The organism is Rudaea sp. (assembly GCF_057139185.1).
In genome coordinates this window covers 1-57,671 of the sequence record NZ_DBNHDN010000007.1, presented here as the reverse complement: position 1 = coordinate 57,671, position 57,671 = coordinate 1, and the positions used below count along the sequence as shown (strand labels likewise).

General features: G+C 64.5%; 47 protein-coding genes, 1 rRNA gene and 1 pseudogene (1 of these 49 running past the window's edge). 24 read left to right on the top strand and 25 right to left on the bottom strand.

Annotation, left to right across the window (positions count from 1 at the left end):
• The 4 genes from AC16HO_RS02780 to AC16HO_RS02765 all read right to left on the bottom strand — a co-directional run.
• Window positions 1-381, bottom strand: the 5' portion of a protein-coding gene (locus tag AC16HO_RS02780) for a DUF1254 domain-containing protein (protein ID WP_395643891.1). Its footprint begins 108 nt before the window's first position; only the first 381 of its 489 coding nucleotides appear in the window; it begins with the start codon at window positions 379-381; its stop codon lies beyond the left edge, outside the window.
• A 157-nt stretch (window positions 382-538) separates the two neighbouring features.
• Window positions 539-1,063 (bottom strand): DUF1254 domain-containing protein, encoded by a 525-nt coding sequence (locus AC16HO_RS02775; RefSeq protein ID WP_484335282.1) that lies wholly within the window; start codon window positions 1,061-1,063, stop codon window positions 539-541.
• Window positions 1,060-1,677, bottom strand: coding sequence for a DUF1214 domain-containing protein (locus tag AC16HO_RS02770; RefSeq protein ID WP_395643889.1), 618 nt, complete (start codon window positions 1,675-1,677; stop codon window positions 1,060-1,062). The genes AC16HO_RS02775 and AC16HO_RS02770 overlap by 4 nt, the downstream gene beginning before the upstream one ends.
• Before the next feature lie 5 nt (window positions 1,678-1,682).
• A complete protein-coding gene (locus AC16HO_RS02765) occupies window positions 1,683-3,755 on the bottom strand; it encodes a TonB-dependent receptor (RefSeq protein ID WP_395643888.1) in 2,073 nt (690 codons plus the stop codon).
• On the opposite strand from AC16HO_RS02765, the gene AC16HO_RS02760 reads away from it, so the two are divergent.
• The 8 genes from AC16HO_RS02760 (at window position 3,739) to AC16HO_RS02725 (ending at window position 13,459) form a co-directional block, all read left to right on the top strand.
• Window positions 3,739-4,059, top strand: coding sequence for a hypothetical protein (locus AC16HO_RS02760; RefSeq protein WP_395643887.1), 321 nt, complete (start codon window positions 3,739-3,741; stop codon window positions 4,057-4,059). The genes AC16HO_RS02765 and AC16HO_RS02760 overlap by 17 nt on opposite strands.
• A 259-nt stretch (window positions 4,060-4,318) precedes the next feature.
• The gene (locus tag AC16HO_RS02755; protein ID WP_395643954.1) at window positions 4,319-5,677 is read left to right on the top strand and encodes a spinster family MFS transporter; all 1,359 of its coding nucleotides are present in this window, start codon (window positions 4,319-4,321) and stop codon (window positions 5,675-5,677) included.
• 1 nt (window position 5,678) lies between these two features.
• Window positions 5,679-7,760 (top strand): 3-hydroxyacyl-CoA dehydrogenase NAD-binding domain-containing protein, encoded by a 2,082-nt coding sequence (locus AC16HO_RS02750; protein WP_395643886.1) that lies wholly within the window; start codon window positions 5,679-5,681, stop codon window positions 7,758-7,760.
• Window positions 7,761-7,783: 23 nt separating this feature from the next.
• Complete coding sequence (locus AC16HO_RS02745; protein ID WP_484335281.1) at window positions 7,784-8,962, top strand: acetyl-CoA C-acyltransferase; 1,179 nt, start codon at window positions 7,784-7,786, stop codon at window positions 8,960-8,962.
• Window positions 8,963-9,068: 106 nt separating this feature from the next.
• Window positions 9,069-9,572, top strand: a complete 504-nt coding sequence (locus AC16HO_RS02740) for a MaoC family dehydratase (protein ID WP_395643885.1) — start codon at window positions 9,069-9,071, stop codon at window positions 9,570-9,572.
• Entirely contained in the window at window positions 9,569-10,735 is a 1,167-nt protein-coding gene (locus AC16HO_RS02735; protein ID WP_395643884.1) for an acyl-CoA dehydrogenase family protein, read from the top strand. The genes AC16HO_RS02740 and AC16HO_RS02735 overlap by 4 nt, the downstream gene beginning before the upstream one ends.
• A gap of 9 nt (window positions 10,736-10,744) precedes the next feature.
• On the top strand, window positions 10,745-11,866 hold the full coding sequence (locus tag AC16HO_RS02730; RefSeq protein ID WP_395643883.1) for an acyl-CoA dehydrogenase family protein: 1,122 nt from the start codon (window positions 10,745-10,747) through the stop codon (window positions 11,864-11,866).
• Window positions 11,867-11,995: 129 nt separating this feature from the next.
• Complete coding sequence (locus tag AC16HO_RS02725; protein ID WP_395643882.1) at window positions 11,996-13,459, top strand: DUF1254 domain-containing protein; 1,464 nt, start codon at window positions 11,996-11,998, stop codon at window positions 13,457-13,459.
• 83 nt (window positions 13,460-13,542) lie between these two features.
• Here the strand turns inward: AC16HO_RS02725 and AC16HO_RS02720 are convergent, their stop codons facing one another.
• Window positions 13,543-13,683: a hypothetical protein gene (locus tag AC16HO_RS02720; RefSeq protein ID WP_484335280.1), complete on the bottom strand. Its 141-nt coding sequence runs from the start codon at window positions 13,681-13,683 to the stop codon at window positions 13,543-13,545.
• Between AC16HO_RS02720 and AC16HO_RS02715 the strand changes: the two genes are divergently transcribed.
• The 5 genes from AC16HO_RS02715 (at window position 13,682) to AC16HO_RS02695 (ending at window position 18,462) form a co-directional block, all read left to right on the top strand.
• Window positions 13,682-14,626: a GntR family transcriptional regulator gene (locus AC16HO_RS02715; RefSeq protein WP_395643880.1), complete on the top strand. Its 945-nt coding sequence runs from the start codon at window positions 13,682-13,684 to the stop codon at window positions 14,624-14,626. The two genes, AC16HO_RS02720 and AC16HO_RS02715, sit on opposite strands and share 2 nt — an antisense overlap.
• 121 nt (window positions 14,627-14,747) lie before the next feature.
• Window positions 14,748-16,016, top strand: coding sequence for a CaiB/BaiF CoA transferase family protein (locus AC16HO_RS02710; RefSeq protein ID WP_395643879.1), 1,269 nt, complete (start codon window positions 14,748-14,750; stop codon window positions 16,014-16,016).
• 253 nt (window positions 16,017-16,269) lie between these two features.
• Window positions 16,270-16,602 (top strand): helix-turn-helix domain-containing protein, encoded by a 333-nt coding sequence (locus AC16HO_RS02705; protein ID WP_484335279.1) that lies wholly within the window; start codon window positions 16,270-16,272, stop codon window positions 16,600-16,602.
• Complete coding sequence (locus tag AC16HO_RS02700; protein WP_395643877.1) at window positions 16,599-17,858, top strand: type II toxin-antitoxin system HipA family toxin; 1,260 nt, start codon at window positions 16,599-16,601, stop codon at window positions 17,856-17,858. The genes AC16HO_RS02705 and AC16HO_RS02700 overlap by 4 nt, the downstream gene beginning before the upstream one ends.
• A gap of 280 nt (window positions 17,859-18,138) precedes the next feature.
• On the top strand, window positions 18,139-18,462 hold the full coding sequence (locus tag AC16HO_RS02695) for a hypothetical protein (protein ID WP_395643876.1): 324 nt from the start codon (window positions 18,139-18,141) through the stop codon (window positions 18,460-18,462).
• Between the two features lie 118 nt (window positions 18,463-18,580).
• Here AC16HO_RS02695 and AC16HO_RS02690 read toward each other — a convergent pair whose 3' ends face one another.
• Together AC16HO_RS02690 and AC16HO_RS02685 are read right to left on the bottom strand one after the other, a co-directional pair.
• Window positions 18,581-18,988: a hypothetical protein gene (locus AC16HO_RS02690; RefSeq protein WP_395643875.1), complete on the bottom strand. Its 408-nt coding sequence runs from the start codon at window positions 18,986-18,988 to the stop codon at window positions 18,581-18,583.
• A gap of 13 nt (window positions 18,989-19,001) precedes the next feature.
• Window positions 19,002-20,630: a Kelch repeat-containing protein gene (locus tag AC16HO_RS02685; protein ID WP_395643874.1), complete on the bottom strand. Its 1,629-nt coding sequence runs from the start codon at window positions 20,628-20,630 to the stop codon at window positions 19,002-19,004.
• 195 nt (window positions 20,631-20,825) lie between these two features.
• Here AC16HO_RS02685 and AC16HO_RS02680 point away from each other — a divergent pair, with 195 nt between their 5' ends.
• The 3 genes and pseudogenes from AC16HO_RS02680 to AC16HO_RS02670 all read left to right on the top strand — a co-directional run bounded on the left by AC16HO_RS02680 (window position 20,826) and on the right by AC16HO_RS02670 (window position 24,273).
• Window positions 20,826-22,844 (top strand): winged helix-turn-helix domain-containing protein, encoded by a 2,019-nt coding sequence (locus AC16HO_RS02680; RefSeq protein ID WP_395643873.1) that lies wholly within the window; start codon window positions 20,826-20,828, stop codon window positions 22,842-22,844.
• A gap of 263 nt (window positions 22,845-23,107) precedes the next feature.
• Window positions 23,108-23,748: pseudogene (locus AC16HO_RS02675) on the top strand (IS3 family transposase); the annotation flags it as partial.
• A gap of 201 nt (window positions 23,749-23,949) precedes the next feature.
• Window positions 23,950-24,273 (top strand): M48 metallopeptidase family protein, encoded by a 324-nt coding sequence (locus AC16HO_RS02670; protein ID WP_395643872.1) that lies wholly within the window; start codon window positions 23,950-23,952, stop codon window positions 24,271-24,273.
• Window positions 24,274-24,358: 85 nt separating this feature from the next.
• Here the strand turns inward: AC16HO_RS02670 and AC16HO_RS02665 are convergent, their stop codons facing one another.
• The 5 genes from AC16HO_RS02665 to AC16HO_RS02645 form a co-directional block, all read right to left on the bottom strand.
• Window positions 24,359-25,372 carry an aldo/keto reductase gene (locus AC16HO_RS02665; protein ID WP_395643871.1) on the bottom strand — a complete coding sequence of 338 codons (1,014 nt, stop codon included), beginning with the start codon at window positions 25,370-25,372 and terminating at the stop codon, window positions 24,359-24,361.
• Between the two features lie 3 nt (window positions 25,373-25,375).
• A complete protein-coding gene (locus AC16HO_RS02660; RefSeq protein WP_395643870.1) occupies window positions 25,376-25,768 on the bottom strand; it encodes a DUF2255 family protein in 393 nt (130 codons plus the stop codon).
• 71 nt (window positions 25,769-25,839) lie between these two features.
• A complete protein-coding gene (locus AC16HO_RS02655; protein ID WP_395643869.1) occupies window positions 25,840-26,874 on the bottom strand; it encodes a zinc-dependent alcohol dehydrogenase family protein in 1,035 nt (344 codons plus the stop codon).
• Window positions 26,875-26,880: 6 nt separating this feature from the next.
• Window positions 26,881-27,300 carry a (R)-mandelonitrile lyase gene (locus tag AC16HO_RS02650; RefSeq protein WP_395643868.1) on the bottom strand — a complete coding sequence of 140 codons (420 nt, stop codon included), beginning with the start codon at window positions 27,298-27,300 and terminating at the stop codon, window positions 26,881-26,883.
• 31 nt (window positions 27,301-27,331) lie between these two features.
• Entirely contained in the window at window positions 27,332-28,054 is a 723-nt protein-coding gene (locus AC16HO_RS02645) for a carboxymuconolactone decarboxylase family protein (RefSeq protein WP_395643867.1), read from the bottom strand.
• Between the two features lie 182 nt (window positions 28,055-28,236).
• On the opposite strand from AC16HO_RS02645, the gene AC16HO_RS02640 reads away from it, so the two are divergent.
• Window positions 28,237-29,130, top strand: a complete 894-nt coding sequence (locus AC16HO_RS02640; protein WP_395643866.1) for a LysR family transcriptional regulator — start codon at window positions 28,237-28,239, stop codon at window positions 29,128-29,130.
• Between the two features lie 303 nt (window positions 29,131-29,433).
• Here the strand turns inward: AC16HO_RS02640 and AC16HO_RS02635 are convergent, their stop codons facing one another.
• From AC16HO_RS02635 to radC, 9 genes are all read right to left on the bottom strand, one after another.
• Window positions 29,434-30,621, bottom strand: coding sequence for a CaiB/BaiF CoA transferase family protein (locus AC16HO_RS02635; protein WP_395643865.1), 1,188 nt, complete (start codon window positions 30,619-30,621; stop codon window positions 29,434-29,436).
• A 96-nt stretch (window positions 30,622-30,717) separates the two neighbouring features.
• Window positions 30,718-32,565, bottom strand: a complete 1,848-nt coding sequence (locus tag AC16HO_RS02630) for a glycoside hydrolase family 127 protein (protein ID WP_395643864.1) — start codon at window positions 32,563-32,565, stop codon at window positions 30,718-30,720.
• Between the two features lie 4 nt (window positions 32,566-32,569).
• Window positions 32,570-34,717 (bottom strand): formylglycine-generating enzyme family protein, encoded by a 2,148-nt coding sequence (locus AC16HO_RS02625; protein ID WP_395643863.1) that lies wholly within the window; start codon window positions 34,715-34,717, stop codon window positions 32,570-32,572.
• Between the two features lie 111 nt (window positions 34,718-34,828).
• The gene (locus tag AC16HO_RS02620; protein ID WP_395643862.1) at window positions 34,829-35,794 is read right to left on the bottom strand and encodes a ribokinase; all 966 of its coding nucleotides are present in this window, start codon (window positions 35,792-35,794) and stop codon (window positions 34,829-34,831) included.
• Between the two features lie 162 nt (window positions 35,795-35,956).
• Window positions 35,957-38,122, bottom strand: a complete 2,166-nt coding sequence (locus AC16HO_RS02615; protein WP_395643861.1) for a TonB-dependent receptor — start codon at window positions 38,120-38,122, stop codon at window positions 35,957-35,959.
• A 178-nt stretch (window positions 38,123-38,300) separates the two neighbouring features.
• On the bottom strand, window positions 38,301-39,185 hold the full coding sequence (locus tag AC16HO_RS02610; protein WP_395643860.1) for a LysR family transcriptional regulator: 885 nt from the start codon (window positions 39,183-39,185) through the stop codon (window positions 38,301-38,303).
• A 520-nt stretch (window positions 39,186-39,705) separates the two neighbouring features.
• Complete coding sequence (locus AC16HO_RS02605; protein ID WP_395643859.1) at window positions 39,706-42,093, bottom strand: sodium:solute symporter family protein; 2,388 nt, start codon at window positions 42,091-42,093, stop codon at window positions 39,706-39,708.
• 47 nt (window positions 42,094-42,140) lie between these two features.
• Window positions 42,141-43,004, bottom strand: coding sequence for an HpcH/HpaI aldolase/citrate lyase family protein (locus AC16HO_RS02600; protein WP_395643858.1), 864 nt, complete (start codon window positions 43,002-43,004; stop codon window positions 42,141-42,143).
• 621 nt (window positions 43,005-43,625) lie between these two features.
• Window positions 43,626-44,300: a RadC family protein gene (radC, locus tag AC16HO_RS02595; RefSeq protein WP_395643857.1), complete on the bottom strand. Its 675-nt coding sequence runs from the start codon at window positions 44,298-44,300 to the stop codon at window positions 43,626-43,628.
• A gap of 314 nt (window positions 44,301-44,614) precedes the next feature.
• Here radC and coaBC point away from each other — a divergent pair, with 314 nt between their 5' ends.
• From coaBC to AC16HO_RS02580, 3 genes are all read left to right on the top strand, one after another.
• Window positions 44,615-45,880, top strand: a complete 1,266-nt coding sequence (gene coaBC / locus AC16HO_RS02590; RefSeq protein WP_395643856.1) for a bifunctional phosphopantothenoylcysteine decarboxylase/phosphopantothenate--cysteine ligase CoaBC — start codon at window positions 44,615-44,617, stop codon at window positions 45,878-45,880.
• Window positions 45,877-46,332, top strand: a complete 456-nt coding sequence (gene dut, locus AC16HO_RS02585) for a dUTP diphosphatase (protein WP_395643855.1) — start codon at window positions 45,877-45,879, stop codon at window positions 46,330-46,332. The genes coaBC and dut overlap by 4 nt, the downstream gene beginning before the upstream one ends.
• A 194-nt stretch (window positions 46,333-46,526) precedes the next feature.
• Entirely contained in the window at window positions 46,527-48,815 is a 2,289-nt protein-coding gene (locus tag AC16HO_RS02580; RefSeq protein WP_484335288.1) for a phosphomannomutase/phosphoglucomutase, read from the top strand.
• A gap of 82 nt (window positions 48,816-48,897) precedes the next feature.
• Here the strand turns inward: AC16HO_RS02580 and AC16HO_RS02575 are convergent, their stop codons facing one another.
• Together AC16HO_RS02575 and pyrE are read right to left on the bottom strand one after the other, a co-directional pair.
• On the bottom strand, window positions 48,898-49,551 hold the full coding sequence (locus AC16HO_RS02575) for a DUF4124 domain-containing protein (protein WP_395643853.1): 654 nt from the start codon (window positions 49,549-49,551) through the stop codon (window positions 48,898-48,900).
• A 65-nt stretch (window positions 49,552-49,616) separates the two neighbouring features.
• A complete protein-coding gene (gene pyrE / locus AC16HO_RS02570) occupies window positions 49,617-50,264 on the bottom strand; it encodes an orotate phosphoribosyltransferase (RefSeq protein ID WP_395643852.1) in 648 nt (215 codons plus the stop codon).
• A 149-nt stretch (window positions 50,265-50,413) separates the two neighbouring features.
• Between pyrE and AC16HO_RS02565 the strand changes: the two genes are divergently transcribed.
• Window positions 50,414-51,214 (top strand): exodeoxyribonuclease III, encoded by an 801-nt coding sequence (locus tag AC16HO_RS02565; RefSeq protein ID WP_395643851.1) that lies wholly within the window; start codon window positions 50,414-50,416, stop codon window positions 51,212-51,214.
• Entirely contained in the window at window positions 51,211-52,623 is a 1,413-nt protein-coding gene (locus AC16HO_RS02560) for an AmpG family muropeptide MFS transporter (RefSeq protein WP_395643850.1), read from the top strand. The genes AC16HO_RS02565 and AC16HO_RS02560 overlap by 4 nt, the downstream gene beginning before the upstream one ends.
• On the opposite strand, the gene AC16HO_RS02555 is transcribed toward AC16HO_RS02560, so the two are convergent.
• Window positions 52,582-53,691: an anhydro-N-acetylmuramic acid kinase gene (locus AC16HO_RS02555; RefSeq protein WP_395643849.1), complete on the bottom strand. Its 1,110-nt coding sequence runs from the start codon at window positions 53,689-53,691 to the stop codon at window positions 52,582-52,584. The genes AC16HO_RS02560 and AC16HO_RS02555 overlap by 42 nt on opposite strands.
• 137 nt (window positions 53,692-53,828) lie before the next feature.
• The gene (locus AC16HO_RS02550; RefSeq protein WP_395643848.1) at window positions 53,829-55,166 is read right to left on the bottom strand and encodes an OapA family protein; all 1,338 of its coding nucleotides are present in this window, start codon (window positions 55,164-55,166) and stop codon (window positions 53,829-53,831) included.
• A gap of 301 nt (window positions 55,167-55,467) precedes the next feature.
• On the opposite strand from AC16HO_RS02550, the gene tyrS reads away from it, so the two are divergent.
• Window positions 55,468-56,685 (top strand): tyrosine--tRNA ligase, encoded by a 1,218-nt coding sequence (gene tyrS, locus AC16HO_RS02545; protein WP_395643847.1) that lies wholly within the window; start codon window positions 55,468-55,470, stop codon window positions 56,683-56,685.
• A gap of 543 nt (window positions 56,686-57,228) precedes the next feature.
• Window positions 57,229-57,671: ribosomal RNA gene (locus AC16HO_RS02540) — 16S ribosomal RNA — on the top strand; the annotation flags it as partial.

The window sequence follows — 57,671 nt, the reverse complement described above, 5'->3', positions numbered from 1 at the left end:
CGAGCGCACGAGGGTGACGCCGGCGGGTGGTTGCCGGCCGGCCGCGCGATCTGCCACCAGCCAGATGTCGACGCCCGACGGTGCGGTGCGATTGTCCCAGACATGAAAATTGTCGGTATTGGCGGCAAACAATGACAGCGACCAGTAGTCGTTCATCGGTTGCACGCGCATGCGTACCGGCCCGTTGCGCAGATCGAAAACGCATGCGGAGTAGGCCAGTTCAGGCGAAGGCCTGACTACCGTGCGGGAGGCGGCAGTTACGCGTTTGGCAGCGACCCACTTGTTGGTGCTGACGTGCTTCTCGATGCGGTCCATGGCGCCTTGCATCAGCACGTGGGGAATCGCATGGACGACGATGACGTGGGTGGCGACCGCGGCCACGACCAAGAGCACAATTGGCACGAGATATCGCTTCACGTGTCCTGCGCCGGTCGACGGGAACCACGGCGGTTGGCGCGCGAATCCTGCCACGCTCCATCAAACACGCCGTGACCCGACCCAAGGTATCCGCCGTTGCGCAGGGACAACCCGGGCATGATCAAGGAACGACTTCGCATCGATCTGCCCGCCGCGCCTGTTCGATTCGACCCCACGATGCATCGCCCTCCACATGCCGGCGAATCAGGGCCAGGCCGCGGTTGGATGGCGATTCCACCACGGTCACACCGGCAGGCGGTTGGCGGCCGGCATCGTGGCTTCCCAGCAACCAGATGTTTGTGCCCTGCGGACTCGATCGATAGTTCCACGCGCGGAAATTTTCCGCGTTGGCCGCATACAGCGACAGCGACCAGTAGTCGTCCATCGGCTGCACCCAGAGGTGCACCGGCCCGTTGCGCAGATCGTAGACGCAGGCCGAGTAGGCGAGCTCCGGCGACGGATGCACCACGGTGCGTGATGCCGAGGTGACGCGCGGGGCTTCATACCAGGCGTTGATGCCGCCGCGGGCGATGTTTCGGTTTATCGCACCGCGCATGAAATAGTACGGTTCGATCTGCACGACAGCGATATGTGCAATGACGGCCAGGATGACCGCCAGCAACACCGGGCCCAGAAAGCGCTTCATGAGCCGTGCTCCGCTTCGCAAGACATGCGCTGGATCGCGGGCAGGTCCGGTACTTGGCCATCGACAACCGCCTGGGTCGGCAGATACATCCGAAGCGTCAGCACGAATTGGGTGCCGGCATTGCGGGTTGACAGCCAGTTCGAGGCGCCATCACGGGTCTTGCCAATGCGGATGGACCACTTGCCATCCGCTCCAGCGACGACATTGGTGGTACCGATGTGATTGGCGTGGTCGTCATTGCGCGCCAGGAACCCGTCGGTCGCGTACAAGGTCAACGACCACCACTGGGCCGGCAAGCCCTGGCCGGTGATCTCGTAATCGCATGCCGTGCTCAAAGGACGGCCTTGCCGATCGGCAATGGTGTGGCAGTACTTGGCTTCCGAGGTGCTCAGCCCGAGCAAACCGTAACGTGCGGCAAACGCACGCACGTACATGTTCGGATGCTGTGCCGCCGTTGCGTGCTTCGTGCGCCATTCCGGATGCCCGGGCACGGTTTGCATAGGGTCCGCCATTACGCTGGTGGCCAGCAAGGCGGTAACCACGCCAACAGCGATACCCAGCAGCCCCGCCAAGACCCATGTGAAAACGCGCACACGCGACGTGTCGGAGGCCATCGCGATCAGAACTCCTTGCGCAATTCGATGCCGAACGTGCGCGGCTCACCGGGGAAGCCGCTGTAGTTCCCCGCCTGTGCCGTCGTGGCGATGATCACGTTGTAGTAGTGTCGATCCGTGAGATTTCGGGCCCACAGCGATGCCGAGAACCCATTCTGCCAGCTCATTCCCACCCGGGCGTTGAGCAAGGCATAGCCACCTTGCAAGAAATGCGGATCCTGTCCCGAACCGGTGTTGACCTGACTTTGGTAACGCGCACTGGCCGAAGCGAACAGCACCTTGGCCCCGATAGGCTGGCGCACGTTGAAGCTCAAGCTCGCGGCATTGCGCGGCGCATTGGTGAGCGGCTTGCCGCGGAACGTGGGATCCACGGCATCCTGTCCGTAGGTGGCATCGTCGTACGTGTAACTCCCCTTGAGTGAATAGCCGGGCGCCAGGTACCACACGCCTTCGAGTTCGACGCCCTTGGTCGTGGCCGATGCGGCGTTGGAAATGACCAGGTACGAGCCATTGAAGGTGTTGAGCTGCAAGTCCGTGTAGTTGGCCACGAACGCGGTGGCACGCAGGTCGAAATTGTGGACGAGCCCTGGCAACTTCAGGCCGGCCTCGTAGTTCTTGACCGACTCCGGGCCGAACGTGGTGCCGGTGTCGATGCCCTTGCTGGGATTGAGATTGATTCCGCCAGCCTTGAAGCCATTGGAAAAGCTGACGTAGAAAACGCCGCCGTTGCCCACGCTCTTGCTCAAGCTGGCGGTTCCCAACGTGCGGCTGTCGTCGTAGCTGGCATCGTAACGCGGCACCGCGCAAAGCAACTGGGCGGCGGCGGGAACCTTGGGGTCTGTACAGGAAGGCACGTTGGTCGTCGCATAACCCCAACCGTCCTTGTTCCCTTGAAGATAGCGCAGACCCAAAGTCAGGTCGATGCCATGATCGAAATGCACGATGTTGTGCGTGTAGATGGATTCCGAATGACCGGATTGCTGGCTGTAGGCGGTGCTGCCGGTGTCCGCCGGATAGCGCTGCGGCGGTACCTTGGGCGGCACCGAGTTTGTAATGTACGCATTGGTGTCGGGACCAAAAAGCTGCTCGTTGAAGAACGAGATGTCCTGGTTGTCGTAGTACATGCCAGCCAGCCAGTCCACACGTCCCGCGTTGCCTTGCAACGAGAAATCGGCAGTGCGCGATTTGGTATCCGTGGACTGCCCGGGATTGTGCAGGATCGACAGATCGGTTCTATCGCCATCCGCCGCCTGCAAGGTTTCCGAGTTGTAGTCGCTGATCAGTAACTTGGCGATGCCCCAGTCGCGGTTCCATTTCAGCTCGGCGCTACCACCGGACATCGTGAGGTTGGCAATCGTCGGGTCGCTCAGGGCGACCTGGTCGTAGCTCGGCGCTGGCACCAGGTGCGCACCCAATGCGGTCAACAATTCGGCCTTGGGACCATAAAGTACGAACGGCGCGGCGCAACACGTCTCGCGCTTGCGCACGTGATCGGCGATCAGGCGCATGGAAAATCCATCGCTGGGTTGCCAAAGTGCCTGCGCGCGTGCCGACCAGCGATTGCGGTCGTTATAGGTGTCGCCGTTGACGATGTCGTCGATGAAGCCGTCGCGTTCGTTGTAACGGGCGGACACGCGTACCGCCAGCGTCTTGCTCAGCGGCCCACTGACCACGCCGGTAAACGTCCGGCTGTCGTAATTGCCAACTTGCACGTCCGCCATCGCTTCCGGATCGAACGTGGGCGCATTGGTGCGGATGTTGATCACGCCGGCAGAGGTGTTCTTGCCATACAACGTGCTTTGCGGGCCGCGCACGACCTCGATCTGGTTGATGTCGTAAAGATCCTGCAGGGCAAGGCCGGCATTGGCCTGGTACACGCCGTCGACGAACACGCCGACAGCGCCCTCGAGACCGGCATTGTTGCCGGTTGTACCAACACCGCGAAGACGCAACACACCGCCCTGTTCCTCGCTGGTGGATGTACTGATGGCAAGCGATGGCACCAGCATCGGCAACGATTGGGTGTCGGGGATATTGCCCGCCCTTAGCGCTTCGCCCGAGATGGCCGTCACCGCCACAGGCACAGTGTCGATCGCTTCGTTGCGCCGCGTCGCCTGCACGGTGATGGGGGCAAGCGTCACGTCTTCCGCGGATTCCTTCTTTTTCCCTTCGCTGTTCTTCGGCGCCGTGTCGTTCGACGTAGAGGCTTGCGTACCCGATGCCGTCGAAGTTTGTGCAACAGCCGAATTCGCCGATGCGGAATCGTCGGCGCGCGCGGCAACGGGCATCGCCATCAGGATTGCGCCGGCAAGTGCGCAGGCGACACCGCCGAAAAACATACTCTTGTGCATGACGTCCCCTCCCGATGAGACATTGGTTTAAATGCGCGGATGTGAGCAGCGGTTCCCTTGCGAAATCGATTCGCCGCCGTCACCACCGTCGTTCAGCGTGACGGGGCGATGGCGCGAACTTTCTGGCACCCGGCGTGAGCCGTGAGCATTCTTACGCTCTGTCGACGGAATAGTCAACATTCTGTCGACACTTTACGGTATGCTCGGTTTGGTGCCAATATCGTCGAGCGCCGCGAACAGCGCACGGCAAACGACCTTGTCGCAACCTGCACTGGCAGAAAATTCACGTGATGAACCCACCGGCAACCCGTTCACCCCAGTTCCCGTCGCATGAGCCCACCGATCCGGGTTCGCGCACCGCACGGCAGGCCTGGATCATCGTCGCGCTGTTGCTCGGCGCGTACGTGATCTCGTTCCTGGACCGGCAGATCCTCGCCTTGATGGTCAAGCCGATTCGCGCGGATCTGGGCATCAGCGACACGCAGATGAGCTTGCTGATGGGCATCGCGTTTTCGCTGTTCTACAGCCTGTTCGGCATTCCGATCGCGCGCCTGGCAGATCGCTTCAGCCGGCGCGGCGTGATCGTTTCGGGCATGGCGTTATGGTGCCTGGCCACGGCGATGTGCGGCTTGGCGCAGCGTTACCTGAGTCTGTTCCTCGCGCGCGTGGGCGTAGGCGTGGGCGAGGCCGCACTGTCGCCGGCGGCGTATTCGCTGATCTGCGATTACTTCCCGGCGGAAAAGCGCGCTTCGGCGATCAGCTTGTACTCGACCGGCACCAGCGTCGGCGCGGGCCTGGCGCTTTTGGCCGGCGGCGCGCTGATCCATTTCGCACCCGCCCTCGATCTGCCACTGATCGGCGCGATCAAGCCATGGCAAACGGTATTTCTTGTCCTGGGCGCGATCGGGCTGCTGTACTGCCCGCTGCTGCTGTTGATACGCGAACCCGCGCGCCGCCAGGACGACATCGCGAAAGCCACCGAAAAACTACAACTGCGCGCCGTGCTCAGCTCCAACAAGCGCACGCTCACCTTGCACCATTTGGGCTTTGCCGTATTCATGCTGGCCGCTTATGGCAGCGCCGCATGGGTGCCGGTGTACTTCATGCGCGTGCAGGGCTGGACGCCGGCGCACGTCGGTCTGGTGTACGGAATCGTCATCGCCGTGTTCGGCACGCTCGGCATGATCGTCGGCGGATCGATCGCCGACCGATTGTTTCGACGCGGCCGCATCGCCGCCTGCTTGCAGGTGAGCTCGATCGCCGCGTTGGTATCGATTCCGTTCGCGGTGGGCGTCGTGTTCGCCGGCGACATCCGCGTGCAGGTGATATGCCTGGCAATTGCGACCTTCACCTTCAACGTGCCGATCGGCCTAGGACCTGCGGCGATCCAGGAAATCGTTCCGACGCGGGCACGGGCGCAGACGTCGGCTATCTTCCTGCTGGTAGTCAACCTGGTCGGGCAGGGACTGGGGCCTACCGCAGTGGCGCTTTTCACCGATCACGTCTTCGGTCGTGATGCCGCGGTCGGCTTGTCGCTGATCGCGGTCAACGTCGGCGCGCTGTTGCTCGCCGCACTGCTGCTGGCGCTCGCCTGCGGCCCTTACCGCGAGAGTTATCGCCGTCTTCGTGCTTCTTCTTCGGGAATCTGAAATGGCTGTCGACTATGCCCTGCGCGATGGCGTTGCCATCCTCACGTTGCACAACCCGCCGGTCAACGGCTTGAACCTGGCCTCGCGGCGCGCACTGGTGGAGCTGCTGGATCGCGTCAACGAGGACGCACACGTCAAAGCCATCGTGGTCACCGGCGATGCCCGGGCGTTTTCCGGCGGCGCCGACATCCGCGAGTTCAACACACCACTGGCAAGCCGGGAGCCGACCCTGCCGAGCGTGATTGCCGCATTCGAGAAAAGCAGCAAGCCCACCGTCGCCGCCATCGAAGGACTGGCGCTGGGCGGTGGGCTGGAACTCGCGCTCGGCATGAACTTTCGCGTCGCCGCCGCAAACGCGCAAATCGGCCTGCCCGAGGTCAAGCTCGGCATCCTGCCTGGCGCCGGCGGCACCCAGCGCCTGCCACGCGCGGCGGGATTGGAGTTCGCTTTGAACATGATCGTCTCCGGCGCGCCGATGCGCGCAACGGATCTGGCCGGCACGCGCCTGTTCGATCGCGTCGTCGACAGTGACGTCGTGCGGGCGGCCACGGTGCTTGCCGTTGAGAAAGCGCGCAGTGGCGAGTTGCCACGCGTGCGCGACTGGCAGATCGAACATCCGAACGCGGAAGGATTCCTTGGCTTCGCCCGCACGCAGGCGCAGGCGCTGTCGGCGCGCTATCCGGCGCCGCTGAAGTGCGTGGAGGCGCTCGTCGCGGCGGTGAAGCTGCCGTTCAATCAAGGCATCGCGGTGGAGCGCGAATCCTTTGGACTGCTGGTGACTTCGCCGCAATCCAAGGCACTTCGCCATGGATTTTTCAGCCAACGCGCTGCGGCCAAGGTCGCTGACATCGGCGCCGACGTCGCGTTGCGCGAGATCAAGCGCGTCGGCGTGATCGGCGCGGGCACCATGGGCGGCGGCATCACGATGAATTTTCTCAACGTTGGCATGCCGGTGACTTTGCTGGAGGCGAAGCAGGAAGCGCTCGATCGCGGCCTGGCAACGATCCGCAAGAATTACGAGAACAGTGCGAAGAAGGGCAAGCTCACCGCGCAGCAAGTCGAGCAACGCATGGCGCTGATCACGCCGGTGCTCGGCTACGACGCGCTGAAAGACGCTGATTTGATCATCGAGGCGGTGTACGAGGATTTCGCCGCGAAGCAGGCGGTGTTCGAGCAGCTCGACAAAGTCGCCAAGTGCGGCGCGATTCTCGCCAGCAACACCTCCACGCTGGACGTGAATCGCATTGCCGCCACGACCGCGCGCCCGCAAGACGTGCTCGGCATGCACTTCTTCAGCCCGGCGAATGTGATGACCCTGCTCGAGGTGGTGCGCGGCAGCGCGACGGCCAAGGACGTGCTGGCCACGACGATGGCGCTGGCGAAGAAGATCGGCAAGACCGCGGTCGTCTCCGGCGTGTGCGATGGCTTCATCGGCAATCGCATGATCGAGCAGTACGGTCGCCAGGCCGGTTTCCTGCTCGACGAAGGCGCGCTGCCGGCACAGGTCGACCGCGCCGCCGAAGCATTCGGCTTCGCGATGGGCCCGTTCCGCATGAGCGACCTGGCCGGCAACGACATTGGCTGGGCGGTACGCAAGCGGCGTGCCGTCGAGCATCCGGAAATCACCTACAGCAAGACCGCCGACAAACTCTGCGAGCTTGGCCGCTTCGGCCAGAAGGTCGGCAAGGGCTGGTACGACTATCGTCCCGGCGACCGCACGGCGCGCCCCGCGCCCGAGGTCGATGCCATGATCGAGCGCAATTCGGCGGAACTTGGCATCGCGCGCCGCAAGATCAGCGATGAGGAAATCGTCGAGCGTCTGGTCTACGCCCTGGTCAACGAAGGCGCGCAAATCCTCGAAGACGGTATCGCCGCCAAGGCCTCGGATATCGATGTGGTCTATCTCACCGGCTACGGGTTCCCGGCATGGCATGGCGGGCCGATGTTCTACGCCGACAGCGTCGGGCTCTACAACGTGCTCGCCGCCATGCGCCGCTACGCCCATGGCTATCAGGGTGCGGCATGGCAACCCGCGCCGCTGCTGGCGCGATTGGCCGAATCCGGCGAATCGTTCAACCCCTGACTACGCGCATCGGAACCCTGCCCATGAAAGAAGCCGTCATCGTTTCCACCGCGCGCACGGGCCTGGCCAAAAGCTGGAAGGGTGCGTTCAACATGACCCACGGCGCCACACTCGGCGGACATGTGGTGCAGCACGCGGTTGCGCGCGCCGGCATCGATCCGGTCGAGGTCGAGGACGTGCTGATCGGCTGCGCCAACCCCGAAGGCGCCACCGGCGCCAACATCGCGCGCCAGATCGCGCTGCGCGCCGGATTGCCGGTCAGCGTGCCGGGGGCGACCGTGAACCGGTTTTGTTCCTCCGGTTTGCAGACCATCGCCATCGCCGCGCAACGCATCCTCGCCGGCGAAGGCCAGGTGTTCGTCGCCGGCGGCGTGGAAAGCATCTCCTGCGTGCAGAACGAAATGAATCTGCACATGCTCACCGAAGGCTGGCTGGCGGCGCACATCCCCGCGATCTACTGGCCGATGCTGCGCACGGCGGAAGTCGTGGCAGAGCGCTATGGCATTGCGCGGCAAGCCCAGGACGAGTACGGCGTGCTCAGCCAGCAACGCGCGGCCGCGGCGCGTGCGGCGGGCCGCTTCGATGCGGAGATCGTGCCGATCACCACCCTGGCCGGCTTCGTCGATGCCGCCTCCGGGCGCGTGGGCACGCGCGAGGTGACGTTGGGCGAAGACGAAGGCATTCGCCCGGATACCACTTACGAGGGCGTGGCAAAAATCCGCGCCGCTCTGCCCGGAGGCGTGATCGCTGCAGGCAATGCGAGCCAGTTTTCCGATGGCGCCGCCGCGGTCGTGATCATGGACAGCACACTTGCGCAGCAACGCGGATTGCAGCCGCTGGGGGCTTTCCGTGGTTTCGCGGTCGCCGGTTGCGAACCGGACGAAATGGGCATCGGCCCGGTATTCGCAGTACCCAAGCTGCTCAAGCGCGCGGGGCTGAAGGTGGACGACATCGATTTGTGGGAACTCAACGAAGCCTTTGCGGTGCAGGTGCTGTACTGCATCGACAAGCTTGGCATTCCGCTTGAGCGACTCAACGTCGACGGCGGCGCCATTGCGGTCGGGCATCCCTACGGCGTCAGCGGCACGCGCCTGGTCGGACACGCGCTGATCGAGGGCAAGCGTCGCCGCGCCCGGTACGCGGTGGTGACGATGTGCGTGGGCGGCGGCCAGGGAGCGGCCGGTTTGTTCGAGATCGCATGATCGTTGTGCAAGCCAGCGGACATTTCACGGCAATGAATCGGGCATCGACACCCTACACATGGAACTTTCAATGCACTCCGACCCGGCAACCGCGGTGAGCGCCGCCATGCCCGCCATCGCAAGCCGCGATGACCTGCCCGCCTGGATCGGCAAGCAGGTCGCGTGCAGCGACTGGCTGGAAATCTCGCAGCGCTGCATCGACGCCTTCGCCGAAGCAACCGGCGACAAGCAGTGGATCCACGTGGACGCGGCACGTGCGGCGCGCGAGTCGCCGTACGGAGCGACGGTGGCGCACGGCTATCTCACGCTGGCATTGCTACCGCGTTTGTTCGAATCGAGCTTGCGCATCGAAAACGTCGGCCTCGTCATCAACTACGGGCTCGACAAGGTGCGCTTCCCCGCGCCGGTACTCGCCGGGCAACGCGTGCGCGGACGGCTCGTACTCGAGGATGTCGTCGCACATGACGCCATCATGCAGGTGCGCTGGCTCGCCACGGTGGAGATCGAAAACGGCGCGAAGCCGGCTTGCGTTGCGCAGTTGTTGACTCGCTACTACCCCGCCCCGCCCGACGCTGTGCCGGGCAGCGACCGCCGTGGGAAGATTCCATGAACCTCGACTTTGATCCGCTGCAACTGGCCTTCCGCGACGAACTGCGCGCATTCCTGCGCGACAATCTGCCGGATGATATCCGCGAACGCGTCGCGAACCGCGACCATCGAAACGTGCGCGAGGACATCATCCGCTGGCAGAAGATCCTGCATCAACGCGGCTGGGGTGCGCCGGCGTGGCCCGTGGAGTTCGGTGGGCCGGGCTGGAGCAAGCCGCAGCAGTACATTTTCGATATCGAGTGCGCATTGGCCGATGCGCCTGAACAGCTTGCGTTCGGACTGAAGATGGTGGCGCCCGTGCTCATGCGCTACGGCAATGCCGAGCAGCAACGCCGGTTCCTGCCGCGCATCGTCGCCGCCGACGACTGGTGGTGCCAGGGCTACTCCGAACCCGGCGCCGGGTCCGACCTGGCCTCGCTGCGCACGCGCGCCGAGCGCTCGGGCAACGCCTACGTCGTGAATGGACAAAAGGTCTGGAACACCATGGGCCAGTTTGCCGATTGGATATTCTGCCTGGTGCGCACCGATGCCCGCGGCAAACCGCAGCAGGGCATTTCATTCCTGCTGATCGACATGCGCACGCCCGGCATCCGGGTGCAGCCGACACGCCTGCTCGACGGCAGCCACGAAGTCAACGAAATCTGGTTCGACAACGTGCACGTCCCGGTGGAAAATCTTGTCGGCGAGGAAAACCGCGGCTGGACCTACGCCAAATACCTGCTCGGTCACGAACGCAGCAACGTCGCCGGCATCGGCGCCATCAAGCGCGAACTGCTGCGCCTGAAACAGATCGCGGCGGCGCAAAACGGCGCGGCAGCACCATTGCTGCAAGACGCGGTGTTCGCCACCCGCATCGCACAAGTCGAAATCGAACTGCGCGCGCTGGAAATCACCAGTTTGCGGACGATGTTCGAGGCCGAGAGGAATTCCGCGCCGGGACCGGAAGCTTCGATTCTGAAAACGCGGGGTACTGAGATCCGCCAGCGCATTTCCGAATTGCAGATCGATGTGCTCGGCGCGGCGGCCCTGGTGCTCGATCCGAAAATCGACGGCGATGTTCCGCGCGCGACATTGGACTATCTCAACTTGCGCAAACTGTCGATTTTCGGCGGATCGAACGAGATCCAACGCAACATCATCGCGCAACGGATCCTCGGATTGTAGGAGCGGATCATGGACTTCTCCTTTAGCCAAGAGCAGCAGTTGTTGCTGGACGCGACACGGCGCTTCGTCAGCGAGCGCTATCCGTTCGAATATCGCCAGAGCGTACGCGCCAGCACCGAAGGCTGGTCGCGGCAGACCTGGGAGCAACTGGCGGATCTGGGCCTGCTCGCGCTGGCCATACCCGAGGGCGACGGCGGCATGGGCGGCGGCCCCGTCGAAACCATGCTGGTGTGCAACGCGACAGGGGCGGGCCTTTTGCTCGAACCATTCATGGACAGCGCGATCGTGGCAACCCGCGCGATCGTCGAACTGGCTTCGCCTGAACAGCGGCAGCGCTGGTTGCCGTCGATGGCGGCAGGCAAGACGATCGCGGTGCTCGCGCACGATGAACCTGCAAACGACGCTGACGCGCTCGACGTGCAAACGCGCGCGCGGCGACACGCCAACGGCTGGCGGCTGGAAGGAAGCAAGCCACTCGTCTATCACGCGCCGGCGGCGGATTTGTTGCTGGTCTCGGCACGCGGCGAAGACGAAATCGTCGGATTGTTTGCCGTGCCGGCGGGATCGCCGGGATTGCGTTGCCTGCCGCGCAAGACCGTGGACGACCAGTGTGCCGCCGAGGTGAGGCTCGACGGCGTTGATGTGGATGCCGGCGCACGACTGGGAGGCGACGCGCGCGGCGGACTGCGCAACGCACTCGACGCCGGCCTCGCCGCGCTGTGCGCGGAGGCCTTTGGCGCCATGGACAAGGTTTTCGCCACGACGGTCGAGTACTGCCGTTCGCGCACGCAGTTCGCGGCGCCGATCGGCAGTTTCCAGGCGTTGCAGCACCGCATGGCGGACATGTTGATGCGCCTGGAAGAGGCGCGTTCGATGTCGTACCTGGCGGCATCGGCGTGTGTCGATCCAAACCCGGCCTCGCGGCGCGCGGCGCTGAGCGCGGCCAAGGCGCTGATGGGCCAGTGCGCCCGCTACATCGGCCAGCAGGCCGTGCAGCTGCACGGCGGCATGGGCATGACCGATGAACTCGACGTCAGCCACTGCTTCAAGCGCCTGCTGGCGTTTGAGCTGCGCGGCGGCACCACCGATCGCCATTTGCGCGACTACCGGGTGCAGATGCAGGCGGCCTAGCCGGAGGGCCAATTCCGGAATGCTGTATTGTGTCGACTTGTTTTTGCATTATTGTCGACAATATTGAATGCCTGGTCGATTCATGCGAGTATGCATCGGCACGAATCGAACTGTCCTTTGGAGGCATGCATGAACATCCACTCGAATCATTGCCTGTGCGCCTGTGCCGCTGCTCTATTGATCGCCTCGGCGTCGTTGCGTGCGCAAGACAAACCGGAAGCGCCGGCTCCAGCGACATCGGCGAACGCGCCATCACATGCGGCAAAAGCGTCGGCCATGACGCTCGATCAGGCGCGCGAAGAATATGCCTATGCCATCGGCATCGAGGCCTATATTTACAGCTATCCACTGGTCCAAATGTACCGAGTTCGCTATCAGCGGCTGTTCGATCCAAACGAGGGAAAGGCATCACGCTTGAACGAGTTCTATAACGTACGTCACTTGCTGGACTACAAGTTCACCGGTGTCGTTGCCCCCAATAACGACACCTTGTATTCGACCGCGTGGCTGGACCTTGCGAAGGAACCGATGGTGCTTGAGGTGCCCGCAAGTCCCGGGCGCTACTACGTCATGCAGTTCATGGACTTCTACACCAACAACTTCGCCCTGGTGGGCACGCGCACCACCGGCTCCAAGGCCGGCACCTACGTCATCGTCGGGCCCGACTGGAAGGGCGAACTGCCCCAGGGAGTGAAGCGCATCGACTCGCCCACCAATGCGGTGTGGCTGCTCGGTCGTACCCTGGTGGACGGGCCGGAGGACCTGGCCGCCGTACATGCGCAACAGGATCTTTACAAGCTGATTCCGTTGAGCAACTGGCGCGACAAGACCGCGCCGAAAGCGCACGCAGTGCCGGAAATGAGACCGTACAAGTTGGACAAGCCGTTGCAGTTCTTCGAGTTCGCGGATTTGGCATTGCACGAGAACCCGCCACCGGCACGCGAAGCGGCGCTGATGAGCGTGTTCGGCGAAGTCGGCGTCGGACCAGACAAGACATTCACGACTGCCGGCATGTTTCCCGCCACCGTGCGCGGCCTGACCCGTGCCGTCGAGGATGGCGAAAAAATCATTGCCGCCAATCGCAGGCACAGTGCGCCGGTCAATGGTTGGCGACCGCCGTCGCCGAATTCTGGCAGATATGGCGACGACTACCTGCTGCGGGCGGTAACCGCCAAGTACGCACTGGCCGCGCTCAATCCGGACGAAGACTACACTTTCGCGCTGGGCATGGGTGGCAATAACGCAATGAACGGTGACCACGACTACGTGCTGCGCTTCGAGAAAGGTCAATTGCCGCCGGTGAATGCATTCTGGTCGTTGACGATGTACCACGCACCGAACCTGTTTCTGGTCGACAATCCCATTCATCGCTATTCGATCGGCGATCGTACTCGCGGATTGAAGTACGGCAAGGATGGATCATTGACGATCTACATCCAGCACGATTCGCCGGGACCGGACAAGGAATCGAATTGGCTTCCCGCGCCCGCGGGGCCGTTTGCGATCGGCTTGCGCTGCTACAGCCCCAGCCAGGCGATCACCTCGGGCGCCTGGAAGCCGCCCGCGATCGATACCGTGGAGGCACCGCACTGAGCGCAATCGTGCAGGCGTGCGCTGCCCGGCAACGCACGCCTGCACGCTATTGTCGACAATCATTCCTGTAGACTACATGCGTTTCACGGCGTCGCGAAATTGGCATCCGTCGTCCACGCGCCATCGCGCGGCAGCGGAACGAACATCGATGCGTGCTGCTGCATTTCGCGATTGTGAAATTGCTTTCGAAAATCTCGCATACGCAGGATCGTCGTCATCGCCATGAACCAGCAATCCAAGCGCAAAGGACAATCGGTGCGGAAAGCACAGCCCAAGAGCACGGGCACAAATGCCAAGGCGCGATTGGTGGAAAAGGTCATGTGGCAGCTTTCGCGCGACATCCTGCAGGGTGTGTACGCCCCTGGCGACAGCATCCGCGAACCCGAAGTCTCCAAGCGCCTGGGTATCAGCCGTGCGCCGGTTCGCGATGCGCTGCGGACGTTGGAGCACGAAGGCATGGTCGAGAGCATTCCCTGGCGCGGCGCACGCGTCATCAACCCGTCGCTGGAAGAAATCGCCGATTTGTTCGATCTGCTGGCCGCCGTCGACGGCGTGGTCGTGCGGCTGGCGGCGCGCTGCGCGGATGAGGGCGATCTGCGCCGCTACAGCCAGGGCGTGGACGAGTTCAGGCGCGAAGTGGAAAGCCCGAATCCGGACTTCTTCGAGCTCATTCGCCTGAGCTACCAGGCCGCTGAAATCCTGGTTTCCAGTTGCGGCAGTTCGATGGTTGCGAATTTTGCGCGCCGTATCGGCCGTCCCGCGTATTGGCTACACCGCTTCCTGATTCCGGCGCCCACGCGCTGGATCCAGCAGGCGCTGGCAAACCACAAGGCGCTGGCGAGCGCCCTGCTCAGTCGCGACGAAGCCCGCTCGGAGCGCTGCGCGCGCATGCTGGTGATGCACACCAAGCGCCTCATCCTCGCCCGTGCCCGCGACATCGAACTGGCGCAAGGCATCCTTCGCCGCACCCAGTTTGCGGCGCCCAACCAGCGCACCGCGCGGTCCGGTGGCGAACCGCGGCGCACCGATGCCGTGCGGTCGCCGAAGGCGCTGCGTTTGTCCGCTCCAGCGGACGGTCTTCGCCTTCGCTCGTTCTCCCGCGAGCAGGCTTCGCGCAAGCCGGCGCGCACCGCGCGTGCCTTGCGCGCCGGCTCTCGAAAGGGCTGATCTGGATGCGGTGCCGGCCGGCGCAAGCGGCACCGTCGACCCGTTCGGCCGCGAACGCGGCATGCGCATTGCCGAGTGATGCTTGCGCACAATCCCATGCGCAGGTGCAAGAAGGCCACGCATGAGCCCTTCGCCATCGCCCACGTTCGGACCGCTCGCCGGGTGCCGGGTCCTGGAGCTGTGCACGACCATCGCCGGACCGGTGTGCACGCGCCTGCTGGCGGACTTCGGCGCCGAGGTGATCAAGGTCGAACCGCCATCGGGCGATCCGGCCCGAGCGCTGGGTTTCAGCGATGACGGCGTGTCGCTGACGGGCGTGACGCTGATGCGCAACAAGCGCGCGGTAATCATCGATCTCAAGGCGCCCGGCGGACGTGATCTGGTCCTCGACCTGGCGGCGAAATGCGACATCGTGGTCGAAAACTTCCGCCCCGGTACGCTGGAGCGCTTGGGATTGGGTTACGAGGACATGCGCCAGAAGAACCCGGGCCTGATCCTGACCCGCATATCCGGCTATGGACAAACCGGACCGGACCGGCACAAGGCCGGATACGGTGCCATTTGCGAGGCCTTCGGCGGCATCCGCCACCTGACCGGGGATCCGGATCGCCCACCCGCGCGCGTGGCGGTGCCGATCACCGACTATGTCAGCGCGTTGTATGCGGCATTCGGCACGATGCTGGCCCTGCTCGAAAAACAGCGCAGCGGTCGCGGCCAGGTGGTCGACACGGCGCTTTACGAGGCCGCGTTCAGCATGATGGAGACCTCCGTCCCTGCCTACGACCGCCTTGCGCTCGTCCCCAATCGGCTCGGTACCCGCCTGCCGGCGATGGCGCCGAACAATCTGTACCTGGCGCACGACGGGACATTCGTATTGATCGCTGCCAACAGCCAGAACGTCTACCAGCGGTTGTGCCGAGCGATGGATCGCCCCGACCTGATCGACGATCCGCGTTTTGCGACCATCCGTTCACGCTGGGAACACGTCGATGCGCTGGATGCCATCATCGGCGAATGGGTCGGCAGCCGCGCGGCCGCCGATGTCGAGACGACGCTCGAGGCAGCCAACGTACCCACGTCGCGCGTGCTCACGCTGCCGGATATTTTCGACAACGCCCACTACCGGGCGCGCGAGATGCTGCTATCCGTGCCGCACGCGCGGCTGGGTTCGGTGGCGCTCGCCGGGATAGTGCCCAAATTGTCGACGACACCCGGCGAAGTGCGCTGGGCCGGGCCGGAGGCCGGCAGCGACACGCGCCGCGTGTTGCATGATCTTCTCGGACTGGATTCGGCCACGCTGGATCGGCTTCAGGCCGATGGGGTGATCGTGAACCATGCGCCATCCGATGACGCCCCGCGCATGAACGAACACCCGTCGCCAATGGAATGACCGTTGCTTGCGACGGAGCAACCAGGCTTGGCGCCATTCATTGCGACCCGCATCGGCTCATCGAGGCCGAGAATCGTCGGCCCCGTCACGTCCACTGAAGAAGTACAAGGACACCGGAACACGAGTGAAGCCTGTCCAATCTGGTGAAGCGACGGGATGCGTGGACGATTCGGGTTGACAAATTTCGAAGATCCAACACTAAAGCATCATATCATTGACGTTACATATCATTACGTATACGATATGTGACATCATGCCAAGAACCTCCCCAGCCCTTCTGCCCCGCCTCAACCGCCTGCTGCGCGGGCTGGGAGCCAATCTTCGCCGCGCGCGCCTGCGCCGCGCGTATACGGCGCAAGTCGTGGCTACCCGCGCGGGCATCACTCGCGCAACGCTGCTGCGCGCCGAGCGTGGCGAGTCCGCCGTCGCATTGGGCATTTACGCGCGTGTGCTGCAAGCGCTCGGCCTTGAAGCCGATCTCGAATTGATTGCCGCCGACGACAAACTGGGATTGAAGTTGCAGGATGCCACCCTCGGCGAACGCGTGCGCGCGCCGCGGCGCAAGCGACATCCGATTCCGCCATGAGCCGCGGAATCGACACGGTTGAAGTCCATGCCGATCTCGACTGGCTGGCAACACCTCGACGAATGGGCTGGCTGCATCACCGTAGCGGCGGCAAGACTGCGGTGTTTTCGTTCGAATACGATTCGGCCTGGCTGGCGAATCCCGATGCTTTCGCCTTTGATCCTGACCTAGCGCTTGTCTCCGGTACTCAATACCCACCCGTCGACCGCGCCAACTTCGGCATATTTCTGGATTCCGCACCGGACCGCTGGGGCCGCGTGCTGATGCAACGCCGCGAAAATGGACAAGCGCTCGCCGACAAGCGCCGTCCGCACGTGCTTGGAGAATGGGATTTCCTGCTTGGCGTGCATGATGAAACCCGAATGGGCGCCTTGCGATTTCGCATCGGCGATGGTCCTTTCCTCGACGCCAATTCGATGCAGGCGGCGCCTCCACTGACCTCATTGCGCGAATTGGAGACAGCGAGCCTTCGATTCGAGGCGCGCGACGATGCTCACGACAAACCGGCAGACCTGCGCTGGTTGTCGCAACTGATCGCGCCCGGCAGTTCGCTGGGTGGTGCGCGGCCCAAGGCCTCCGTACGCGACGAAGACGGCAGGCTGTGCATCGCCAAATTTCCGAGTCGACAGGACACACGCGATGTCGGCGCATGGGAACTCGTGGCGCATCGTCTGGCTGCCAAGGCCGGCATTCAAGTGCCCGCGACGCGGGCGTTACACTTGGGCACTGTTGGCACAACGTTTCTCGCCGAGCGCTTTGACCGCACACTGCAAGGCAGACGGCGCGCGTTCGTGTCGGCGATGACGTTGACCCAGCGCAAGGATGGCGAGCCGGGCGCGAGTTACCTGGAATTGGTGGACCTATTGCAATCTCGCGGAGCGGACACCCGCGTGGACTGCGAAGAGCTTTTCCGGCGCGTGCTGTTCGGCATCTCGATCCACAACGTGGACGACCATCTGCGCAACCATGGCTTCATCCTGACGCCAACGGGATTGCGGCTATCGCCCGCCTACGACATCAATCCCGTACCGGATCGCGACGAGCTGACGCTTGCAATCAACGAGACGGACACGCACTGCGACGTCGATATTGCGATGCGTGCTGCGCGTGATTACGGACTGACGGCCAAGCGTGCCGATGCCATTCTCGTGCAAGTGCGCGAAGCGGTATCGGGATGGCGACGCGTGGCAACGTCGCTGAAAATCCCGAAGTCGGAGCAAGCTTTGATGGCGTCGGCGTTCACGCCGGTTGCGTGACGAACGTGATACGCTGATCACTGGCGCAAATGAATTCTTGCCAAGCTTCGCGCGCCGAATTCACGTTGAAGTCGCCTCAAGCCCGTACCAACGAACCACAACTGTTTGATTTCCCAATCCCTGCGCCCAATCCATCATCGGCGCGACGCACAGAGCCCAAGGGTTGAGCGCCGCAGTTTGACTGGGTTTTTGGCCGATTTCGCTTACCACAGAATCCCCGTTTTTCCTTGCCGTTACCAACCTCGTTGCACCGTCGTTGGACCATACGAGGCATGGTCCAATGAAAATCGGACGCCGCGGCAAGTCTTGGCGCGTCATTATACGGCGCAAGGGCGAGCCAACCCGGTCACAGACGTTCCCCACGAAGGCCCAGGCCGAGATCTGGGGCCGGCGCATCGAGACGGAGATCTTCGATCGGCGCGCCACCCGCGCCGTCCTGGCCGATTCCAAGACGCTCGGCGACTTGGTCGACTGGTACGTTGGCGAGCTCTCGCCAATCGGCCGCACGAAGGCCGCGGACTTACGGCGGCTGAAGACCTGCGCTATCGCCGAACGCGTGGCCAGCACGCTGCGCACGCCCGACTACGTGCGTCACGCCGAATAGCGACGCAAGGGCGGGTCGAAGGCTTGCACCGCCTCCGTCTATCCCGGAGACTGCGCGAAAGGGGTGGTTGAATTTCCTGCACCCTGCTGGGCTCCCATGCGATCGCCGTGCGGCCGAACTATCGTCCGGCAACGCGCTGCATACCCAGCCACAACAAGGTGAAAAGCGCGATGAAACTTGGAATGCCAAGGCGCAAATCCAATATCCAATCCAGCGCCAGGCTTTTGAGGAACGGTGTGAATCTTTGCAGTGGTATTTCCATCTCGCTACCGTCGGCGCGCTGGAACACGCAGACGATGCCTTCCTCGTGACGATAGTCCCAGGTTTTTGTGCCGGCGTAGGCCAAGCCTTGCGCATGGCCGTAAAAGCGGCATGCGGGAACGACGATGGACAAATTCACATAGCTACTGACTGCGACTGCAGCGAGTATCGCCGCCGCAACCAGTATGGCCGTATTGCGCCGCCCGTGCCGACCCGCCAAAAAATGTGCGGTAGCCGGCCCATCATCGTTGCCCTGCCCGATCATCGGAGCGCTCGGCTTATTTGCAACCACGCATGACGACTCCACAGACTACGAACAACACCGCTAGCAGGACGAGCATCCCGTTCCCCAGCATCGGGGCAGACACCGTACTGGGCGTGCTGCCGCCGGTGACGGTCGCGCGCAGTGCAAACGTGTAGTTCGGCGTCGCGGGGTCGTCGCTGGCGATGGTGATGGTCGTGTTGTAGACACCGGGTGCGGAGGCATTGAACGTCGTGGTGAACGTGCGGCTCGCTCCGCTGGCGAGGGTGCCGAGTCCACCGCTGATGATAAAGGCGCCGTTGCTGCTGGCGATGCTCGCTATCGTCACATCGCCGATCGCGCTAGGCTTGTGTGCATTCTCCGACGGCGCAGTCATTGAGCCCGGTCCCACCGAACTTGGCGCATTGAACAAGGTAAAGGTGCGAGTGACCGGCACGCCTGCTGCGACACTTCCGAAGTCGGTACCATCGAGCGTGCTGGCGACCGTGGCGCCAGGCACAATATTGTAGCCGTTGCCGGAAACGCTCAGATGCGCGGCGGGCGCGGGCGGCCCGCCATCGAACAGTTCCGCGCTGGCGCGAACTGCGCTGCCGGCAGACGAGCCACCGGCAACCAGCACCTTGCCGGAAAGCAACCGTGTGGACATGGTCGGGCCGGAGCGACTCTCGCTTAGACTGCCCATGCCAGCCCATGCGTTCAAAGCGGGGTAGAACACTTCGGCGCTGGCCAGAAAGCTCGTCGAAAATCCGCCAACCACCAGTACCTCGCCCGTCGCGAGCACAGTAGCTGTGTGATAGAACCGTGGCGTGTTGAGGGGAGCTTGCACGGTCCACACATCGACATCCGGATCGTAGAGCTGAGTGGCATTGACGGCACCGCCATTTTGTCCGCCTGCAAGCAGCACCTTGCCGGATGGTAGCAAGCTCGCGGTGTGAAACTGCACAGCGGTGGGAAGATTGGCCGCGGCGCTCCACGAGTTGGTTGCCGGGGCGTACAAATGGGCACTGTTCGCGGGGCTGCCGAGAACGTTTCCACCGGCAATCAGCACGTTGCCATTGCCCAGTAGCGTCGCGGTATGCCGGGTTCGCGCGCTGTTGAGCGGGCTGGCGGCTGTCCACGAATTGGTCGCGGGATCGTACAGCTCGACCGCCGCCAATGCGGCTGGACCCACCCCGTCGCCGCCAACCACCAGTACCTTGCCCGAGGGCAGCAAGGTCGCGGTATGGATATAGCGCGCCGTGAGCAGAGTCCCGGCCGCGCTCCAGGTGTTGCTGGCCGGATCGTACAGTTCGGCGCTGGCCAGCGGGCCACCGCCGCCGAAACCACCGGCAACCAGAACCTTGCCCGAAGCCAGCAGGGTAGCCGTGTGATTGTGACGTGGCTTGGTCAGACTTCCCGCCGCGCTCCAGGTGTTGCTGATCGGATCGTACAGTTCGGCGCTGGCCAGTGTGACCGAGCCGGCGTCGAAACCCCCGACAACGAGCACCTTGCCCGACGCCAACCGCGTGACCGTGTGGTCTGCGCGTGCAACGGACATGCTCGCGGCGAGACTCCATGGTGCTGCGGCGGCCACCGTCGTACACGACAGGGCGAGGAGGAGGTAGGCGATCAGCGCGGCCGCAAGGTAGGAGCGATGGACTGGCATGACGATCTCTGAATGGGGTAAACGGTCGATGGCTCGCCGCACAACACTCGGCACTGCGTTGCGAGCGCGGTGAAATTGGCCGATTCGCGCGCGAATGTCCTTGCCTGCCCTTCGTTTTTTTGTCGTTTTTTTGTTGCCTCTCTCCGCCGTGCGGGCAGCACGCTACTATCGCGGCGAAACTGCAAGGATCCCGGTGTGCCCACGGACTCCCCCAACGTCTACGTATTCGGCCCTTTCCTGCTCGATTTGCGGGAGCGCCGCCTGCTCTGCGATCGGGCCCCGGTCGACGTTCCGCCGAAGGTCTTCGATGCGTTGGCGCTGCTGCTCGAATGCGCTGGGCAACTGGTGACGAAGGACGACTTCTTCGCGCGCTTGTGGCCGCGCTCGGTCGTATCCGAAACCAATCTGAACAAGATCATCTGGCAGGTGCGCCGGGCTTTGTCCGACGAGAGGGGGGCGTATGTCCAGACCGTGCCGAAACGGGGATATCGCTTTGTCGGAGACGTACAAACGCAGGATGGCGACGCAGCGTCGGCGCATTCGACTCCCTCTTTGCCGCCGGCGACCGATACGCGCGAACCTGTCGAACAGGAAGCTCCGAATCCGGCTAATACGTCCGACGAGATGGCCGCGCGTGTCGATGCCGGCGCTGTGGCAGGTCGCGCTTCCTGGGCAGCACGTTATCGGCGGGCGATGCTGGTCGGCTTGCCGGCATTACTAGCAATGTATTTCGTCGCCGTGCCGGTTCTGTCGCGCCGGCAACCGGCACCGTACGCTGCCTCGCCTACTGCCGTTTCGACTGCGCCATCGGTCGCGCCCGCGACGACGAGCTCTCTGATCGTGCTGCCGTTTCGCACTTCAGGTGGCGACGCCGCCGATCGCGCATTCACCGACAGTCTCGGCGAGGAATTGATCGCATTGCTCGCACGCATCGACGGCTTGCATGTCGTCGCACCACCGTCGGCGGGCTTCGGTCCGAACGGCGAAAACAGCCTCGCGGCAACGGCGCGCCGACTTGGCATCCGCTATGCCATCGAGGGAAGCGCGTGGCGCGAGTCCGACCAGTTGCGCGCAACGGTGCGCCTGGTCGAAATCGCTTCTGCCGAGGTGCTCTGGAGCGAATCATTCGAGCGTGTCGGGAGCGAGTCCCGCGCGCTCGAACGCGACGTGGCGCAGGCGGTGGCGACAGCATTGGCGTTGAAACTTTCCGTCGGCATGCAAAACGAGCTTGCGCGCAGGGACGATGCGCAATGGTATCGGCGCTATCTGCAGGCACGGCATGGGCTGCGCCGCGATGTGGCGCAATGGAAACAAACGGTCGCCGATTTCCGCGCACTGATCGCCGACGCGCCGACCTACGCACGCGCGCACAGCGGCTTGGCACTGGCATTGACCCAACCCTCGTACGCGGATGAAGCGCAAGCACGCAAGATGCGGGTCGAAGCCGAGGCGCATGCGCAGATCGCATTGAAGCTCGATCCCGCGCTTGCGGACCCTTACGCGGTGCTCGCCGATGCGAAGTGCCGCAATGCCGAGTGGGAATCCTGCATCGCCCTGACTCGCCATGCGCTTGAACTGGCGCCCGCGGATACCACCCTGCGCACCTGGTACGCGCGCAGGTTGACGACGCTCGGCTACGTGGAGCAAGCACTGGCGGAAATGGAAACGGCTTACAGCTACGATCCGTTTTCCGTCGAGGTCGCCTTCATGCTCGCACACACTCTGGACACGCTCGGTAGGCACGAGGATGCCGCGCGCTACTATTCGAACGTGGTGCCGAAAAAGCAGACTGCGCTGTGGTTCAACGCCGTCTGGCGCAACGAGTTGAAAGAAGCGCGCAAGTGCGTCGTCGACGATCCGCGCTGGCGCGACTCCTATCTCGCCATACTCGACGCGCTGGAAAATCCGTCGTTGTGGCCCGCGGCACGCGCGCGCATCCGTGCAGCTGAACGGCCAGACGACGGGCAGTCCAACTGGGGGCGCGTGTTTGACCCGCGGCCAGACATTCCCGGCGACATCGCCATGCTCGAACAAGTCTGGCGCAAAGGCGCGTCGAGTATGAGTTCCATGCTTTGGAATCCGGAATTGGCCAATCATCGCCGCCATGCCGCGTTCGGCGACTACCTTCGGCGCACTGGGATCATCGAATACTGGCGCGCGCACAGCTGGCCGCAACAATGCCGCCCTGCGGGAGAAGCTGCGGCATGCGATTAGCGGTGCTGCGGTTTCTGCAACCACGTCGTCATCTGCCGTTGCCACTTTGCCCGCGTGCGCGAAGTCGGCAACGCACCGCTGGACGCGCATTGCCTACCCGCGGAAACGCAGACGCCGCACTTCAGGAGTTGCATGCCAGCCATGCTTCGAATTCATGCCGAGGTGACGGGCAGGCGAGAGCTGGCCCCGAAACGCCGGACAGTAGGTCAAGTGGAATTTCTGCTTCCCCCTGGGCGAAGGGCCCGCATCGCGAGGAGCAGAAAATGAAGAAGAGACCCCGTCGACCCACTCACCGGCAATCAAAGCCGAAGTAGTGCTGGATGCCGTTCGCGACGAGAAGACGCTGGCCGAATTGGCCAAGCAGCATGACGTGCACCCGCACCAGATCATCGACTGGAAGAATCAGCTGCTGGCCGGCGCGGCCGATGTATTCGTCGGCGAGCGCCACGATCCACCGATCGACGTCAAGTCGCTGCACGTGAAGATTGGCCAGCAGGCATTGGAGATAGATTTTTTTCCGGCGCGCTCGACAAGGCGGGGCTGTGGAGCGCAAAGCGATGATCGACCGCAGCCATGATCTTCCGGTGACGCGCCAGGCCGAGCTGGTCGGCTTGCCACGCGGCACGGTGTACTACCTGCCCGCACCGGTGAACGCTGCCGATCTGGCCTCGATGCGCCGGATCGACGAGTTGCGTCTGGAGCATCCCTACGCCGGCGCACGCATGCTGCGCGATATGCTCAAGCGTGAGGGCATTCCGGTGGGTCGCAAGCACGTGGGAACGCTGATGTGGTGAAGGGCATTGAAGCGCTGTATCGCAAGCCGAACACGAGTAAGCGCCATCCCGGACACCCGATCTACCCGTACCTGTTACGCGGCATGAGGATCACGCGTCCGGACCACGTCTCTCTTTTGAATGAGCCAAATGGCCTTCGCTATCGACTTGTGCGTGATTGTGCGCCACGCCACCTGCTGCGCGGGTGTATCGAGCTCATGGATGGGTAAAACAGATCGGTCAGGTTGCTGTCGGCGTCGGTGTTCATTTGTTGAGATAAAAAGCGTCGTCGCTTTTTCGCGCAGTTTATGGCCGAGCAGAAGGCGGCGTAAATGTCGCTTTCGACTCATAAAGCGCAGCGTGCCAGACGTGAGCCGCGCCTCGGCGTCGAGGTGGCCGCGTACTTCCTGCAACGCATGAGGACAAGGTGGGGCGGTTGCAATCATCAGGCAAAGCACATCCGGTTGAACACCGAGTTGGTGAAAAAGCCGAAGGATCTGCTGGAGTACGTGGTGGTGCACGAGATGGCGCACCTGATCGTGCCAACACACGGTGAGCGCTTCATCGCCATTCTCGATCATCACTATCGAAGTTGGCGCGAAGCCCGCGCCGAGCTGAACGAGCTGCCGCTGACCGCCGAAGCCTGGCCGGACTAGTCGGCGTCACGGCGGCGCAAGCGTCCGGCGACGGGTGTGGCTCGTCGTGCGGCAAACCACGCGGGACTCGCGTTTGCCGTGTCAGTCAGTTCACCTGGCTGGGTGGCGCCTCGCGTCCCACCATCGCCTGCTGCGCCGGCGCGTAGCGTTCGCCGACGATGTGCAGCTGCGCGGCGGCCTGCTCGATTTCGCGCAGGTCGGTCGCTGACAGTTCGACATTTGCGGCACCGAGGTTTTCTTCCAGCCGGTGCAGCTTGGTGGTGCCCGGAATCGGCACGATGTACGGCCGTTGCGCGAGCAGCCATGCCAGCGCGATCTGCGCGGGCGTCGCGCGCTTGTCGCCGGCGACCCGCTTGAGCAAGTCCACCAGCGCCTGATTCTTGGTGATGGCTTCGGGCGAGAAGCGTGGCACGCTCTTGCGGAAGTCGCCGTCGCCGAGCTTGAAGTCCTTGCCCATCGCGCCGGTGAGGAAGCCCTTGCCGAGCGGGCTGTAGGGCACGAAGCCGATGCCGAGTTCATCGCAGGCCTTGAGGATGCCGTTGCCCTCGACCGCGCGCCACCACAGCGAGTATTCGTTCTGGATCGCACTCACCGGCTGCACGGCATGCGCGCGCCGCAGTGTCGCGACGCCGGGCTCGGACATGCCGAAATGCTTCACCTTGCCCTGCGCGATCAAATCCTTGACCGTGCCGGCCACGTCCTCGATCGGCACGTTCGGATCGACGCGATGCTGGTACAGCAGGTCGATGGTCTCGACGCCCATGCGCTCCAACGAGCCGTCCACTGCTTTGCGGATGCGTTCGGGCCGGCTGCAGACGCCGCGGTTCTCGCCGGTGGCGAAGTCGATGTCGAAGCCGAACTTGGTGGCGATCGCGACCTGGTCGCGCACTGGGTTCAGTGCCTCACCGACGACCCGCTCGTTCGTGAACGGGCCGTACACCTCTGCGGTGTCGAAGAAGGTCACGCCGCGATCCACCGCGGCGCGGATCAGTGCCACGCCTTCGGGCGTCGTGAGTTTCGTCGCGTAGCTGAAGCTCATGCCCATGCAGCCAAGGCCGAGGGCGGAGACTTCAAGACTTCCGAGTTTGCGGGTGTGCATGGTTCACGCTCCTTGAAGCGCGGGTGAGAGTGGTGAGATCCGGACGGTCGCCGCGCGAGCGCGCTGGCCGATCATCGGCTCGAGGTAGGGGTTGCCGCGATACTTGGTGCGATAGGCCTCGTCGATGCGGTCGTTGATCGCGCCGTCGACCGGCTCGAAGGCGACGTCCTGCGTGGTGCCGGCGGCGCTGATGCGACCGGCCTTCTGCCGCAGCGCGGCCTGATACCAGCGCGAACGGGTGCCGTTGTAGCCACGCACGTAGAGCGCATCGTCCACCACCACCGACCAGATCCAGGTGGGCGTGCCGTAGGTGACGCCGTCCTCGCGGAACGGCGAGATATGCAGGTCGTCGCTTGCGGCGATCCTGCGCAATGTGTTTTTGGGCCATCCGGTCACAAGGTCGCCTCGCGTTTGGAATTGGCCGCAGGGATCTTCATTTTCGCTTCCTTCGTGATTCGTGGTGCGCCTCAGGGCTGCACCATCACCTTGATCGCTTCGCGCGCATCCATCGCGCGGTAACCGTCGGGCACGCCGCCCAAGTCCACCGTGCGGTCGAACACGCGACCGGGTTCGATGCGGCCTTCGAGCACGTCGGGCAGCAGTTCGTCGATGTAGGCGCGCACCGGAGCCGGGCCGCCGCCGACGAGGACGTTGCGGTAGAACATCGGCTGCGCCTGCGGTACGACGTCGTAGTGTGGCACGCCGACGCGACCAACCGCGCCGCCGGCGCGAGCTATGCCCATGGACGTGGCCATCGCCTGCTCCGTGCCGACGCATTCGAGCACCGAATGCACGCCGAAGCCGCCGGTCAATGCGCGCACGCGTGCTATGGCGGCTTCGCCACGTTCGCTGACCACGTCGGTGGCGCCGAACTGCTTGGCCAGCGCGATGCGATCCGGATGTCGGCCCATGAGAATGATCTGCTCGGCACCCAGACGCTTGGCCGCAATCACGGCGCACAGGCCGACCGCGCCATCGCCAATCACCGCGGCCTTCTTGCCCTTGCCGACGCGGGCCACGACGGCGGCGTGATGGCCGGTGCCCATCACGTCGGACAGCGTCAGCAGCGACGGCATCAGCGCGTCGTCTTCGCCGACTGGCAGCGGGAACAGCGTGCCGTCGGCCCACGGAATGCGCAGCGCCTCGGCCTGCGCGCCGCCGACCTCGGCGTTGCCGAAGAAGCCACCGTGAACGCAGGCGGTGTGCAGGCCTTCGTGGCAGAAATCGCAACTGCCGTCGGAATACGCGAACGGCATGATCACGACATCGCCGACTTTGATGGTGCGCACGTCCTTGCCGATGGCCTCGACCACGCCAATGGCCTCGTGGCCCATGTTCTGGCCCTGACCATCGGCCTGCTTGAGCTTGTACGGCCACAAGTCGCTGCCGCAAATGCAGGCGCGAGTGACGCGGATCAGCGCATCGGTGGGTTGCTTGATGCTGGCGTCGGGGATGTTCTCGACCCGCACCTCGCCGGCCTGGTACAGGATGGTTGCTTGCATGGCGGCTTACCTCGAAGTGTCCAGTGGGCTGTGGTATTGCGCATCGGTGACCGGCTCCATCCAGTCCACCACCTTGCCGTCGGCGTCGGCCTCGGCGATCGCGATGTGCGTCATCGGCGTCGTCGGCGAAGCGCCATGCCAATGCCGCTTGCCGACCGGGCAGGTGATCACGTCGCCGGGGCGGATCTCGACCTTGGCCTCGCCCTCGCACTGCGTCCAGCCGAGGCCGTCGGTGACGATCAGGGTCTGGCCGCAGGGATGCGTATGCCAGTTCGAGCGCGCACCGGGTTCGAACGTGACCACCGCACCGGATACGGGCGCGGGGCCTGCGGATTTGAACAGTGGTGCAAAGCGCGCGCGGCCGGTGAAGTTGACGGTGCCGCCGTCGATGAAGGCTTGTGAACCGTTGCGTTGCAAAGTGCTCATGGGAGGTTTCCTCTGGCAATGAATGCGGGAATTACTGCGCGTTGGCGGCGCGCTGCTCGAACACCTGCTTGAACACCGGCAATGCGGAAAACACGCGCGGCCAGCCGGTGTAGAACGCAAGCTGGGTCAGTACTTCGCCGGCTTCGGCGTGGGTGAGGCCGTTGTCCAGCGCACGATTGAGGTGATACGGCACTGCCAAGGCCTGGCCGGTCGCGATCAGTGACGCCACGGTCACGAGACTGCGGTCGCGCGGCGCGAGGCCCGGGCGCAGCCACAGGTCGCGGAACAACAGATCGGTGGTGTTCTGCACGACGCCCGGCGATACCGCATCGAACTGCTGCGAGACATTGCTCGCGCGCTTGGCTTCGCCCGCCTCATCGAGTGCCAGCAGCTTCGGTGATACCGCGGCGAGCTGATCGGTCTTGATGCCGCGCGCCGCAAATACCGACTGGATCGCGACGGCCGCGTCCACCGCGTTCTCCCAGCCGGAATAGAACGCGAGCTGGACCAGCGCCTCGGAAATCTCGCCGGGCTTCAGGCCGTTGTCGAGCGCATGGTTGACGTAGTACGGCAACTCGCGGGTCTGATCGAGCGAGACCAGTGCGGCCAGCGTGACCAGGCTGCGGTCGCGCATCGACAGGCCCGGTCGCTTCCACACGCCGTCCAGCAGCGCGCTTTGCGTCAAGTGCGCGAGCGCGGGGCAAACCGACTCGACATTGGTGAGCGCCGGCGTTTGCGTGGATGCAGTATTCATGACGGGTTTCCTTTCAGAGTGCGTGCAAGCGGCCAGCGCCATGCAGATCAGCAAGGTATTGCGGGCGTGGGTCATCGTGTTCATGGTGGTCATTTTCCGAGTCTTGGATAGTCGTGACTAGCTAATTTCATCTAAATGCAGTTATAAGGTCGGCTAATACTTGCCGGGTGCAAGGCCGGACCATGGCCAGACGCAATCTCAACGAGCTGCTGTATTTCGTCACCGTTGCGCGCGAGGGCAGTTTCACCCGCGCCGGCGCGCTGCTGGGCATCAGCCAGTCGGCGATCAGCCAGGCCATCAGCGGGCTCGAGGCGCGGCTCGAAATCCGGCTGCTGACGCGCACGACGCGCAGCGTCTCGCCCACACCCGCCGGCGAGCGCTTGTTGCAGGCCATCGGTCATCGCTTCGACGAGATCGAAACGGAACTCGATGCATTGACGGCGATGCGCGACAAGCCGGGCGGCACGGTGCGGATCACCTGCGGCGAGAATGTGTTGCGTTCGATCCTGTTGCCCAAGCTCGCACCGGTGCTGCGCGCGTATCCGGACATCAGGATGGAATTCGACGTCAGCTACGGTTTGCGCGACATCGTCGCCGACCGCTTCGATGCCGGCGTGCGCATGGGCGAGAGCATCGACAAGGACATGATCGCGGTGCCGATCGGGCCCAGGCTGCGGATGGTGGCGGTCGCAGCCTCGGCGTACTTCGCCGCGAAGCCGCCGCCGAAGAAACCTCAGGATCTGCTCGCGCACAACTGCATCAACCTGCGCCTGCCGACCTATGGCGGGCTGTATGCCTGGGAATTCGAGCGCGCCGGCCGGCCGCAGAACGTTCACGTCGAAGGCCAGCTGACCTTCAACACGACGCCGCCCGTGATCCAGTCGGCGCTGGAGGGGTTGGGCATCGCTTTCGTGCCCGAGGACGAAGTCGCGACGGAACTCGAAGACGGTCGCCTCGTGCGCGTGCTCGAAGCCTGGTGTCCGCCGTTTCCGGGCTACCACCTGTACTACCCGAGTCGGCGCCAGCCATCACCCGCGTTCGCGCTGGTACTGGAGGCGCTGCGCCACCGCCGCTGACCACAACGGGCGCCGCGTGTGCGGGGATGTGCCCCACTTCCACCGTCGGTGCGCACACCGCAGCGCCATCCGCGGGCGATGACCGCGGGGGATCGACCGGCGGACCGTTGTACCCTCGCCCGCAGCTTCGCGTTTTGACCGGCGGCCGACGAATTGCTGCTCGATCGTCTCCGTGGGGTGGCAGTCGCTCATCGCGACGCAGAGCGTCCGGGGACGGGCGCTTGGCGATGCGCGCAGGGAAACGAAACGCGATGCGCGGCGCGACTGCCGCGCAAGCCGGCTTCGGTGCGCCGGCGTGCGCAGCTACGCGGTCTTCTTGTCGGGGCCCGGCAGGGCACCGAGCACGGCCTGCGAGTCCTGGTCGAAGCGCGGTGCGGCAAACGGCACGGGCCCCGGCGTGCGGCCGAATTTGATCGGGTTGGCGACGCCGTGGTAGCGGCCGACGACGGGATGCTCGATCGTAGCGACCATGTTCTCGGCAAGCACCTGCGGGTGCTCGAACATGTCCTCGATGCGGCGCGCGGCGGCACAGGGCACGTCATCGCCGAACCGCGCTTCCCAATCGAGTGCGGTGTGCGCAGCGAGTGCGGCGTGCAGCTTCGGGATGATCTCGGCGGCATGTTCGGCGCGCTTGCGTACGCTGTCGTAGCGCGGATCGGCGGCGAGCGATTGCAGCCCGGTCTTTTCGCACAGCGCCTTCCAGAAGCGCGGCGTGTTCGCCGAGATGTAGAGATGGCCCGCGCGCGTCGGATGGATGCCGGTGACGCCGCCCGAACGCATGTCGCGGCCGATGTCGAGCGATTCGCCGTCGGCCCAGATCATGCGCGCGGACTGCATCGTCAGCGCACTGCGCAGCAGCGACACGCCGACGAACTGGCCGCGGCCGGAGCGCTCGCGCTCGTACAGCGCGGAGGAAACCCCGGCGCCGAGCAACGCGGCGGCGTAGTAGTCGACGACCGAGCCGTAGATGATCTCGGGCGGGCCGCCGCGCTTGCCTTGCAGCGCGCACATGCCGGTCATGGTCTGCAGCACCTGGTCGTAGCCGGCCTTGTCCCGCATCGGCCCGGTCTCGCCGTAGCCGGAGACCGCGCAGTAGATCAGGCGCGGGTTGATCAGGTTGAGCTGCTCGTGATCGATGCCGAGGCGCTTGGGCACGCTCGGGCGGAAGCTGTGCACAAGCACGTCGGCCTCGCGCACGAGGCGCAGCAGCGCGGCATGACCCGCAGGTGCTTTCAGGTCGAGGACGATGCCGAGCTTGGAACGGTTCACGCCCATGAAGGCGCGGCTTTCCGCGGCCAGCGTCGACGGATAATTGCGCAGGTTGTCGCCATCGGGCGGCTCGATCTTGATCACCTCGGCGCCCTGGTCGGCGAGCAGGGTGCAGCCATACGGGCCGGCGATGTAGCTCGACAGGTCGAGCACGCGCACGCCCGAGAGCGGCCCCGGCGCGCCCGTGCGTTTGACCAGATGGAAGGCGGACGACGTGGCCATGAAAAACTTCCTATTTCCCCAGCAATGTCAGTCTGCGCGACCCGCCACAACGGAAACAGGCCGCCCGGCTAGTTTCTTGCGCTACAAATTCTTGCGTCATGGATCCGGCTCCGGCGCAAGTGCCATCCAGGTCAGCCGCCAGGCGCCGTCGACGCGCCCGCCTGCCCGATAATACGGCACGAACTTCACCGCCGAACGCCTCAGCGGACCGAGCACGAGCGCGGCGCCTTCTTCGCCATCCGCCGTCGGCTCGATCCGCAGCCATCGTTCCGGCGGGTCCGGCGGCAGCAACAGCGACTCCTCGGTCTTGTAGCCATCGATCAACCTGGTCGCGTAGACCAGCGGCCCGAGCGTGATCGCGAGATAGTCGTGGCGCAGCACTTCCTGGCGCACCGGGGAACCATCGGGCGCGCGCGACTCCTGCACGTTGCGATGCGCAAGACGGTGGATCTGCGGGGTCATCGGCAAATCGAGCGCGATCGTGTCGCCCGTACGCCATTCGCGTTCGATCGTCGCGTACTCGCCGGCCGCGGCTTCGAACGTGATGCGCTCGCCGTTGATCGCGATTGCCGCATGGTTCGCCCAGGTCGGGATGCACAGGCGCAGCACAAACCGCGCGCCGCGCTCGAGCGTCAATCGCAGGTTGATGCGGCCGTCGAACGGATAGCGCGTCTGCTGCTCGACCGTCACCGCGCCGGCCTGCGGCAACGTCAATGTCGCTGTGCCCGGCGCGTAGAGGTTCAGGTCGATGCCGTGCGCTCGGGTCGAACAGATCAGCGCCGGCAATTCCTCCAGCGCCATCGCGCCCGAGGATTTGCAGCAACGCCAGTACGTCGTGTGCACGCGCTTGCCGTTTGCGTACGAGTAGTAGCACCAGTCCTCGCCGTTCGCCGCGAACGCGCCGAGCAGATCGTTGTACGCGCTGCGTTCGATCTCCTCCGCATACTTCGCCGCACCGGTGATCGTGAGCAATTCGCGGTTGAGCTGGATCCAGGCCAGGGTCGAGCAGGTCTCGACGTAGGCCTGCGGGAAGAACGTGCCGGGCGCGTTGAACACTTCGCGCGAACGGTGCGCGACGCCGCCGCAGGGGCCGCCGCCGAGGCTCAGGTGGTGCTCGCGGATGTTCGTCCAGAGGCTCTCCACCGCGTGCAAATACTCCGGCGTGCCGGTCGCGCGATGCAGCTTGGCCAGGCCGACCAGGTTCCAGATCAGCTGGTAGGCCTTGCCCGTCGCGATCTCGCTCGCATCCGCGCCCGCCAGCGCGCGCGCAAGCAGGGCCAAGTCCGGATTCGCGTCGGCCTGTTTCAGGATCCGCAGGGCCAGATCGAGATAGCGCCGTTCGTCCGTTGCGAAATACAGCTCGGCCGCCGCGTCCATCAGCACGGTCGCCGACATGCCGTGATGGTTGCCGAGTTCGCAGATGTCGATGCCGCCGTCACTCAGCGTGCGCCAGCACAGATCGCCGATGCGCCGCGCCGCTTCGAGATAGCGCGCATCGGGAAAATGTTTGTTGACCTCGACGAGGCCGAGGATCAGATACGCATGGATCCAGATGTCCCAGGTGCGCGGCACCGGTTCGCCGTTCCACGACTTCGGCTTTGGCGGACGCTTGAGCATGAAGCGCCGCTCGGGCGCATAGGTGCCGAGATAGCCATCGACCTGCTGACGCGAAACGAGAAAGTCGGCGACGCGGCGAACCTGCGCGATCAACTGCGCGTCGCGCGTGCGCGCTGCGCACTTCGCCGCCGCGTACAACCACTTGCCTGCGTGTTCGCCGTACCAGTCGCCTTCGCGATTCTGCGCGAGGTGTTCCGCGCCGAAGATCGCGATCGCCGGACTCGTCTCGTCGACGATGAAATGGCGCAGTCGCCCCGCTGCATTCGCGCGCAGCGCTTCGCCGAGCAGGCCGCCCACACGCATGTCGATGGCGTGAAAATCCGCCACGGCTCTAGTCGGCGTCGAGCACGCAGCGGAAACCGATCCGTCCCGAACGGTCCTTGCACGGCGCCATGAGCAGGAGCTTGCCGTGTTGATCGAGCCGGTGCGCTTGCGGGAAATACCAGTGCGAAGTCTGCGGCTGATACGAGCTGCCGCCGCGCAGCACCGCGGCACGCGTGTGTTCGTCCGTGTATTCGTCGGTCCACTGCCAGACGTTGCCGACGAGATCGAGCACGCCGAACGGGCTGGCGCCCTGCGGATGCGCAGCGACGTCGGCGGGCGGCGCGAGCGTGCGAGCGCGGTTCGTCGCAGGCACCGCTTCGCTGTTCCACGTCGAACCCCACGGATACGAACGGCCGTCGCCACCCTGCGCGGCGTACTGCCATTCCCATTCGTGCGGCAGGCGCTTGCCGGCCCAGGCTGCGTAGGCGCGCGCGTCCTCGAGCGAAACCCAGGTGACCGGTTTGTTCTCCCAGCCCGCCGGCGGCGCGTGGTTGCTCCAGTCGCGCAGGAAGTTGTGCGCGTCGCGCGGGGTATACTTTGTCGCATCGAGGAAACGCTTGAACTGCGCGTTGGTCACCGGCGTGCGATCGATGTGGAATCTCTCGATGCGCAGGCGCCGGCGATGGCTGCGCCGCGGCGTCGATTCCCATGGATACTGCACGTCGAGGCCGGCCCAGGTCTGGCCTTCGATCTCGATGCCGTGGACGACGAAGTCGAAATCGCCGGCGGGAATCGTCAGCATGCCTTCGGGCGCATCGGCGATGCGCTGCGTCGGTTCGATCGCGACGAGTCGCTGCGCCAGCGCCTGCCACGCACTCGACAGCGACTGCAGCGGCGTCCGCGCGCGTTCGCGCATCTGCGCGAGAAACGCATCGAGTCCGTCGATCCCGACATCCGCCTCGAGCGCGAGCAGTGCGCCGAAGCCATGCGCTTCCAGCGCGAACTCGAACACCGCTTGGCCGGCGTCGATGCGCGGCGTCAGCGCGACCCCGTGCCAGAGGTCGAAATAGCGCGCGCCGTCGCGCCGCGGCAGTGCGATCTGCTCGCCGTCGACCGCGTACTCGTTGCGGTTGACGAAGTTCCACACGGTGATGCCATCGCGCGGGAATTCGCTGGCAAACACGCCGGCCTGCAAGGTCTTTGCGTATGGCCGCCAGTCGGCGCTGGTCATCTGCGCGGCGAAACGGCGTTCGATCATCGCGCAGCGGCGCAGCGCTTCGGCGTTGCGCGGGGTGAACCCGTTCCAGATGCCCCAGACGTTCTCCCAGGCGTTGCAGCCGATGCCGTTGAAGAACAGGTACTGCAGGTCGTTGGTGCGCTCGCGGCCCCAGCGGTTTTCGTAGTGGATCATGTGGCGCGGCTCGAGCCATTTGAACTTGGCCACCGACGGCACGACGTCGGCGGGCGCTTTCTTGCCCCAGCTCGACACGTTCCAGATCAGCTGTTCCTCGGCGCTGATCGTCGATTCCGGCTCGCACACGACCGCGCAGCCGAGCGCGTCGCAGGCGTCGAAGAACGCGCGCGGAACGCCGTTGTAGGTGTCGCCGTTGAGGCCGTCGGCGCCGACCTTCTCGACGATCTTTGCAATGGCGAGCCAGTCGGCTTCGCCCTCCTCGCGCGTGCCGTGGTCCCACGGCATCGTCGGCAGGAACACCTTGACGCCGCGGCGGTGAAAGTCGGCGACCGCACCGCGCAGTCCTTCGAGCCCGCCCGGCAAATCACGGGCGAGATCGAACTGGTTGCGGTCGTCGACGCCGATGTTCGGATAGACGTACCAGATCAGCACGCTGTCGATGCCGCCGTAGCGCGCTTCGAGGTCGTCGAGATAGCGGTCGACGGTATACTTTTGCGCAACCGGATCGTAGAAGTAGCGGTCCTCGACCATCATCTGCGCATGGACGAAGTTGTGCTGCGCCCATTGCAGTTCGGGCCGGCGATAGTTGGCGTCGTCGTAGCCGATGCGGGTCAGGTGTTCGCGCCGCCATTCGCGCAGGGAGGCGATCCAGTCGTCGCTGCTCGCGTTGACGTCGATCGTCCAGTGGCCGATCTCGGCGAACGGCCAGCCTGGCGCCTTGCCGGGCGTCGGCAGGTAGCGGCCCGTGGTGACGTGCGAGAAGTGGTAGTGCGTCTTGCGTGGCTGGTCTTCGGCGGTCATGCGAATCGATCAAAAAAAATTCTTGCCACGGATTGCGCGGATGGCACGGATAGAGCGAAAAATCGGCTTTTCTTTGTCCGCATTGGTCCGTGGAATCCTCGGCAAAGGTTTTTAGTCCTTCAAGCCGCAGTAAGCGGCGAGTTCGCGCTGCGCGGCGACGTTGTTCGTCCTTGCGGCCCGGGAGCGCATGAAGGTTTCAATCTCGTCGTAGCCGGGCACGCCCGTCTGCGCGCCGAGGCGTGTGGTCGCGAGCGCGCCCGCGGCGCTCGCGCGCGCAAGCGCGGTCGGCAGGTCCAGACCGGCACCCAGCGCCGCGGTGAACGCGCCGCAGAATGTGTCGCCCGCGCCGGTCGTATCGACCGGATCGACGCGATACGCGGCTTGCAGGTGGAATTTGCCTTGCGCGCGTGCGCACGCGCCGCGCGCACCGAGTGTGACTATCACGCAAGGTACGCAAAGGTGCTTCAGCGCCGCGGCGATGTTGCCGTGCACGCCGGTGATCGTCGCCAGCTCACCTTCGTTGACGATCAGCACGGCCACTGCGTCGAGCAGCCCGGTCGGCAGTTCGCGCGCAGGCGCGGCATTCAGCACGACGCTCACACCGGCCGCATGCGCCGCGACCGCATAAGCCATCACGGTTTCCATCGGCGTTTCCAGCTGCAGCAGCAGATGGCTGACGCCGGCCAGTGCGGGCAGGTGTTCGGCGCGCAGCTTGTTGTTCGCGCCGGGCGCGACGGTGATCGCGTTCTCGGCATCGTCGGCGAGGCAGATGAAGGCCGTGCCTGTTGCGACTCCCGGCGTGCGCACGATGTGCAGTTCGACGCCGGCGCCGCGCAGCGAGGCTTCGAGCTGTTGCGCGTAGGGATCCTCGCCGAGCGCGAGCAGCATGCTTGTGGCCGCGCCGCCGGCGCGCGCGCAGGCGACGGCCTGGTTCGCACCCTTGCCACCGGGGAACGTGGCGAATTCGCGTCCGAGCACGGTCTCGCCCGGCGCGGGCACGTGTGCAGCGCGCACGACGAAGTCGAGGTTGGCGGAACCGGCGACGAGGACGCCGCTGCGGGAAGGTGCGTGGTTCATGCGATCGGTCGCGGGCGCGAGGTTTCGGGATGGCTGGCCGATTCTATGCCGGATGCGCCGTCATGGCAGAAAAAAAGAAACCGCCGCCGCGGGTTGGAGAGGCCGCGGCGGCGACGCCGTGCAGCGCGACGGGAGGGGTCGCGCCGCATGCGGACAAAACGCTCAGAACGAGAACTTGTCGGTGATCGAGACCACGCGGCCGCGACCGGCGAAGAAATTCTGGTAGCTGTCGACCTGGTTGAACGCGAGAATGTAGTAACGGTCGGTCAGGTTTTCCACGCCCAGGGTCAGCTTGCCGAATTTGCGCGTGTCGTAGTTGACCTCGAGATCCCACAGCGTGTAGCCGCCGATGTGTTCATACGCGGTGGTGTTCTGGTTGAGGTTGCGCGACAGCAGCGTGGTGCCGCCGAGCGTGGCGTTGCCGTACTCGGAGAAATTCCAGGTCAGCGAGGCGCCGAGCTTGGCCGGCATCACGTCGGTCACGCCCATGTGCTTGGTCAACGGGCCGTTCGCGGTGAACACGGTGTAGCCCATCGCGCGCGAGAACAGCAGCGTCGATTTCCATTCGTCGTTGAAGCGGAAGTCGCCGGAGAATTCGAAACCCTTGATGTCCACCGGCGCGCGATTCATCACGTAGTCGCCGGTGGTCGGATCGACCGACAGCGAGGCGCCGAGCTGCGAGGTCGACTTGTACGCCGAGGCCGAGAATCCGGCGCGCTCGCCACGCCAGTTGAAGCCGACTTCCTCGTTGCGCACGATGATCGCCTGCAGATCCTTCATCTTCGACACCGACACGCCGGGCTTGTTGACGTTGCGCAGCGGAATGCCCGCGTTCGGCAGGGTGAAGCCCTTGCTCCACGAGGCGAACGCGGACCAGCCCTCGGCGAAACGCCAGATCGCGCCGACATTGGGCAGGTTGTTCTGGTAGTCGATCGTGCCGCCCTTGACCGCGACGCGGTTGCGGTAATACGTCGTGGTGTAGTCGTTGACCTCGAGCTGGCCGTCCTCGCGGCGGATGCCGCCGACCAGGGTCACCGGCCCGACATCCCAGGACAGCTGCAGATACGGCGCCCAGCTCGTGTAGTCCATCGGCGGCACCCACAGGCGGTTGGTGATCGCCAGCTTCTGCTGTGCCGTGTCCTCGACCCAATCGACGCCGGTGTGCAGCTCGAGACCGCTGACGCCGAACAGATCCGGCCGCGTCCACGAGGTGCGCAAGCCCTTCTTCTGCGAATTGATTTCCGACTGGTCGATCAGGGTGCCGAGCGGAGCGATCAGCGGATCCTGCTTGTCCGGCGTGGCCTCGGGCAGGAAGCGCATCGCCTGGCTGGCGCGGTAGGCGTCCATCGCCAGCGTGCCGCCGAAGAAGTCGCTGTTGAGGTACTTGAGCTGGGCCTGCCAGAAATCGTTGAACGGCGCGTAGGTGCCGGGATTGTGGCCGGGCACCGCGGTGTCGGTGATGCCCTTGCTGCGGTCGCCGAGCTGCTCGATGTAGTTGTCCTTGCCGTCGATCTTGAACTTGCTCAGGGTCAATTGCAGGCGCTGCGAGTTGCCTTGGCCGAAGTCGTAGCCGAACTTGGCGAAGAAGTCGTTCGAGCTCGTGTCGGCGAGCGAGCCGGACTGATGCATGCCGATGCGCCGGCCGTTCGCGTCCCAGGTGATGCCGCGGTCGATGTAGGAGCCGGCGAGGTACATGTCGAAATCGCCGCTCTTGTGCGCCCAGTTCGCGCCGACCTTGTAGCCGGAGGAATCGTCCTTGAACTGGGTCGAGTAGCGCATGGTCAGGTCGACCTGGTCGCCTTCCTTCTGTGCACTCTTGGAGATGTAGTTGATGATGCCGCCGGCTGCGCCGATGCCCTCGGCGGCCGAGGGGCCGTTGATCACCTCGACGCGGTCGATGATGCCCATATCGGTGAACGTGCCGTTGCGCGTACCTTCGCGCAGCGGCGAGCCCTGCGGAATACCGTCGAACAGGCGCAGCGGAATGCGTCCGCGCAGGTTCTCGCCGGTGTTGCTCATTGCCTGCGAGGATTCGGCGTAGCCGGGTACGGTGCGTGCGAGCACGGCAGTGGCGTCGTCGGTCAGTGCCAGCGTGCGGTCGACTTCGGCCTTGGTGATGACCATGATCGCGCCCGGAATCTTGTCCACCGCCTTGGCGCTGCGCGAACCGGTGGTCACGGTGACGGTTTCGAGTTCCTGCCTGGGCTTGTCGCTCGGCGTGGCGTTGTCTGTCTGCGCCGCGTTCACCGCGGCGGGATCGTCGGCGTGCGCGCTAGCCGCTGCCGCAAGCACGATGCAGCCGAGCGCGGTGGTAATGGGTCTGGTCATTGCTTTCTCCCCGGTCGTGTCAAAGGTGGAGCCGCACGGCTCGGCTCCGCTGGCGTCAGCGCCTGCCATCCTCGGCAGGCGTCGCGCTGCGCGCCTCGTTGCGGACGCTCTGAATGCAGCACTCGACGCTGGGAGCCTAGGCGCTCGCGATCGGGAGAGGAATCGCCCGCGCCTATGTTCAGACTCTACTTTTTGTTGTCATCGCCGCGCGCGCTTCGGCAAGCAACACGGTGACGAGACGGATGCGCACGGTCGAGCGCGACCAGACCGTGCCGATGCGGCGTGGCTCGCTGGGCTGCGGCAGCGCCATGCGCACGAGTTGCAGGCCTTCCGGCCACGGCTGCGCGTAGTCGGGCACGATCGACACGCCGAGGCCGCGGTCGACCATGACCGCGATCGCGTTGAGCGCGTTCAGCTCGAAGCGCTCGTGCGGCACGATGCCGTTCTCGCGCAGGTAGGCGTCGGCGAGGCGACCGCCCCACTGATTGCGGTCGTAGCGGATCAGCGGCTCGTTCGCGAGCAGTTCGTGCGGGTCGCGGCCGGCGTATTTTTTCGGCGCGATCAGCACCAGCGGCTCTTCGCGCAGCAACTGCCAGTCGCAGGTTTTCGGCAGCGCGTAGGGAGCCTGCAGCACGAGCGCGGCATCGAGTTCGCCGGCCTCGACCGCGCGGTACATCTCGGCCGAATAGCCCGGGCGGATGAACACGTTGATCTGCGGGAACTTCGCGACCATGCGCGCGAGGATGTCGGGCAGCATGCCGGCGAGTGCGGTCGGGCAGGCGCCGAGGCGCAGCTCGCCCGACACCGCGCTGTCGTTGGCGATGCTGCGCAGGTCGGCAACATCGCGCAGCAGCGCGCGGGCGCGCTCGAGAATGCGTGCGCCCTCCTCGGTCACGCTGACCGTGCGTCCGACGCGCGCGATCAGGGTCACTCCGATCTCGCGCTCGAGCGTGCGGATCTGCTGCGCGACCGCCGCCGGCGTGATGTCGAGCACGCGCGCCGCCGCGGCCATCGAGCCGCGCTCTACGACGTTGACGAAGGTGCGAAGGAATTGGGTGTCCATCGCGCTATCCTAACGGTTCGGCGCTGCGCTCTGCTCGTCATTTCCGCATGCTCTTGGCGAGAATCCAGCCAATGCTTTTGATTTCCTCTGACCGCGTCCCTTCGCTGTTCCGCGCGCGTCCAGCGCGCGGGTCGCTTTTCTGCTTTTGCTTCTGCGCGCAGGAGCGCGCTGTCCTGGCTTTCGGGTCCCCGTTGCATTGCGGCGGCAGCGGTCGGAAGTGCCCGCAGGGGCGGCGCGAGGGATCGCGCCGACTTCGCTGCCTGCACACGGAGGTGCAGTCAGCGAAGCCCGGCCGCTGACGCGCACCCGAAGCGCAGGATGCGCGCAGGGCGCAATGCTCTGGGGGCATTTCTTTGGTTACTTTCTTTGTGCAAGGAAAGAAAGTAACCCGCTCCTCCGCAGGACGAGTGGAAGCTGTTGCTCCTTGAAGACAAGATAAAAAAAACGAAGACGCTGGATTCCGGCTTGACCAGTCCTTCGGCTGTTAAAACCGCTGGAATGACGAGCAGAGAGACGAACGTCAGCCATCGCGATAAATCGTCAACCCCGCCAACGACCGTGTCGGTGGCGGAAACAGCAGGCTCGCGAGATAGCCGATGACGATGCACAGCATGATCGAGATCGCGAGATAGAAATACGGATGCACGATCTTCAGCGACCAGATCGCCAGCGTCAGCACCATGCTCGAGGCGATGCCGATCGCGACGCCGGGTGAATTCGCCCGGCGCGTGAACATGCCCAGGGTGTACGCGCCGGCAAAGCCGCCGCCGAGCAGCCCTGCGAGTTCGATGGAGACGTCGAACAGGGAATGGATGTCAAAGCGCGATAGCAGCAGGGCGATGGCGATGCCGACCAGGCCGGCGGCGACGGTCATGATTTCGGCGAAGCGCACGCTCTTGCGCGGGTCGGGTCGCGATGCGATCTTCTCGTAGAAATCCACCGAGGCCAGCGTCGCCACCGAGTTCATGATGCCGGAAAGCGTCGCCATCGCCGCGGCGAAGATGCCGGCGATGATCAGGCCGGTCACCCCGCTCGGCAATTCCGCGGCGATGAACAGCGGAAACGTCGCGTCGATCGGCAGCAGCGGATTCATGCGCTCGGGATGGGTCTTGTAGAACACGAACAGCGCCGTGCCGATCGTGTAGAAGACGAAGCCGCCCGGGATCATGATTGCGGCGAAGGCCCAGATCGAACGGCCGGCCTCCTTGTCGGACTTGGTCGAGAGCACGCGTTGCATCAGCACCTGGTCCTTGGGGAAGGTCAGCACCACGTCGAACACGACGAGAAAGATGAAGCCCCACACCGTCGCCTTGGTCAAATCGAAGCTGAAGTCGAAAAGTTTCGTCTTGTGCTCGGCGAGCGCTGTGGCGACGAACTCGCCGAAGCCGCCCTTGAGCTGCCAGACGATGAAGGCGATCGCGAAAATCGCACCGCCCATCTTCACGATCACCTGGACGAAGTCGGTCCAGATCACCGCACGCATGCCGCCGAGCGCGGTATAGATGATGGTGAAGCCGCCCATGAGCAGGATGCTCCAGGTCACGTCGATGCCGGTGATCGTCGCGATCGCGAGTGCGGGCAGATACAGGATCACGCTCATGCGACTGCCGAGCTGCATCGCGATGCACAGTGCGCTGGCGAGCATGCGGATCGCCGGGTGGAAGCGCGTCTCCAGGTACGAAAACACGCTCATCAGGTCGAGCCGGCGCAGCAGCGGCACGATGACGATTGCGACGAAGACCAGGCCGACCACGGCGATCAGGTTGTTCGTCATGTAGGTCCAGTTCGTCTCGAACGCTTTTGCGGGAATTGCGATGAAGCTGATCGAACTCGTGTTTGCCGCGTACAGACTCACGCCCGCAGCCCAGAACGGGATGCTGCGGCCGCCGACGAAGAATTCCGAGGTCGATTTATGCTTGTCGCGCAGGTAGAAATACATGCCGATGCCGATCATCGCGGCGAGGTAGACGACGATGACGATCCAGTCCAGCCACTTCAGCAACAACTTGCCCGCTTCGATTTCCGCGTAGCCGAAGCTGATGCTGCTGCCCGCCTGCGCCCAGAGCAAACCGTCGTTCCATGCCGTGATCGCGCCCGCTTCGGCCGTGCCGAGATCGGCAAGCGTGGCCCAGGCGCCCGTGATCGTGTGATAACTGACCAGATTCGTCGTGCCGTGGGCCGTGCGCACGAGGTAGAGCGCCGTGGCTTGGCCGATCGCGCGCGACGAACCAGGCACGATCGTGCCGGGCGCGATCGCCACGTCCTGCCAGCCTTTGTCCGCCGACCAGCGCCAGAGCTGATCTCCTGCGGCGCCAGCCGTCGGTACGCTGACGAACACCGCCGAATCTTGCGCGACGATCGAATCCGCTACACCGCCGGGACGCGCGGACAGCGTCTTCCAGCGCGGGTCGTTGACGACTGCGGCGAGTTGCAGCACGGTATTGCGGCCGCCCGCGTCGAGTCCACCGACGACGAGTGCGTCACCCTCGAGCGCTGCCCGTACCCGGGTCAGCGTGACCGGCAAGGCCGGCAATTCGCGCGCTGCCAGCGCGCCGTCGACCAGCGACCATTGCATCGCGCGGTCGACCGAGTCGGAGCCGGCCGGCCCGGCCAGCGCGAACGTGCGCACGCCGTCGCTGGCCAATGCGTGCACGCTGCCGCCTGTGGGCGGGGCGATGCGTTGCCACGCCCGGCGGTCCGCGGCGAGTACGAACGCGCCACGTTCCGTCAGCGCGAGCGGTCGCGCGTCGATCGCGGCGAGGCCGACCAGCGCGCCGGCATCGCTCAACACGGGCAGCGTGCCGATTTTCACCGTGGTCAGGTTTTCCGCTTGCGCGGCGGCGGCGATTCCCAGCGGCAGAACGCACGCAGCGAGCTTTCGCGCACCCGCAAGGCTCAAACGAAACATCGGACTCACTACAACCCCCAAATCTGGTTTTTCGCGCGAGCGGTGCTTCAGCGCCCTTCGGCGGCGGCAAGGATCGCCTCGGCACGGCGCAGGAACGGCGGATCGATCATGCGCCCGTCGACGAGGAAAGCGCCACGCCCCAACGCGGCCGCCTCGCGCGCGGCCGCGACGATGTGCCGTGCGAGTTCGACTTCGTCCGCGCCGAGCGCAAATACCGTGTTTGCCAGCGCCACCTGGCTGGGGTGGATGCAGGTTTTGCCGACGAAGCCCAGGTTGCGCGCCATGCGCGCCTCGGCGAGATAGCCGGCCTCGTCGCCGATGTCGGCGAAGGCACCGTCGAGGCACCAGATGCCGGCTTCGCCTGCGGCGAGGCGCAATGCGAACATCGCCGCGTGGATGTTGGCTGGATCACGGCGCTCGATGCCGAGCGGCTCGAACAGGTCGCCCAGGCCGAGTTGCAGCCCGCGCACGCGCGCGTGCGCAGCGGCGATCTGCGCGGCAAGGCGCAGGCCCTTGCTGCTTTCGATATTGATCAGCAGCCCGGCGCGCAGCGTCGTGCCGGGTGGTTCCATGTGCGCAATCGCGGCCGCGGCCGCGCGCACCTCTTCGGCGGATTCGCACTTGGGCAGATTGATCAAGTCCGCGCCAGCCATGGCGAGTGCCTTGATATCGTCGACGAAATGCGGTGTGCCGAGGGCGTTGACGCGCACGACGACGAGCTTGCCCGCCTCGCGTGCCGCGCCCGACCGGACGAATTCGGCGACGTGGCGGCGTGCGGCCGCCTTGGCGTCGTCCGCCACGGCGTCCTCGAGGTCGAACGAAAGCGCATCGGCGGCGCTGGCCGTACCCTTGACGAAAAGCTCCGGCCGTGAGCCGGGCAGGAACAGTTTGCTGCGGAGCAACGGGATCATGTGCGGCAGTGTGGGCGCGGGTGCTGCGAAAAGGAATCTGCCGCGGAATTTTCAGACGCAACTTTTCCTTGCGATTTCAACGCCGGGAACGAACCAGGCGGCAGCGCACGGTCCTGGCGGGTATGGCTTGGCTGCAGCGGTGGTCGAACCCGCATATCGACGCCAGCGCCTGTGGATAACTTTGTGCATAGGCCGGCGGCTTGCGCGAACCGGCGAAATCGGCTAAGCCGCCACGGCGCCGCCCGGGGAACACGGATTTTCATGTAACTACATGATTATCAAAAGAATAATTCCTGCATTCCAATCGTAATCCAAGTGTAAAACGTCGCAAATGCGGCGAATGTTGCATTGTGTATAAATCCACGGGCTAAACGCTTGTCCCGACGTAAGAATTTGGCAACAACCCGGAAGTAGCCTTGGTCGCCTCAGGCGTCGCAACAGGGCACAGGGAGTGGCGTGGCGTGCGGGATGCGCACGTCGCGGGCAGGCCGCAGGGATGGCCGACACGGACGTACCGACGCCTGAGCTGTCACCTGTTCGCGTCCTTTCGGGACGATCAGAAAACGGCCGGTACACAAGGACCGTTGCACCGCCGTTTTCGCTTGCGCCAGTCCTGCGCGGCTACAGCCAACCCATCTGAGCGAGCGATGCGGCGCGGCCGGCGCCGACGACCAGATGATCGAGCACGCGCACGTCGACCAGGTGCAGGGCGCGTTGCAGTTCGGCGGTGACGTCGCGATCGGCCTGGCTCGGTTCGGCGACGCCCGACGGATGATTGTGGGCGAAGATCGCCGCCGCCGCGTTGTGCGCCAGGCAGCGGCGCACGACTTCGCGCAGATGCACGCTGGCGCCGTTGATCGAGCCGCGGAACAATTCTTCGAACGCGATCATGCGGTGACGGTTGTCGAGATAGAGGCAGGCGAACACCTCGTACGGGTAACCCGCCAGTCTGGCGCGCACGAACTCTGCGCAGGCGCGCGGATTGGTCAGCGCATCGGCGCGTTCGAGGTCGGCGGCAAGGTAGCGCCGGCCGAGTTCGAGCGCGGCGCACAGTCGGCAGGCCTTGGCTGCGCCGAGCCCGGGCAGCCCGGCCAGCGCTGCGGGTTCGAGTTCGAGCAGCGTCTTCAATCCGCCGTCGCGGCCGAGCAATTCGCGCCCGAGGTCGACCGCGGTCTGGCCGCGGCGCCCGCTGCCGAGGAAGATCGCGAGCAGTTCCGCATCCGACAGCGCACCCGGGCCGCGCGCCAGCAATTTCTCGCGCGGGCGTTCCGCGCTGGGCCAGTCGAGGATCGTCATGGCGAAAGTTTCCGTCGGTATGCCGTGCGGACGCAGCCGGGACAGGCGCAAATTCCGGTAAGCTAGCAACGCATGTCGTTGTCGTTGGATTTCCTACACGGGGCGTCTCGAAAAGCCTGCTGCTCGATGTTGCGCCCCGGCGGGCGCTCGGACTGCGAAGGCAGGATGCCGAAGCGGACATTCGCGAAGCGAATGACCCGAACGGCGAGCCGCGGATGCGGCGAGTAGTCCTCATGTACTTCTATGTACACTCCGGTTCCTGCGTTCCGACGATACGCAAATTCTCTTCGCCGCTACGGTTTTTCGAGGTACCCATGGCTCAGATCGAGGCTCGAAACGGACTTGCCGGTTTGCGTGTGTTGCTCGGCGTTTCGGGCGGCATCGCGGCTTACAAGGCCTGCGAGCTGGTGCGCCGTCTGCGCGACGTCGGTGCCGAGGTTCGCGTCGTGCTGACCGAGAACGCGGCGCGCTTCGTCAGCGCGCTGACTTTCCAGGCTCTGTCGGGCCAGCCGGTGCGCTCGGGTTTGTGGGACGAGGCCGCCGAAGCCGCGATGGGGCATCTCGAACTCGCGCATTGGGCGCAGCGCATCGTCGTCGCGCCGGCCAGCGCCGACCTGATCGCGCGGCTCGCGCAGGGTTTCGCCGACGATCTGCTCACCACCCTGTGTCTCGCCAGCGACGCGCCGCTCGCGATCGCGCCTGCGATGAACCTGCGCATGTGGGCGCATGCCGCCACCCAAGCCAATGTTGCCACGCTGCGCGCGCGCGGCGCGGTGTTTTTCGGCCCCGGTGAAGGACGCATGGCCGAGCCGGAGTCGGGTCTCGGCCGCTTGCTCGAGCCGCACGAGATCATCGCCGAACTCGGCGCGCTGCATGGTCCGGCGGTGCTGGCGGGCAGGCGTGTGCTGGTCAGTGCGGGACCGACCTACGAGGACATCGATCCAGTGCGTTTCATCGGCAACCGCAGCTCGGGGCGTATGGGTTTTGCCGTCGCCCAGGCGGCGATGGAGCAGGGTGCGCGCGTCGAACTCGTTGCCGGCCCCGTACACCTGCCGACGCCCGCAGGCGTCGCCCGTGTCGACGTGCGCAGCGCGCGCGACATGCGCGAGGCGGTGCTTGCGCGCGCGCCGCACAGCGATATCTACATCGGCGCCGCCGCGGTCGGCGATTTTCGTCCACACGAAATCGCCGCGCACAAACTGAAGAAGACTGGCGGCGCGTTGACCCTGAGCCTGAACGAGAATCCCGACATCCTCGCCGCTGTCGCCGCGCTCAAGTCGCGGCCCTACGTCGTCGGTTTCGCCGCCGAGACGCAGAACATCGAGGGTTACGCGCGCGCCAAGCTCGAACGCAAGAAGCTCGACCTGATTGCGGCGAACAAGGTCGGCGAAGGCGAGGGGTTCGACGCCTGCCAGAACGAGATCCTGCTGATCTCGCGTGACGGCAGCGAGCGCCTCGCGCGCGCCGACAAGCTCGCGCTCGCGCGCCAGCTCGTCGCGCGCATCGCCGAGCGCTTCGCGGCGCGCAAGGAGGTGCCGAAAAAGGTCGCGGTCGTCGCGGCGAAGCGCAAGTCACGATGATCGACGTCGAGCTGAAGATTCTCGATCCGCGCCTGGGCAGCGACATCCCGCTGCCCGCGCGGGCGACGCCGGGTTCGGCGGGCATGGACCTGCGCGCGGCGCTCGACGCGCCGCTCACGCTCGAGCCCGGCGCGAGCGTGCTGATCCCGACCGGCATCGCGATCCATATCGAAGATGTGAACTACTGCGCAGTCATCCTGCCGAGATCGGGATTGGGTCACAAACACGGTCTCGTGCTCGGCAATCTGGTCGGCTTGATCGATGCGGATTACCAGGGGCCGCTGATGATTTCGTGCTGGAATCGCGCTGCGGCTGGCTATACCATCGTACCGGGGGAACGCATCGCGCAGCTGGTCTTTTTGCCGGTCGCGCATGCGCGATTTCGTGTGGTCGACGAGTTCGATGCCAGCGCCCGCGGCGCCGGCGGATTCGGTCACTCCGGCAGCGTGTAGCGCACAGCTGTCGCCCCGGAACGACACAGGGGGAATCGATCGTGGCGAGTTGGCTTGCGAGAAAGAAACCTGATGAGTTGCCCGATGCCGAACTCGAAGGCGCGGGGGCCGCGTCTGCGGCGAGCGCTTCGGTTGCGCATGCGAAGCGCGAACGACACGACAACGTGGAAAGTGCCGGCATGGGCCGTTACATCATGCTGGTCGGCGCGCTGTTGCTGTGGATCCTCGGCATTTTCTTCGTCTGGCAAGCCTGGCTTGTCCATGGAGAGCAGGATGACAGGGCGCGGGTCGAGGCGGCGCGCGATGACGAAATCCGGGTGCTTGGCCAGTTGCTGACCGACACGCGATCGCGGCTGCAGCAGGCGCTGGCGAGCGATGCGGTCTCGGCGCCTCTGGCCGAGTCCTGGGAGAGCGGACGCGACGCGGCCGTGCAGGCAATGAAACAAGCCGTGTCCGAACTCGTCACCATCGATTTCTACCGTGCCGACATCTCCGACGTACTGGTGTCGGACTTCGCCAAGACGGGGTATGCGCGCTCGGCCATGCTCGTGCAGGCCAGCCGCACACGACAGCCGGTTCCCGCGCAATCGGTGGCTGGCGAGGGCGGCAGGCGCCTGTTGGCGTTCGCACTGCCGGTGACCCGCGGCGGACAATTGCTTGCCTATGCCTGGGTCGCATTGCCGCTGGAGCCATTGCTGGCGGCATTCCGCAAGCCTGGCAACGCGGGATTCGAACTGCGTCAGGGTGATGGCGGCAACGGTCTGCTGCTGGCAACGATAGGCACCACCGGTGGAAACATGTCCGACAATGTCGGCAAACCGGTAGCGAACAGCTTGTTTCGTGTCGATATCACACAGCCTTCGTCGTTGATCTTCATGCCGCACAGCTTGCTTTTGCTCGGCATGCTTGCTTTGCTGGCATGGGCCGCAGGCGGGATAATGTTCCACGCCCGCCTGGTCGGCTGGCGCGCGGCATTCGAGGCGTTGCGGCCGCGCAAACAAGAACCAGGTCCGACCACGACCGAAGAAGCCGCCGAGGAATCCGTTCCGATGTCTCCAGCCCGTGCGGCGCCTCCAAAACCTGCTCCCGTGGAGGATCAGGATATCCACGTCAGTCGCAGCATCTTCCGTGCGTACGATATCCGCGGCGTGCTCGGCAAGACCCTGAATGTCGACGTTGCGCGCCTGATCGGTCGTGCGATCGGCAGCGAGATGGCGAGCCGGGGCCTGAGCACGATCGCGGTCGGCCGCGATGGGCGCTTGTCCGGGCCAAGCCTGGCTGCCGCCCTGATCGAGGGTCTTCGCGCGACCGGCGTGAACGTGACCGATATTGGGGCTGCGCCAACGCCGGTGCTGTATTTCGCCACCCATCATCTGAATCTCGGTTCCGGCGTGATGGTCACCGGCAGTCACAATCCGCCCGACTACAACGGCTTCAAGATCGTGCTCGGCGGCGAGACGTTGGCCGAGGACGCGATCCAGAAGCTCTGCCAGCGCATCGTCGACAGGGACTTTGTCAGCGGTACCGGGTTGCTCGAGAAGCGCGATCTGAGTGCCGACTACATCGAGCGTATCGCCGGCGATGTGCGCGTGCATCGCCCGGTCAAGGTCGTCATCGATTGCGGCAACGGCATTCCGGGGGCGATTGCGCCGCAGCTGTTCGAACGCCTTGGCGCCGATGTCATTCCGCTGTTCTGCGAAGTCGACGGCAATTTCCCGAACCACCACCCCGATCCGTCCGATTTGCACAACCTCGAAGACCTCATCCTCACGGTCAAGCAGGTCAAGGCCGATCTAGGCATCGCGTTCGATGGCGACGGCGATCGTCTCGGCGTGGTGATCCCGTCGGGTGAAGTGATATTCCCCGACCGTACCCTGATGCTGTTCGCCCAGGACGTGCTCTCGCGCAATCCGGGCGCGACGATCATCTATGACGTGAAATGCACCGGCAAACTCGCGCCGGTGATCGAAGCGGCCGGCGGCGCGCCGCTGATGTGGCGCACCGGACATTCCCTGATCAAGGGCAAGATGCGCGAAACCGGCGCGGCGCTGGCCGGAGAGATGAGCGGCCATTTCTTTTTCAAGGAACGTTGGTACGGGTTCGATGACGGCTTGTATGCCGGCGCGCGCCTGCTCGAGATCCTCTCCGGCGATGCACGGCAGCGCTTGCCACAGGCGGTGTTCGAATCGCTGCCGAACAGCGTTTCAACGCCCGAGCTCAAGATCGAGCTGGCCGAAGGCGAGCACTACAAGTTCATCGAACGCTTCAAGCAGGAAGCAAAATTCGAAGGCGCCGCGATCAACACGCTCGACGGCCTGCGTGCCGACTGGCCGGATGGTTGGGGCCTCGTGCGCGCCTCGAACACGACGCCTGTGCTGGTGCTGCGTTTCGATGCCGAAAGCATGGACGTGCTCAAACGCGTGCAGAATCTGTTCCGTGCCCAGCTGCTCGCGGTCAATTCGAAATTGAAGCTGCCGTTCTAGCCGGCGCGCTTCGATTTGCCGTGGTTCGATTCGTTGCGCCCGGACATCGAGGGGCCGGAAATCAGGATGCGAGGTTCGTCGGCTATGGCGAGCCGGCTTTCTGTTGTGCCGCGCGCAACTCGCGGTAGTGGGCGAGTTCGGCTTGCGCCTTCTGTTCCGATAGCGCGCGCTCCGCGAGTTTGTCCGCGGTGTATTTCCTCTGTGCCGCCACGTTTCTGCTCAGCGCCTCGATCTGCTGCTTGACCGCAGCCGGCACGGGTTTGCCGTCGCGTTCGAACGTGGAGGCGTAGGTGAGCTGCTCGGTCAGACTTTTTTCCTGGTTGGCCTCACTGATCTTGACGTTGGCGAGATCCAGATCGATCGCCACTACGCGTCCTTTCTGCGCGGCGATCAATGCCTGTTCCGAGGGGTAGGCTTGCAACAATTGGCGGTCGGCTTGCGCGGCTTCCTCAATGCGTTGCTTTTCACGCGCGGATGCATCGGCTGCCGCGGCATCGGCTTTCCTCTCGTCTGCGTTCTTGACCCGGTCGACATGCTTGACCACGCTGCCGCGCGCGTCGATCACGTCGTAGCCGGCTTGCAGCGCTTCAGCGGTCGGCACGTCGCTGTATTGGACGATGCCGTGCGCGTCGGTCCAGCGATAGCGGTTGTGCAGGCCCTTGTCGTCGGCGCGGACATATTGCGTGGCAACGGTCGCGAGGGCCAGCGTCAATGCGAGGGAAGTGCTGAAGCGCATGAAATATCCTCAGGTTTCGTAAAGCATAAACGATCGAGCACTCGCAAAAAGTGCGCGTCACCGCATCATTCAGCGGTGGCATGGGCGCGCCGGTATGCTTCCATGCGTTCCCGATACATGTCGAGTTCGGCGTGGGTGTCGATCAGCGCGAACAGTTCGGCGAGGCGCGCGATGGCGATCACCGGCACGCCGAACTCGCGCTCGACTTCCTGCACCGCGGACAGCGCACCTCGACCGCGCTCCTGGCGGTCGAGCGCAATCAGGATACCCGCTGCGGTCGCTCCTTGCGCGGCGATCAACGCGAGCGATTCGCGGATCGCCGTGCCTGCCGTGATCACGTCATCGACGACCAGCACGCGACCTTTGAGCGGCGCGCCGATCACCACACCGCCCTCGCCGTGGGTCTTCGCCTCCTTGCGGTTGAACGCCACCGGAACGTCGTGCTGGGTGGCGTCGGCCAGCGCGATCGCGGTCGCGGTCGCGAGCGGAATGCCCTTGTAGGCCGGCCCGAACAGCATGTCGAACTGGATGCCCGAAGCCAGCGCCGTCTGCGCGTACGCATGCCCGAGCGTAGACAGCGCCGCACCCGAGTCGATCATGCCGGCGTTGAAGAAGTAAGGGCTGACACGGCCTGACTTCAGTGTGAATTCGCCGAAGCGCAGCGCGTTCTTGGCGAGGGCGAGGTCGAGGAAGGATTGCTGATGGGGAAGCATCGGGATTCGAAACTCGGGGCTCGGGACTCGATGATAGCGAAAGTGCTCCGTCGCATCGAAGACTGCACTGGCAAAGATTCATGCACTGCGTCGAAAGGGCCGCACGCAATCCGGTAATCTACGAGCCCCGAGCCCCGAGCCCCGAACCCGTGAAAATCCTCACCTTCAACGCCAACGGCATCCGTTCTGCCGCGAACAAGGGCTTCTTCGACTGGCTGAAGCAGCAGGATGCCGACGTGGTCTGCCTGCAGGAGACCAAGGCGCAGGAGGATCAGCTCGCCGATCCGATGTTCCGCCCCGACGGCCACCACTGCTTCTATCGCGACGCGACGACGAAGAAGGGCTACAGCGGCGTCGCGATCTACGCTAAACGCGAGCCGGACGAGGTGCGCACCGCGCTCGGCTGGCGCGAGTTCGACGAGGAAGGCCGCTACATCGAAGCGCGTTTCGGCAAGCTCAGCGTGGTCTCGTTCTACATCCCGTCCGGCACCTCGGGCGAGGAGCGGCAGGACTTCAAGTTCAAGGTCATGAACTGGCTCACGCCGATCTTTGCCGAATGGCTGAAATCCGGCCGCGACTACGTGCTCTGTGGCGACTGGAACATCGTGCGCGCGAAGGACGACATCAAGAACTGGACCTCGAACCAGAAGAATTCCGGTTGCTTGCCGACCGAGCGCGCCTGGCTCAACGGCCTGATCGCCGACACGCACGGCGACGGCCTGACCAAGCCGCCGAAGATCGGCTGGAACGATGCCTTCCGCGTGGCCAAGCCCGACACGGTCGAATACACCTGGTGGTCGGCGCGCGGCGGCGCGCGCGCGAACAATGTCGGCTGGCGCATCGACTACCAGATCGTCACGCCGGGCATGGGCAAGAAAGTGAAGCGTTGCGAGATCACGCCCGCGCCGCGTTTCTCCGACCACGCGCCGATGCTGGTCGAGTACGCGTGAGTCTTTCGCTGCAGCGCTGGCGCTCGGCACTCGGCGACTATGCGCGCACCGACGTGCGCGCGATGCTGCTGCTCGGCTTTGCCGCCGGCTTGCCGTTTCCGCTGGTACTGACGACGCTGTCGGCACGCCTGCGCCAAAGCGGGATCGATCGCACGACGATCGGCTACTTCAGTCTGGTCGGTCTAGCCTATTCGCTGAAATTCCTTTGGTCCCCGGTCGTCGATCGCTTTGCGCTGCCGTTCTTGAGCAGGATCGGCCGCAGGCGTAGTTGGATGCTGCTTGCGCAGTTCGCGATCCTGTTCGGCATTGTCGCGATGGCGTTGACCGATCCGGTAGTTCACGCCGAGCACATTGCGTGGTTTGCGGTGATCACCGCATTCGCCTCGGCGACGCAGGACATCGCGCTCGATGCCTATCGCATCGAATCGGCCGAGCCGCAGTGGCAAGGTGCGCTGGCGGCGGCATATCAAGTTGGCTACCAATGCGCACTGATCACCGGCGGTGCGGGTGCGCTGTACGCGGCGGCGAAGGGCGGATGGACGTCGGCTTATCTGACTATGGCGCTGTGCTTCGCAGTGGGGCCGTTGACGATCCTGTTCTTGCGCGAAACCGGTGCGGCGATATCGCGCGCGACGGTCGTGCAGGAAACGCGAGCGGTCGCGTTCCTCGAACGTTCAGCGCATTGGCCGGCTGCGCTGCGCAGCGTGGTCGCCTGGTTGCTCGGCGCCATCGTCAGTCCGATCGTCGATTTCTTCGCGCGCAACGGCTGGAAAGTCGCGGTGCCGCTACTGCTGTTGATCGTGACCTACCGGCTCAACTACACGACGATGGGCGTCGCCGCGATTCCGTTTTACGTAGACGCCGGCTACACGCTCGACAGCATCGCGCTGATCTCGAAAGGCTACGGTGTTGCGTTGACCCTGGGCGGCGCCGTGCTCGCGGGTTACCTGGTCAAGCGCATCGGCATTCCGTCCACTTTGCTGCTCGGCGTCGTGCTGTTGTCGCTCGCGAATCTGCTCTACGCCTACTCTGCCGATCGGCTTGCGCCGTTCATCGCTCAGCATGCCGTCGATCCCATGAATGCGCCGGAACCCGATCGCATCTGGCTGATCGCGATGGTCAGCCTCGACAATATCGCCAACGGTATCGCCGGCACGGCGTTTATCGCATTCATGTCGTCGCTGACGAACGTCGCCTATACGGCCACGCAATACGCGCTGTTCGGCACGCTGTGGAGCCTGCCGGCGAAAACGTTGGCCAGCCAATGGGGCGTCATCGTCGACAAGTTCGGCTATCCGCCGTTCTTCATCTACACCGCCGTGACCGGCATTCCCGCGATGTTGCTGGTGCTCTGGCTGCTGCGGCGATCACGCCGGATAGACGCCGCCGAGGATGCGCGGCCCGCGTGAGCCGGTGACCGTGTGCACGTTCGGCGCGGCGTGGCCATTGAGCCGTTCGCGCGCGAGCCAGGCGAAAGTCATCGCCTCGACGAAATCGGGATCGATGCCGAGATCGGCGATGTTCGCGACCTGAATCGGCGCGAGCGCTTCCGCGATCGCGGCCACCAACACCGGATTGTGTACGCCGCCGCCGCAAACCCAGACCTCGCGCGCGTCGCGCGCCTGCGTGCGGATCGCGTCGGCGATCGTCATCGCCGACAGCGCGACCAGTGTCGCCTGCACGTTCTTCGGCGCGATCGCGAGGCCACGCAGGTGTTCGGCAAGCCAGGTCAGATGAAACACCTCGCGGCCCGTGCTTTTCGGCGCCGCCAGAGCAAAATACGGCTCCGACAACAGGCGCTTGAGCAGCGTTTCGTCGATGCGGCCCGAGGCGGCGAAGGCGCCGTCCTTGTCGTAGGGCTGATCGAGATGTTTGGCGATCCAGGCGTCGAGCAGGCAGCTCGCCGGGCCGGTGTCGAAGCCGCGCAACGGCTGCTTCGCGTTGCCGGGCAGGATCGTGATATTGGCGATGCCGCCGAGGTTGAGCACCACGCGAGTCCGTTTGTCCTTCGCCAGCATGGCCGCATGGAATGCCGGTGCCAGCGGCGCACCGTGGCCGCCCGCGGCGAGATCGCGACGGCGGAAATCGGCGACGGTGGTGATGCCGGTCAGCTCGGCGATGAGGTTCGGATCGCCGAGCTGCATCGTGTACGGCGCGGGGCCGAGCGGGTGATGACGCACGGTCTGGCCGTGCGAACCGAGCGCGCGGACCTGCTTCGCATCGACGCCTTCGCGCTTGAGCAGTGTGTTTGCGGCTGCCGCAAATGCGCGCGCGATTTCGACGTCGAGCGCACCGAATTCGTCGAGCGCGATGCGTCCATCGCCCTGCGCGAGCGCGAGGATGCGTCGGCGCAGATTGTCCGGATACGGATGGGTCAGGTGGGCGCGCAGCCCGGGTCTGCGCACGAACGTAGCCAGCGCGACGTCGATGCCGTCGGCGCTGGTACCGGAAATCAGGCCGAGATACAGCGCCGCCATAGGAAGAATCTCAGATCAAAAACCCGGCGCTCTGAGGAAACCACGCAGAAGGCGCTTGAAGACCTCAAGAAGAATTCCGTCCTGCCGGTCAGAAACCCGATTTCTTGTGCCTTCACAGTTCAACGTCTGGAGCGGCCTTACTTCGCCGAAGCGAGTTGCGTGGCTTCGAGCCGATTGAGACGCGCGAGCATCGGCTGGGTCTGGCTGCGGAAACGCGCGAGTTCGACACCGGGCAGCGGCTCGGGCGGCAGTGTCGTCACTGTCAGCGGGTTGCGGTGCTGGCCGTCGACGCGGAATTCGTAGTGCAGGTGCGGGCCGGTGGCGAGGCCGGTCATGCCGACGTAGCCGATCGTCGCGCCCTGTGCGACGTGCTGGCCGACCTGATAGCCGCCGAGGCGCGACATGTGGCCGTACAGCGTGGTCGTGTGCGGATTGTGCTGGACGATGACGACGTTGCCGTAACCCGGCTGCCAGCCGCGAAACGCGATCTTGCCGTCGCCGGCGGCGCGGATCGGCGTGCCCTGCGGTGCGGCGTAGTCGACGCCCTTGTGTGCGCGCATCGTGCCGAGGATCGGGTGCATGCGCGCGACTGAGAAATACGAGGTGATGCGCGAAAAGTCGAGCGGTGTGCGCAGGAAGGACTTCTTCAGCGGCCGGCCCTCGCCGCTGTAGTAGCTCGTCTCACCCGCGCTGTTGGTGAAACGGAACGCGGAGTAGCGCTTGCCCTTGTTGACGAAGGTCGCGGCGATGATGTCGCCGTCGCGCAGGCGCTCACCCTCGCGGTAGACGTCGTCGTAGAGTACGGTGAAGCTGTCGCCCTGGCGCAGATCCTGAGCGAAGTCGATGTCGTAGCCGAACGCGTTGGCGAGTTGCAGCACCATCGCATCGCTCATGCCGGCGGCCTCACCCGCGCCGAACAGCGAGGAATCGATGGTGCCGCGGGCGACGTGGGTGCGGCGCTCGATGTTGCGGTCGAGTTCGGTTTGCTTGATGCCGGCGGCGCCGAAGCTTGCGATCACGCGTGTGCGATCGTCGCGGTCGAAGCGGACGGCACGCAACGAGCCGTCGTCGTTGCGTTGAAATGCGAATTCATCGCCCGGATGGATGCTGCGCAGGCAGCGCGTGTTGTCGGGGTCGTCGAGCAGGCGCGCGAGATCGGTGGCATTGAGTCCCTGCTGCTGGAAGATGTCGGCCAGCGTCTGTCCGGACTTGACCTTGACCACCAGCCAGGCGCTGTCGTCGGTCAGCGGATTGTTGTTCGTCGCGTCGATCGCCGCAGACAAGGCCGCATCTTCCGGCGATAATGTCGGCAGTGGCAGGTCCAGCGTCGTGCGCGGCACGTGGCCCGAGTCGCGCATCGCCAGTGCCCAGGTCGGGATCGTCGTGCCGGCGGCGACGAGTACCGCGACAATGGCGCCGGCAAGGACGACATGACGCCGCCGCCACGACAGCGGCGCCTTCGCGAGATTCTGCATAAAAGTCCACCTTGCTGTTGGAGTGGACGTGCGGGTATCGCCGTCGTGCGGTGCGATTCGCGTGGCGCAGGATTGCGGTGCGCGCTCCGCGCCGGAGTGGTTTCTGTTCAGGTTCACGGTCGGCTTCCGACAAAACAGGCCGTACCATATCCAGTCGAAAACCGTGCGTCAATCCTTTGTTTTTCAATGAGTTCTGACCGGTTTTTCGAATAATGTTTTTTTAACTCCGATCTGACGAAAACTGAACGGATCGGGCGGTTTGTACAAGCATACTTTTCGCGTAAAGCGGGTGGAAACGACGATGTCAGCAGAACTGCAGGCGGCCCTGGACCTGATCGGCCGCGGTGCCGAGGAAATCATCAAGCGCGAGGATCTGGAATCCCGACTCAAGCTCGGCCGCCCGCTAAGGATCAAGGCCGGATTCGACCCGACCGCGCCTGACCTGCATCTCGGCCACACGGTGTTGCTGAACAAGATGCGCCAGTTCCAGGATCTTGGCCATCAGGTCATCTTCCTGATCGGCGACTTCACCGGCATGATCGGCGATCCGACCGGCAAGAACGCCACGCGCAAGCCGCTGAGCCGCGAGGACATCGAAGCCAACGCCAAGACCTACGCCGATCAGGTGTTCAAGGTGCTTGATCGCGAAAAAACCGAGGTACGCTTCAATTCCGAATGGTTCGGCAAGATGGACGCAGCCGGCATGATCAAGCTCGCGGCCAGGCACACCGTTGCGCGCATGCTCGAGCGCGACGATTTCGCCAAGCGCTACAAGGGCGGTCAGCCGATCGCGATCCATGAATTCCTTTATCCGCTCGTGCAGGGCCACGACTCGGTCGCGCTTGAATGCGACGTCGAGCTCGGCGGTACCGACCAGAAGTTCAACCTGCTCGTCGGCCGCCAGTTGCAGGAGGAGGCCGGCCAGCCGCCGCAGATCGTGCTGACCATGCCGCTGCTCGAAGGCCTCGATGGCGTGCACAAGATGTCGAAGTCGCTCGGCAACTACATCGGCATCAACGAGCCGGCGATCGACATCGTCAACAAGACGATGAAGATCGGCGACGAGCTGATGTGGCGCTGGTACGAACTCTTGAGCCTGGATCGTTCGGCGGCCGACATCGAGAAGATGAAGCGCGAAGTCGCGGACGGACAACTGCATCCGCGCGACGCCAAGCTCGCGCTCGCGCGCGAACTGGCGACACGCTTCCAGGGCGCGGATGGGGCGGAGCGCGCGATCGAGCAGTGGAATGCGCTGGTGCGCGAACAACGTGTCGACGTCGATCTGCCGCTGCAGGACGTCGCGGTCGCCGCCGAAGGCATCCGCATCGCGCCGCTGTTCGTCGCGGCCAGGCTCGCGGCAAGCAATTCCGAGGTGACGCGCAAGCTTGCCGAACGCGCGGTGCGCATCGACGGCGTCGTGGTCGAAGACCGAGAACGCGTGCTTGCGGCCGGCGGTGAGCACCTGCTGCAGGTCGGCAAGCGCGCATTTGCTCGCGTGCGCCTGGTTGCTGCCGCATAGCGCCGAGCTGCTCTGCGTAGGGCCCTGCAAAAAAACTTCGCCGCGGGCTTGACGAATCGGGAATTGGTTGTAGGATTCGCGGCCCTTCGTCGTGCGGCCGGGAACGGTGCGGTGCGACAAGAGGTGATCTTCGAGGCGTCGACAAGAAGTTGTTTCGTGAGTGTTGACGAAACGGAAATCGGATGTATGATTCGCCCCCCTTCGATTGGTGCCGCCGCTGGCAAGATCGAAGGGCTGAATCCCGACAAAACCTTTCGAAGATTTTTCAAAAAAGGTGTTGACGGATACGAAATTGGTTGTATAGTAGGCGGCTCTCTCGGACGAAATGTTCGATGAGCGCGGAGGTGAAAACGCCCCCGCAGGAATTCGATCTTTGACAGTGTGCGCAGGTGACTTGTGTGGGCGCCTTGGGGTGGACAACACGTCCATCGAATCAAGAGCGTCTTCAAGCCTCGACCGAGAAATCGGTCAAATTTGAGTAATCAAAGCAGCTTGGTTTCACTCTCTAAAGTAATTTGTCAGCAGCAATGCTGACTGCAATTTCAACTGAAGAGTTTGATCCTGGCTCAGAGTGAACGCTGGCGGCATGCCTAACACATGCAAGTCGAACGGCAGCACAGCAGTAGCAATACTGTGGGTGGCGAGTGGCGGACGGGTGAGGAATACATCGGAATTTGCCCTGTCGTGGGGGATAACGTAGGGAAACTTACGCTAATACCGCATACGACCTAACGGTGAAAGCGGGGGATCGCAAGACCTCGCGCGGCTGGAGAAGCCGATGTCAGATTAGCTAGTTGGCGGGGTAAAGGCCCACCAAGGCGACGATCTGTAGCTGGTCTGAGAGGATGATCAGCCACACTGGGACTGAGACACGGCCCAGACTCCTACGGGAGGCAGCAGTGGGGAATATTGGACAATGGGCGCAAGCCTGATCCAGCAATGCCGCGTGTGTGAAGAAGGCCTTCGGGTTGTAAAGCACTTTTATC

Excerpts from the sequence above, each read along its gene's own strand:
- AC16HO_RS02745 (WP_484335281.1), top strand. The coding sequence starts at position 7,784 with ATGAAAGAAGCCGTCATCGTTTCCACCGCGCGCACGGGCCTGGCCAAA.
- AC16HO_RS02615 (WP_395643861.1), bottom strand. The coding sequence starts at position 38,122 with ATGACCAGACCCATTACCACCGCGCTCGGCTGCATCGTGCTTGCGGCA.
- AC16HO_RS02770 (WP_395643889.1), bottom strand. The coding sequence starts at position 1,677 with ATGGCCTCCGACACGTCGCGTGTGCGCGTTTTCACATGGGTCTTGGCG.
- AC16HO_RS02625 (WP_395643863.1), bottom strand. The coding sequence starts at position 34,717 with ATGACCGCCGAAGACCAGCCACGCAAGACGCACTACCACTTCTCGCAC.
- AC16HO_RS02730 (WP_395643883.1), top strand. The coding sequence starts at position 10,745 with ATGGACTTCTCCTTTAGCCAAGAGCAGCAGTTGTTGCTGGACGCGACA.
- coaBC (WP_395643856.1), top strand. The coding sequence starts at position 44,615 with ATGGCTCAGATCGAGGCTCGAAACGGACTTGCCGGTTTGCGTGTGTTG.
- AC16HO_RS02750 (WP_395643886.1), top strand. The coding sequence starts at position 5,679 with ATGGCTGTCGACTATGCCCTGCGCGATGGCGTTGCCATCCTCACGTTG.
- AC16HO_RS02645 (WP_395643867.1), bottom strand. The coding sequence starts at position 28,054 with ATGAATACTGCATCCACGCAAACGCCGGCGCTCACCAATGTCGAGTCG.
- AC16HO_RS02735 (WP_395643884.1), top strand. The coding sequence starts at position 9,569 with ATGAACCTCGACTTTGATCCGCTGCAACTGGCCTTCCGCGACGAACTG.
- AC16HO_RS02755 (WP_395643954.1), top strand. The coding sequence starts at position 4,319 with ATGAACCCACCGGCAACCCGTTCACCCCAGTTCCCGTCGCATGAGCCC.
- pyrE (WP_395643852.1), bottom strand. The coding sequence starts at position 50,264 with ATGCTTCCCCATCAGCAATCCTTCCTCGACCTCGCCCTCGCCAAGAAC.
- AC16HO_RS02685 (WP_395643874.1), bottom strand. The coding sequence starts at position 20,630 with ATGCCAGTCCATCGCTCCTACCTTGCGGCCGCGCTGATCGCCTACCTC.
- AC16HO_RS02710 (WP_395643879.1), top strand. The coding sequence starts at position 14,748 with ATGAGCCCTTCGCCATCGCCCACGTTCGGACCGCTCGCCGGGTGCCGG.
- AC16HO_RS02775 (WP_484335282.1), bottom strand. The coding sequence starts at position 1,063 with ATGAAGCGCTTTCTGGGCCCGGTGTTGCTGGCGGTCATCCTGGCCGTC.
- AC16HO_RS02640 (WP_395643866.1), top strand. The coding sequence starts at position 28,237 with ATGGCCAGACGCAATCTCAACGAGCTGCTGTATTTCGTCACCGTTGCG.
- radC (WP_395643857.1), bottom strand. The coding sequence starts at position 44,300 with ATGACGATCCTCGACTGGCCCAGCGCGGAACGCCCGCGCGAGAAATTG.
- AC16HO_RS02665 (WP_395643871.1), bottom strand. The coding sequence starts at position 25,372 with ATGCACACCCGCAAACTCGGAAGTCTTGAAGTCTCCGCCCTCGGCCTT.
- AC16HO_RS02695 (WP_395643876.1), top strand. The coding sequence starts at position 18,139 with ATGAAAATCGGACGCCGCGGCAAGTCTTGGCGCGTCATTATACGGCGC.
- AC16HO_RS02610 (WP_395643860.1), bottom strand. The coding sequence starts at position 39,185 with ATGGACACCCAATTCCTTCGCACCTTCGTCAACGTCGTAGAGCGCGGC.
- AC16HO_RS02670 (WP_395643872.1), top strand. The coding sequence starts at position 23,950 with ATGTCGCTTTCGACTCATAAAGCGCAGCGTGCCAGACGTGAGCCGCGC.
- AC16HO_RS02555 (WP_395643849.1), bottom strand. The coding sequence starts at position 53,691 with ATGGCGGCGCTGTATCTCGGCCTGATTTCCGGTACCAGCGCCGACGGC.
- AC16HO_RS02700 (WP_395643877.1), top strand. The coding sequence starts at position 16,599 with ATGAGCCGCGGAATCGACACGGTTGAAGTCCATGCCGATCTCGACTGG.
- AC16HO_RS02690 (WP_395643875.1), bottom strand. The coding sequence starts at position 18,988 with ATGATCGGGCAGGGCAACGATGATGGGCCGGCTACCGCACATTTTTTG.
- tyrS (WP_395643847.1), top strand. The coding sequence starts at position 55,468 with ATGTCAGCAGAACTGCAGGCGGCCCTGGACCTGATCGGCCGCGGTGCC.
- AC16HO_RS02725 (WP_395643882.1), top strand. The coding sequence starts at position 11,996 with ATGAACATCCACTCGAATCATTGCCTGTGCGCCTGTGCCGCTGCTCTA.
- AC16HO_RS02605 (WP_395643859.1), bottom strand. The coding sequence starts at position 42,093 with ATGTTTCGTTTGAGCCTTGCGGGTGCGCGAAAGCTCGCTGCGTGCGTT.
- AC16HO_RS02705 (WP_484335279.1), top strand. The coding sequence starts at position 16,270 with ATGCCAAGAACCTCCCCAGCCCTTCTGCCCCGCCTCAACCGCCTGCTG.
- AC16HO_RS02600 (WP_395643858.1), bottom strand. The coding sequence starts at position 43,004 with ATGATCCCGTTGCTCCGCAGCAAACTGTTCCTGCCCGGCTCACGGCCG.
- AC16HO_RS02720 (WP_484335280.1), bottom strand. The coding sequence starts at position 13,683 with ATGGCGATGACGACGATCCTGCGTATGCGAGATTTTCGAAAGCAATTT.
- AC16HO_RS02650 (WP_395643868.1), bottom strand. The coding sequence starts at position 27,300 with ATGAGCACTTTGCAACGCAACGGTTCACAAGCCTTCATCGACGGCGGC.
- AC16HO_RS02760 (WP_395643887.1), top strand. The coding sequence starts at position 3,739 with ATGGCCGTCACCGCCACAGGCACAGTGTCGATCGCTTCGTTGCGCCGC.
- AC16HO_RS02740 (WP_395643885.1), top strand. The coding sequence starts at position 9,069 with ATGCCCGCCATCGCAAGCCGCGATGACCTGCCCGCCTGGATCGGCAAG.
- AC16HO_RS02550 (WP_395643848.1), bottom strand. The coding sequence starts at position 55,166 with ATGCAGAATCTCGCGAAGGCGCCGCTGTCGTGGCGGCGGCGTCATGTC.
- AC16HO_RS02575 (WP_395643853.1), bottom strand. The coding sequence starts at position 49,551 with ATGCGCTTCAGCACTTCCCTCGCATTGACGCTGGCCCTCGCGACCGTT.
- dut (WP_395643855.1), top strand. The coding sequence starts at position 45,877 with ATGATCGACGTCGAGCTGAAGATTCTCGATCCGCGCCTGGGCAGCGAC.
- AC16HO_RS02655 (WP_395643869.1), bottom strand. The coding sequence starts at position 26,874 with ATGCAAGCAACCATCCTGTACCAGGCCGGCGAGGTGCGGGTCGAGAAC.
- AC16HO_RS02580 (WP_484335288.1), top strand. The coding sequence starts at position 46,527 with ATGCTGGTCGGCGCGCTGTTGCTGTGGATCCTCGGCATTTTCTTCGTC.
- AC16HO_RS02715 (WP_395643880.1), top strand. The coding sequence starts at position 13,682 with ATGAACCAGCAATCCAAGCGCAAAGGACAATCGGTGCGGAAAGCACAG.
- AC16HO_RS02620 (WP_395643862.1), bottom strand. The coding sequence starts at position 35,794 with ATGAACCACGCACCTTCCCGCAGCGGCGTCCTCGTCGCCGGTTCCGCC.
- AC16HO_RS02635 (WP_395643865.1), bottom strand. The coding sequence starts at position 30,621 with ATGGCCACGTCGTCCGCCTTCCATCTGGTCAAACGCACGGGCGCGCCG.